Here is a 55793-nt window from a genome sequence, read left to right as displayed (position 1 = left end):
CTGGCGGCCCACGGCCTGGATCCCGAACCCCACGAGGCCGTGCTGCGCGAGTTCTTCCGGACCGGCGCCTGGCCGGCCTAAACCAGCCGGCCAGCCCGCCCGTCAGCACGCCGGCCTAAGCCCGCCAAGGCGCCCGCGGCGGCTAAACCTCCGCTGTATCGCCGCTGGAAAGGTGCCGGTACTCGGTGCCGTACTTGGCGCCGATCCGGGTCACGTGCCCCTCCACCAGGCCGCGGCCCAGCTCGTTCAGGAGCGCGTCGTGGATCGGGAAGGCCTGTGGTGCGCGGACACCGATGACAAAATCCACCACTTCGCCCACCTTGTTCCACGGGGCGTGGATGGGTACAAGCAGCGTCTTGACGTCGACGCCGTCGGGGATCGCGAAGGAGTCCCCCGGGTGGTAGACGTTGCCATCGACGAGGTAGCCGACGTTGGCCACCACGGGGATCTGCGGATGGATGAGGGCGTGCTGGCCGCCAAAGGTCCTGATGGCGAAGCCCGACGTTTCAAATTCCTCGCCCGCACCCGCCGCATGGATGCGGCTTCCGGCGTCGGGCGCCTTGCCGCGGAGCGTCGCGGCCACGGCCTCCGGGGCGAAAAGCTCAAGGGTGGTGTTCGACTGCAACGCCGCGGCGACGGCGTCGACGTCCACATGGTCCCCGTGCTCGTGGGTAATGAGCACGGCATGTGCTCCGGCCAGGGCCTGGTCCGTCTCCGAAAAGGTGCCCGGGTCAAACACCAGCACCCGGCCGTCCTGTTCGAGGCGGACACAGGCGTGAGTAAATTTGGTCAGCTTCATCCGGCCAGCCTAGGCACCAGCCGTCACAGTGTCCACGAAGCGCCGCTGGCAATCTTGGGCGCTGGTAATCTTGGACATTGCCACACTCAGCGAGTCCCACCCGCGAATTCTTTTGACGAAGCGAGTTCCACGATGTCCCAAGGCGCTACCACCGGCAGCAGCCGGACTCCGGCCTCGGCACCCGTGCAGGGCAAGGAACAGCGCGTCACCAAGCAGCGCCTCGCCGTCAGTGCCGCCCTGGACGACCTGGCGGACTTCGTCAGCACCCAGGAACTGCACCGCATCCTCCAGGAGCGCGGCACCGCGGTGTCCCTCGCGACCTCCTACCGGATCCTGCAGTCCCTCGCCGACGACGGGCTGGTGGATGTCCTGCGCAACGCCGACGGCGAAGCGGTGTACCGGCGCTGCGCCGTCACCGGGCACCACCATCACCTGCTGTGCCGGAACTGCGGCAAGGCCGTGGAAGTGGAAGCACCGGCGGTCGAGGCCTGGGCCGCGCGGATCGCGAATGAGCACGGCTTCACCGCGGTGGAGCACACCGTGGAAATCTTCGGCCTGTGCCCCGAATGCACAGCCAGTCAGCCCGGCGAATAGCCGGAGCTGCTGAAATTCCCCACCTTTGACCTCGTGACCTCGGAAATCACCGGCGGGGCGCAGGGACCCGCCGGCGGCCGACGGCAAACCTGGGGAAATTCCGCCACTGTGGCGTGAGAGCGTTAAGCCGACGCAGCGGCGCTCCGCACCACCCGGCCGTTGAGTCCCCGTCTGGCCCGTGCGCCACCGATCATCCGGCAGGCCACGTAGATCAGGAAGGACAACGTGGTCACATAGGGGCTGATCGGCAGCCGGCCGCCGAGGGCCAGCAGGATGCCTCCGACTGTCGCCGTCATCGCAAAGACGATGCTCAGCGTGACAACCAGCCGGGGCGAGGACGTGACGCGCATGGCGGCGGCCGCGGGCGTGATCAGCAGGGCCAGCACCAGCAGCGCGCCCACAATCTGGATGGACAGCGCCACGCTGATCCCCAGCAGCACCATGAAACCAAGGGCGAGGGCCCGCACCGGCACGCCGCGGGCGGTGGCGACGTCGGGGTCGACACTGGCAAAGGTCAACGGCCGCCAGATGGCGGCCAGCGCCAGCATCACCACGACGGCGGCGACCGCCAGGACCTGCAGCTGGACGGTCCCGACCGACACGATCTGCCCGGTGAGCAGGCCGAACTTGTTGGCCGCCCGGCCCTCGTACAGGGACAGGAAGAGGATGCCCAGGCCAAGCCCGAAGGGCATGATGACGCCGATGATCGAGTTCTTGTCCCGTGCGCGGACCCCCATCACGCCCAGCACCAGGGCTGCCAGCACGGATCCTGCCAGCGAGCCGAGGATGATGTCGGCGCCGATCAACAGCGCGAACGCCGCGCCGGCAAAGGAGAGCTCCGAGATCCCGTGGACGGCGAAGGCGAGGTCGCGTTTCATCACGAAGGTGCCCATGATTCCGCCGAGCAGCCCGAGGACGGCGCCGGCCCAGATGGAGTTCTGCACCAGGACCAGCAGCTCGCCGTAGTTTTCGAAGTTGAAGATTGAGTGCAGCAGGTCGCCCAGATCCACTTAGCCCGCCTCGCCCGCGACTGAGTGCGCGTCCAGATGGTGGTGCGTCGCGGCGTCCGGCAGCCCGACGACGATCAGCCGGCCGTTGGCCTGGATGACCTCAACACGGCTGTCATACAAATCGGAGAGCACCTCGGTGGTCATGACCTCCGCGGGTGTGCCCACCCGGAACTTTCCGCCGGCCAGGTACAGGACCCGGTCCACGTAGTCCATGATCGGGTTGATCTCGTGGGTCACGAACACCACGGCACTGTCCGCGTCGCGGCATTGCCTGTTGATCAGCGCGCTGACGCCCTGCTGGTGCTGAAGGTCAAGGGAGAGCAGCGGCTCGTCGCACAGCAGCACCTTGGGATCGGTCGCGAGGGCCTGCGCCACGCGCAGGCGCTGCTGCTCACCGCCGGAAAGCTGCCCCACCGGCACCTTGGCGTAATCGGTGGCGCCCACAAGCTCCAGGAGTTCATCGACTTTACGGTTCACCTTGGCGCCGCCGAGGCGGATGCCCCAGCGGTGGCCGTCGACGCCGAGGGCCACGAGGTCGCGGGCGCGCAGGGGCGTATCGGGGTCAAATGATTTCTGCTGGGGCACGTAGCCGATCCGGCGGCTTCCCCGCTCAACGGGGTGGCCGTCGAGCACGGCCGTTCCCGTGCTCAGTTCCTGCAATCCCAGCAGGACCTTCAGGAAGGTGGTCTTGCCGCTGCCGTTGGGCCCGAGCACGGCAAAGAATTCACCCGGGTTGATGTCCAGGTCCAGGCCCTCCCAGAGAGTCCGTTGGCCGAACGCCAGGGAGGCGCCGCGCAGGCTCACTACCGGTGTCAAAAGGGGTTTCCTCGATTTTCCGCGGAGATGGCTGCTCCCGCTGCTGCGATCATCCTAGGGCCTTGCCGATGCTCTCCACGTTTCCGGTCATCCACTGCAGGTAGGACTGGCCGTCCGGGAGGGTCTCGCTGAAGTTCACGACCGGGACGCCGGCGTTCTCGGCGGCTTTTTTCACCGCCGCCGTCTGCGGTCCCTCGGTCTGGGTATTGTAGGCCAGCAGCCTTACGCCCCGGGATGCCACGAGATCGACGGTGGTCTTGAGCACGGCGGGCGGGACGTCGGCGTCCTCCTCGATCGCCGCCGTGTACTCGGCCGGGGTCTCGTTCTCCAGTCCGGCGTCCTCAAGCAGGTACAGCGGTACGGGCTCGGTGACGGCCACGGGCGCGTGGCCCGCCGAGGACTTGATGGCGGCGAGCTTCGTTTCCAGGCCGCCGAGCGAGTCCTTGAAGGCCGCCGCGTTGCTCCGGAACGTCTGCGCCGAGGCCGGTTCCAGCGAGCCCAGCTTCTCGGCCACGGCGTCCGCGAGGCGGGACATGGCAGGCAGGCTGTACCAGACGTGTTCGTTCAGCCCCGTGGACTCGTGGGTGTGGCCGGCGGAGTCGGGGCTCGCCGCTGGCGGGCTTTCGCTGGCAGCGCTTTCGGAGACAAGCCCTGAAACATCCACGGCGCTGATGACGCTGCCGCGGTCCAGGCCGGTGTCGGTCGCCAGCGTGTCCATGAAGGCGTCGTATCCCCCGCCGTTCTCCACCACCAGCTCGGCCTTGGAGACAGCCAGCTTGTCCTGCGTGGTGGCCTCGTAGGAGTGCGGGTCCTGGCTGGTGCGGTTGATGATCGAGCTGACCCGGACCTTGTCGCCGCCGATGCTGGAGACGATGTCGCCGTACACGCTGGTGGATGCGACGACGTTGACCACGCCGTCCCCCGCGGTCCCCCGGGGGCTGCCGGACGTCGGACTGCACGCGGTGAGCAGGAGGCCCAGGCCGGCAAGACCAGCCAGCAGGACTCGGGCAGCGGGACGACGCACGGAAAACCTCGGATCTGTTATTGAGAATCAGGAGCAATAGCAACAGCCCGAGTGTATCCCTAAATAGGAATCATTCCTATTTAGGGATACACGGCGTGCCCCCGCCGGTGCCCGGCCGTAGCTGGGCTGCCCGTTACTGGACCGGCCGTTACTTGGCTGCCCGATATTGGGCTGCCCCCTACTGGTCCTGGCCCAGCCTGCGGTAGCCGGTGGCCTGCGTCGCGTCCCGGATTTCGCCGACGAGCTGCTCGATCACGTCTTCGAGGAACAGCACTCCCTGAGTCAGCCCATCGGGTCCGATCACGCGCGCCAGGTGCGAGCCCGTGCGCTGCATGACGGACATGGCCTGCTCGATTTCGTCGTCCATGGCGAGGTTCGCCAGCGACCGGATGCGGCTTTCCGCAATCGGCTGGTGGTACCCGGCGTCCGGGATGGACAGCACGTCCTTGATATGGAGGTAGCCGGCCAGCATGCCGTCGTCGTCGAGCATCGGGAAGCGCGAGAACCCGGTCCGGCTCACGGCCTTTTCGAATTCGACCGGCGTGGTGGCCGCCTTGAGCATGACGAGCTTGCCCAGCGGAACCATCACACGGGACGCGGTGTGTTCGGAGAACTCGAGCGCTCCGGTGATGAGTCCGGCGTCGTCGTCCACGAGTCCGTGGCGCGTGGATTCCTGCACGATCGACTGCACTTCTTCAAGGGTGAAGGTTGAGGTCACCTCGTCCTTCGGCTCAATCCGCATCAGCTTCAGGATGTGGTTCGCGGACCAGTTAAGCGCCGCAATGACGGGCTTGACGAGCCGCCCGATGAACATCAGCGGCGGCGCCAGCAGCAGCGCCGCTTTGTCCGCGACGGACACGGAGATGTTCTTGGGCACCATTTCGCCGAACGTGACGTGCAGGAACGTCACCAACAGCAGGGCGACGGCGAAGGCCACAATGTTCGCGACCTCCACGGGGACGCCCACCGCTTCCAGCGGCACGGCCAGGAGGTGGTGGATCGCGGGCTCGGCCACCTGCAGGATCAGCAGCGAGCAGACGGTGATGCCGAGCTGGGCGCAGGCGAGCATGAGGGAAACGTTTTCCATCGCCCGCAGGGTGGTCTGCGCGCGCTTGGAACCTGCCTCGGCCAGCGGCTCGATCTGGCTGCGGCGGGCCGACATGACGGCGAATTCGGCGGCCACGAAGAAGGCGTTGCCCACCAGGAGGAACGCAAGCCAGAGGATTCCGGCCCAGTCGCTCATGCGGCACCTGCCTGGCTGGCGGGCTGGCCCTCGCCGGACACGCGGATGGGCCGGAAACAGATCCGGTCGATCCGGCGGCCGTCCATGCGGGTCACGCTGAGTGTCCCGCCGACGACGTCGACCGTGTCGCCGACTGCCGCGATGCGGCCGAGCTGGCTCATGACGTAGCCTCCCACCGTTTCGTAGGCAGCCTCGTCGGGCACGGTCAGGCCCGGGATCTGTTCGGAGAGTTCATCGGGCCGGAGCAGGCCCGGGAAGTACCAGTCGCCCGAGGCGCTTTGGAGCAGGCCGGGCCGGACCTTGTCATGCTCATCGGCCACTTCCCCGACGATTTCCTCCACGAGGTCCTCCAGCGTGGTGATGCCGGCGGTTCCACCGTATTCATCCAGGACCACGGCCAGTTGCAGGTTGCCCTCGCGCAGTTCGGCGAGGAGGGCGTCCAGGTGGATGGTTTCGGGGACCCGGAGCACGTCGGTCATGATGGCCCCCGCCTGCAGCTTGGCGCGGCGGTCCGCGGGCACGGCAATGGCCTTCTTGATGTGGACCACGCCGCGGATGTCATCGGAGGACTCGCCGATCACGGGGAACCGGGAGTATCCGGTGCGCTTGGCGGCCTCGACGATATCCGAGACCGGCTGGTCGGCGTCGATGGTCTCCACGCGGATGCGGGGGGTCATGACGTCCGCGGCGGTCCGCCCGGAGAACTTCAGGGTTCGGGCGATGAAGTTGGCCGTTCCGGCGTCGAGGGTGCCCATGGCCGCGGAGCGGCGCACAAGGGAGGCCAGCTCGGCCGGGGTGCGGGCGCCGGAGATTTCTTCCTTGGCCTCCAGGCCGAAGACGTTGAGGACCTTGTTGGAGAAGCCGTTGAGCACCACGATGGCGGGCTTGAAGATGGCGGTGAACACCAGCTGGGGCCGGGCCACGGCCTTGCCGATCGGGAAGGACAGCGCGATGGCCATGTTCTTGGGCACCAGTTCGCCAATCACCATGGAGAGCAGGGTGGCCAACGCCATTGCCAGGACCAGGGACAGCGAGGCAGCCGCCGCCGGCGGGACGCCGAGCGCGGTGAGCGGGCCTTCAAGCAGCTTGCCCACGGACGGTTCCATGACATAGCCGGTCAGCAGCGTGGTCATGGTGATGCCCAGCTGGCAGCTGGAAAGCTGGGTGGAAAGTGACTTGAGACATCTGAGCAACGGCTCGGCGGCGGTGTCGCCGGTGTCAACGGCGCGCTGCACGGTGGCCTGGTCCAGGGCGACCAGGGAAAATTCCACGGCGACAAAGAAGCCGGTGCCGAGGATGAGCAGGAGGCCTGCTGCGAGGAGTAGCCATTCCATGTCAGCGGCCTGCTTCCGCAGCAGCGCATGGCACGTGCCGCGTCAGGGGACGCAAATGCGGGAAGGCCCGGCCTGGCGGAGGATGGTCGGCGGCGGCCGACCCTGTTTCCTGGATAGCTCCGGAATGGCGTGCGGCCGGAGAGTGATGGGCGCGTGAACGGGGTTTGCCGGCTCTGCGGGTGGACTGGGCGGGAACGGTTTCCGTACTCCGCTGACAGCCCCCAGGCCGGCACCTAGATTTACTGTCCATAAGAATTTCAGTCTACAGGAGCAACCGCCGCCAGCCCCGGACCGCCCGCGTCACCGGCCGCGCCGGGTTCACCAGCTCTGCGGGACGGGCCGGCCCTCCTCGTACCCGGCCGCGGACTGGATGCCTGCCACGGCGCGTTCCCGGAAAGCGGCGAGATCGGCAGCGCCGGCGTAGCTCATGGAACTGCGCAGGCCCGCGGTGATCATGTCCAGCAGGTCCTCTACGCCGGGCCGGGCCGCGTCGACGTACATGCGGGAGGTGGAGATGCCCTCCTCGAAGAGGGCCTTGCGGTCCTTTTCAAAGGCGCCCTCGCGTTGGTTGCGGTTCTGCACCGCCCGGGCGGACGCCATGCCGAAGCTCTCCTTGTACTGCCGGCCCGAGGCGTCGAGCTGCAGGTCCCCGGGGCTCTCGTGCGTACCGGCAAACCAGGAGCCGATCATGACCTGGCTGGCCCCGGCGGCCAGGGCCAGGGCGACGTCGCGCGGGTAGCGGACCCCGCCGTCGGCCCATACCCGGCCGCCGGCTTCCCGGGCCGCGGCGGAGCATTCCAGAACGGCACTGAACTGGGGGCGGCCCACGGCCGTCATCATGCGCGTGGTGCACATGGCGCCGGGGCCCACCCCGACCTTGACGATGTCCGCCCCGGCCTCGATGAGCTCACGTGTGGCATCGCCGGTGACGACGTTGCCGGCGACCACCGGCACGCCGGGGTTGAGACCCTTCACGGCGGCGAGGGCGTCGAACATTTTCTGCTGGTGCCCGTGCGCGGTGTCGAGGACCAGCACGTTGACGCCGGCCGCCAGCAATTCGGCGGCCCGCCCGGCCACGTCACCGTTGATTCCGACGGCGGCAGCGACCTTCAGCCTGCCGTCGTCGTCCAGGGACGGCCGGTAGAGCGTGGAGCGCAGGGCGCCCTTACGGGTGAGCACGCCGGCCAGGACCCCGTCCTGCTGCACCGGTGCGTAGTCGTTTCCGGCGGCGTCCATCGCTTCAAAGGCGCGGCGGAGGGCCTGCGCAGCATCGGCCGCCGACCCGCCCCCGAACAATCCGCCGGCGAGCGGTCCGGCGTCGAGCACCAGCGGCTGGTGGCGGATGACGGAGGCCAGTGACGCGAAACGGTCCTGGCCCTCGCAGTCGGCGGCCCGGACAACACCGGTGACCGCGCCGGAGTCGTCCACCACCACAACGGCCCCGTGCGGCCGCTTGCCCATCAGGTGGAGGGCATCAATGACGGTGTCCGTGGGCGCGAGCGTGACGGGGGTTTCCAGGACCGGGTGGCGTCCCTTGATCCAGGCCGTGACGTCACGGATGACGTCGAGCGGGACGTCCTGCGGCAGGACTCCAAGGCCGCCGCGGCGGGCCATGGTCTCGGCCATCCGCTTCCCCGTGACCGCCGTCATGTTCGCCGCCACCAGCGGGATCGCGGAGCCGGTCCCGTCGTCGGCCGCGAGGTCGACGTCCAGGCGGGAGGTGACATCGGACCGGGACGGGACCAGGAAGAGGTCCGAGTAGGTCAGATCGGTGGTGGGCTCATTCAGGAAACGCACTGCTGCTCCTTTGCTGGCACCCGCAGCTGGCACCGTCGGCGACAAACGGGTTCTCACTGCATTCTAGGGCGGTTTCCGGCAGGGCCGGCACCGCGTCCGGCACCGCGTCCGGCCTCGCGCAGGGCACCGCATGCGGGCCGCATCCGGGGCCGATTCTGCAACTCTTCTTCACCGCAATTCGGCGGCTGCCGGGGCGGATCATGATTTGGGTCACGCTTATTGGCGGTTTGGCAAGAATCCTCACTAGACTGGCATGGGTCTGGGTTCACTGGACGCAGAGACTGGCTCAATCGTTGTGCCGAGGCACCGTGGAAGCCAGTGGGAATCAAACTCACGGAAGAGGCGTATTTCAAGTGCCAGAGCAGCCTAGCCACCGTCTACCAGAGGAATTTGGCGGAAACGAGTGGCTCGTTGACGAACTGTATGAGCGTTACCAGCAGGACAAGAACACGGTCGACTCCAAGTGGTGGCCCCTGTTCGAATCCTTTGAAGCTAGTGACGCCTCTCCCGCCAACGGAACGTCCGGCACCGCGACAGCTGTGCATCCTGCCACCCGTGAACTTCCCGTTGTAGCGCCCGCCGCCGCTCCGGCAGCACCTGCGCCCGCCGCACCCGCCGCCCCCGCCGCCACGGCTGCGCCCGCACCGGCTGCGCCCGCCGCCAAGAAAGCCCCGGCCACCGTCGCCCGGGACGGCTCCAAGACTTCCGACGCCGGCCCCGGCACCGCGCCGATCCCGGCGCAGCTGCCCAAGAACCTCAAGGCCCCGACGGCTCCCGAAGAAGACGTCGTCTCGGTCCTGCGCGGCCCGGCCAAGGCGATCGCCTCGAACATGGTCACCAGCCTGGAAGTGCCGACAGCCACGAGCGTCCGCGCCATCCCGGCGAAGCTCCTGATCGACAACCGCGTGGTCATCAACTCCAACCTGGCCCGCGCCCGCGGCGGCAAGGTCTCCTTCACGCACCTGATCGGCTACGCCGTCATCCGCGCCCTGTCCCAGTTCCCGTCGATGAACGTCTACTACGACGAGATCGACGGCAAGCCGGTGGCTGTCCAGCCGGCGCACGTGAACTTCGGCATCGCGATCGACATGCCCAAGCCCGACGGCACCCGCCTGCTCATGGTCCCGAACATCAAGAAGGCGGAGACCCTCAACTTCTCCGAGTTCTGGCACACCTACGAGGACCTGATCAAGCGTGCCCGCAACGGCAAGCTGACCGCGGACGACCACTCCGGCACCACCGTGTCCCTGACCAACCCCGGCGGCATCGGCACCGTCCACTCGGTCCCGCGTCTGTCCAAGGGCCAGGCCGCCATCATCGGCGTCGGCGCACTGGACTACCCGGCCGAGTTCCAGGGTGCCAGCGAGAAGATCATCGCGCAGAACGCGATCAGCAAGGTCCTCACGCTGACCTCCACCTATGACCACCGCGTCATCCAGGGTGCCGGCAGCGGCGAGTTCCTCAAGCTTGTGCACCAGCTGCTGCTGGGCGCGCAGAACTTCTACGACGAGATCTTCGAGTCCCTGCGTATCCCCTACGAGCCCGTGCGCTGGAGCCCCGACCTGCAGGTGGACCCGGCCGACGAGATCAACAAGGTCGCCCGGATCCAGCAGCTGATCCACGCCTACCGCGTACGCGGCCACCTCATGGCAGACACCGATCCGCTCGAGTACGTCCAGCGCAAGCACCCGGACCTCGATGTCCTGACCTACGGCCTGACCCTGTGGGACCTGGACCGCGAGTGGCCCACCGGCGGCTTCGGCGGCAGGCCGATGCTCAAGTTCCGCGACATCCTCGGCGTCCTCCGTGATGCCTACTGCCGCACCGCCGGCATCGAATACATGCACATCCAGGACCCGGCCGAGCGCAAGTGGTTCCAGGACCAGCTGGAGCACCCGTACTCGAAGCCGAGCCGCGACGAGCAGCTGCGCATTGTCTCCAAGCTCAACGCCGCCGAGGCCTTCGAGACCTTCCTGCAGACGAAGTTCGTCGGCCAGAAGCGCTTCTCGCTCGAGGGCGGCGAGTCCCTGATCCCGCTGCTGGACGCGATCATCTCCGACGCCGCCGACGACGAACTCGACGAAGTGGCGATCGGCATGGCCCACCGCGGCCGGCTCAACGTGCTGACCAACATCGCGGGCAAGACCTACGCGCAGGTCTTCCGCGAATTCGAAGGCACCCAGGACCCGCGCTCCGTGCAGGGCTCCGGTGACGTCAAGTACCACCTGGGCACCGAGGGCACCTTCACCTCGGACAACGGCAAGGAGACCAAGGTCTACCTCGCCGCGAACCCGTCCCACCTCGAGGCCGTCGATTCCGTCCTCGAAGGGATCGTCCGTGCCAAGCAGGACCGCCTGGACCAGGGCGAGGCGTTCCCCGTGCTGCCGATCATGGTGCACGGCGACGCCGCCTTCGCGGGCCAGGGCGTGGTCGCGGAAACGCTCAACCTCTCCCAGCTGCGCGGGTACCGCACCGGCGGCACCATCCACATCGTGGTCAACAACCAGGTCGGCTTCACCACCGCACCGTCGTCCTCGCGTTCCTCCACGTACTCCACGGACGTCGCCAAGATGATCCAGGCACCGGTGTTCCACGTGAACGGCGACGACCCGGAGGCCGTGGTCCGCATCGGGCAGCTTGCCTACGAGTTCCGTCAGCGTTTCCACAAGGACGTTGTCATCGACATGGTCTGCTACCGCCGTCGCGGCCACAACGAGGGCGATGACCCCTCGATGACCCAGCCGCTGATGTACAACCTGATCGAGGCCAAGCGCTCGGTCCGCAAGCTGTACACCGAATCACTGATCGGCCGCGGTGACATCACCGAGGAAGAAGCCGAGCAGCTGCTGCGGGACTACCAGGAACGCCTGGAACGCGTCTTCGCGGAAACCCACGCGGCCCAGACGTCCCCGATCCCGATCATCACGGCCGATTCGGCCGCGGTGTCGGACCTGGAACGCCCCATGGCCCAGCAGTCCGATTCCGGCGTCAGCGCGCCTGTATCCACCGCGATCTCCGCGGAGACCCTGGCCCGCATCGGCAAGGCCCACACCGATATCCCGGACGGCTTCACCGTCCACGCCAAGCTCAAGCAGCTGCTGGAGAAGCGTGAGGCGATGTCCCGTGAAGGCGGCATCGACTGGGGCTTCGGTGAACTGGCCGCGTTCGGTTCGCTCATCATGGAAGGCGTCCCCGTCCGGCTTGCCGGCCAGGACTCGCGCCGCGGCACCTTCGTGCAGCGCCACGCCGTCTTCCACGACCGCGCCAACGGCGACGAGTGGCTTCCGCTGTCCCACCTCTCGGATGACCAGGCGAAGCTGTGGATCTACGATTCACTGCTCTCCGAATATGCCGCCATGGGCTTCGAATACGGGTACTCGGTGGAACGCCCGGATGCGTTGGTGCTCTGGGAAGCGCAGTTCGGTGACTTCGTCAACGGCGCGCAGACCATCATCGATGAGTTCATCTCCTCGGCCGAGCAGAAATGGGGCCAGCGGTCCTCGCTGGTTCTCATGCTGCCGCACGGCTACGAGGGCCAGGGTCCGGACCACTCCTCCGCCCGCATCGAGCGCTTCCTGCAGATGTGCGCCGAAGAGAACATGATCGTGGCCAACCCCACGACGTCGGCCTCGCACTTCCACCTGCTGCGCCGCCAGGCGTACAGCAGGCCGCGCAAGCCGCTCATCATCTTCACGCCCAAGCAGCTGCTCCGCCTCAAGGCCGCAGCGTCCTCCGTGGAGGACTTCACCACCGGCTCGTTCCGCCCGGTCATTCCGGAACACGCGCAGCTGCAGGCCGACGCCGTCGAACGCGTGCTGCTGGTCTCCGGGCGCCTGTACTACGATCTGCTGTCCACCCGGCAGAAGACCGAGAACAAGACCACGGCGATCGTCCGCGTCGAGCAGCTGTACCCGCTGCCGGCCGACGAGATCGCCGCGGAGCTGGCCAAGTACCCGAACGCCGAAGTGGTCTGGGCGCAGGACGAACCGGCCAACCAGGGTCCGTGGCCGTTCATCGGCCTGAACCTGCCGGACGCCCTGGACCGCCGGGTCCGCCTCATCTCCCGCCCCGCCTCGGCCTCCACCGCGGCAGGGTCGATGAAGCGCCACGCGGCAGAACAGGACGCCCTGCTCAAGCAGGCATTCGCTCGTAAATAGCGGCATTGCTGCCCGGCCGGAGACTGAAACAACAACACTCCGGCCGGGCGGTTCTGTTTAATGGACTATTAGTGGTCAGCTTGATGGACAGCGTTGAAGTGAAGAGGTAGTCGTGGAAGATCGGAAGCTGCGGATCGCAGCCGTTGGGGACGAGCTGTTGGCTGGGCTTGGTGATCCGCGCGCCCTGGGCTGGCTGGGCCGGGTCCTGGCCCGCACGCCGCAGGACAGCGTCGCCCTGGAGTGCTACTCCCTGCCATGCCCCGAAGAGGGCACCGAGGGCATTGCGGCCCGCTGGCTCGAGGAGGCGGGCCGACGATTCGGCAACCACCACGAAAACCGCCTGGTGATCGGCCTGTCAGGACGCGACATTGAGTTCGGCCTGTCCACGGCCCGCAGCCGCCTGAACCTGGCCAACATCCTGGACTCCGCCTCCCAGAACAAGATCGAGGTCTTCGTCGTGGGCCCGCCGCCCACGCTTGACCCCGCGCAGAACCGCAGGCTCGGCGAGCTCAACACCGCCTTCGCCGACGTCACGACGCGCCGGAAGCACCTCTATGTCGACACGTTCTCGCCGCTGCTTAACCACGAGCAGTGGCGCCAGGACCTCGCGGCCAACGGCGGCACGCCCGGCCAGGCCGGCTATGGCCTCATGGCCTGGCTCGTGCTGCACCGCGGCTGGTTCCAGTGGCTGGGCCTGGACACCCCGGAATAGGCGGGCAAGCAGGCAACCGGCCGCGCCGGGACCCCACCCTCCAGGGATTTCGCGATATATCTTGACCTGCCGGCAAGCGCGATATATCGTGACTTCATAGTCGCGATATATCGTTAGTTGCCCCAGCCCTTTCGCCCTTCCGGAGGAACCATGTCAGAGAACACGTGGACCGTGACCGGCCCGCAGACCATCGACGTCGACGGCGTCCACTCCCTCAAACTCGGGATTGTCCGCGGCCGCTTCGACATCGTCACCCATGACGAGGACGTTGCCAGGATCGAGGTCTCGGAAATCGAAGGCGATCCGCTGTCGGTTTCGATCGTCAACGGCCGCTTGGAAGTCCGCCACCAGCTGCACGGCCCGCAGGGCTGGTTCAAGAACCTGATGAGCACCGTCAACAACGGCAGCAGCAACTCGGTGGTCATCAGCATCGCCCTGCCGGCCGGCGTCGAGGTCGAGGCCGGGACGGTGAGCGGCGACGGCATGGTTTCCGGGCTCAGCGGCCACACCCGGCTCAACACCGTCTCGGGATCCGTGCTGGCCGACGGCACCGCCGGGAACCTGTCCGTCAACACGGTCAGCGGCGAGGTGATTGCCCGCAACCACCGGGGCGTCCTGACCGCCAAGAGCGTCTCCGGCGAGGTGACGGCCTCGGGCGAATTCAGCAACATCCGGGCGAACACCGTCAGCGGCGACCTGAACTTCGACCTGCACGGCTTCACCCATGACTTTGGCGCCAATTCGGTCTCCGGCGACGTCACCATCCGGCTGCCGCACGACGTCGGGGTGGACATCGTTGCCAAGTCCGCCAGCGGCGCGGTGGTCATCGATGACACGAGGTACGCCCAGCCCGGCGGCACGGTGCAGACCATCGCGGGACCGGACGCCAAGCTGATGCTGGTCCGGACCAACTCGGTCTCGGGAAAGACGTCGCTCTTCCACGGCCAGCCCAGCCCGGACACCGAAACGGCCCTCTGATGCCTCCCGTCTTCGCCCACGGGGCGCTGCGGCTGTACCTGCTCGCCCTGCTCGAATCGGGCCCCAAGCACGGCTACGAGCTGATCAAGGCGCTCAGCGAGCGTTTCGGCGGAACGTACTCCCCCAGTGCCGGGACCATCTACCCGCGCCTGGGCAAGCTTGAAGAGGAAGGGCTCGTCGCCACCCGGACGGAAGGCCGCCGCACCAACTACAGCATCACTCCGGCCGGCCTCACGGAACTGAACCGCCGGCGGGACGAACTCGCCGGCGTCGAGAACGACATCTCGGCGTCGGTCCGCCGGCTCGCCGACAACCTGCGCCAGGACATCCGCGTCAACATGCGCGGCCTCCGGGCCGACCTTGCGGCCACGGCCGAGGCGGCCCGGACCTCGGCCCGCGCCGCCGGTTCTGCCGGCGGGACGGGCACTGCCGGCGCCGCGGGAAGCCCGTGGTACTCCCCGGAGGGCGAACGGCGGCTGAAGGAGGCGGAAATGCTGGTGCAGGCGTTCCGCGACGACATGCGGGTGGAACTGCGGCGTCATGCCGGGAGCCGTCCGGTCACCGCCGTCACGCTCGAAACGGTCAGGACCGTGCTGGACCAGGCCCGGATCTCGATCCGAAATTCGTTGGAGGGCTGAGGCCGGGACCGACCGGCCGCGGCGCGTAGCACGGGCCTCCGGTTCGCGGCGGGTGCCGCGATGTGGGAGACTTGAGGGCAGCTCTTTTGAGTACCAAGATTAAGGAGGCCAGCTATGAGCAAACGTGCACGTAAACGTCGTGACCGTAAGCGTGGCGGCGCGAACCACGGTAAGCGCCCCAACGCCTAAGCAAAGCTTGGAATGACAGCTTTAGACGAATGACCCCGGAATCCTCACGGATTCCGGGGTCATTCGTTTATGTCGGCTCAGGCTTCCACAGTCCGGATCGAGTGAATCCGGTCCAGGATGGAGTTCTTGAGGTTTTCCGGAGCTGCTTCGGTACACGAACGCTTGACCATCACGCGGATGACACATTCGAGGTCATACTGCTCCAGGCACTCCGGGCAACTCTCCAGGTGGTCCTTGATCTCTGCGATGTCTGCACGCGTGAGCGCACCATCCAGATATTCATAGATACGTTGCATCCGGGCGTCATCGCAATCGCCCAGTCCCTGGCAGTCGCTCATTTCCTGTTCTCCTGTTTGTTGCTGTCGGCCGCGGCGCTTGACTCGGTGGCGGCCCTGAATCCTCGTTCGGCGGCATAGTCCGCCAGCATGTCCCGCAGCATCTTCCGGCCGCGGTGCAGCCGCGACATGACGGTCCCGATGGGGGTGTTCATGATGTCCGAAATTTCCTTGTACGCGAACCCCTCGACGTCGGCGAAGTACACGGCCAGCCGGAATTCCTCCGGAATCGACTGGAGGGCGCGCTTCACATCCGAATCGGGCAGGTGGTCAAGGGCCTCAGCCTCCGCCGAACGCAGTCCCGAGGACGTATGCGACTCGGCGCGGGCCAGCTGCCAGTCCTCAATCGTGTCCGAATTCGACTGCAGCGGCTCGCGCTGACGCTTCCGGTACAGGTTGATGTACGTGTTGGTGAGGATGCGGTACAGCCAGGCCTTCAGATTGGTTCCGGGCTTGTACTGGTGGAACGCGGAAAACGCCTTCGTATACGCCTCCTGGACCAGGTCCTCGGCGTCGGAGGGGTTCCGGGCCATCCTCATGGCCGCCGAATACAGCTGGTCCACGTACTGCATGGCGTCACGCTCAAAGCGCACCCGGCGCTCTTCCGCGGACTCGGTGGAGACATCAAGGGGCTTCCCGTCCACCTCGGTCTCCAAAGCGGCGGGCGTGCCGGCATCAGGTGTCTTGGTGGGCGTGGCGTCGTTTCCGGCAACCTCGTGCATGGCCGCAACGGCCGGGTCCATGGTGCTCATTGCGTTCAAGTCTACTGTCACCTTCCGCCGGGCACCCGGAACCGCCGGAAGCGCGAGGGTCCATGATTGACCGGAACCGGCTTCCGGTTCCGCCCTGTCTTTGACCAGAGTCAAATCTCCGCCTTCGTTAGCCTGCTGGGATCTGCCTTTCACAACCACGTCCTGCGGGCAAATATTCCGCAAAAGTGCAAGACTAGAACCGGTTCTCCCGCAGTGAAGCCGCTGTTCGTCCATCCAGGAGGAAATTCATGTCGTTTGTCCGCTTTCTCGCCCGGCCCATGCTCGCCTCCAGTTTCGTCCTCGCCGGCATGGACAAGCTCAAGAACGCGGATGACACTGCGGCCCAGCTGTCCCCCCTGTTGCGCCGTGCGGCCGACGCCTTGCCGTTCCAGCCAAATGAAAAAGTCGTGGCACGCGTGATCGGCGGCACCCAGATCGGCGCCGGCGTCTGCTTCGCCCTCGGCAAGTCCGCCCGGCTGGCGGCCACCCTGCTCGCCGTCATTTCGCTCCTGAACGGCTACGTCGAATGGCGCAGCGCGGACATCTCCTCGAAGGAAGCCCGCGACGCCCGCCGCAAACAGCTCCTGAAAAACGTCTCCCTCACCGGCGGCGTGCTCCTCGCCGCGGTCGATACCGCCGGCAAGCCCAGCCTGGCCTGGCGCGCCGGGCACCTGGCCGCCGATGCCAAGAAGAGCGCCGGACACCTCGCCGCCGATGCCCGCAAGACCACCAACAAGCAGCTGAAGAAGGCCGACAAAGTCGTCCGCAAGGCCGTAGACCACTCTGCCGGGGCCTAAGACGGTAATGACTGGCACCACCCCCTCTTCTGCCGCTGCCCCGTCCCACCCTGCCGGCGCCCACGCAGCCGACGCCGGCCCGCACTGGCCCGCCCCCTTCGCCGCACGGCCGGTCGATGCCACTGTCACCGTTCCCGGCTCCAAGTCTCTGACCAACCGGTACCTCGTGCTCGCCGCCCTCGCGGACGGACCTTCCCGGCTGCGGGCTCCCCTGCACTCCCGGGATTCCGCACTGATGATTGAGGCCCTGCGGCAGTTGGGGGCCACCGTCACGGAAGTGCCCGGCGACGGCGCCTTCGGCCCCGACCTGGAAATCGTCCCGATCAGCATGGATCCCGCGTCGGCTGACACGGCGATCGACTGCGGCCTGGCCGGCACGGTCATGCGCTTTGTCCCGCCGGTGGCCGCACTGCGCCGCGGTGAGTCCCTTTTCGACGGCGACCCCCACGCCCGCAAACGCCCCATGGGCACCATTATCGAGGCCCTCGCCGGCCTGGGTGTGGCAGTGACCGCACCCGACGGCGGTCCGGCGTCGTCGTTGCCGTTCACGGTGCACGGCTCGGGCGAGGTGCGCGGCGGCCACCTGGTCATCGATGCCAGCGCTTCGTCCCAGTTCGTCTCCGCCCTGCTGCTGGCCGGGGCGCGCTTCACCGAGGGACTCCACCTAGAGCACGTCGGCAAGCCCGTGCCGAGCCTGGACCACATCAACATGACCGTGGCCGTGCTGCGCGGCGTGGGCGTGGCGGTCGACGACTCGGTGCCGAACCACTGGGTTGTCTCCCCTTGCCCGATCCGCGCCTTCGACGTCCGGATCGAGCAGGACCTCTCGAACGCCGGCCCCTTCCTCGCGGCGGCCCTGGCCACCGGCGGCACCGTGCGGATCCCGAACTGGCCCGCGAAAACCACCCAGGTGGGTGATCTCTGGCGCGGAATCCTGACGGCCATGGGCGCCACGGTGACGGTTGACGGCGGCACCCTGACCGTCAGCGGAGGCCCGGAGATCAAGGGCGGCGACTTCGACGAAACCAGCGAACTCGCCCCCACCGTAGCCGCGCTGTGCGCCCTCGCCACCGGCCCCTCACGGCTGGGCGGCATCGCCCACCTCCGCGGCCATGAAACGGACCGGCTCGCCGCCCTCGTCGCCGAAATCAACCGCCTCGGCGGGGACGCCGAAGAAACCCCCGACGGCCTCATCATCCGCCCGGCCGCGCTGCACGGCGGTGTGGTGCACAGCTACGCGGACCACCGCATGGCAACCGCCGGCGCCATCCTCGGCCTTGCCGTAGCCGGCGTGGAAGTCGAGGACATTGCAACCACGGCCAAGACCATGCCCGATTTCCCGCAACTCTGGGAAGCGATGCTGGCCCAGGGACCCGCCGCAGATGAGGACACCGCCGGTGGCACGCAGCACTGATTCCTGGGACGAGTCCGACGTCCGGATCCGGCCGAACAAGAAGGGCACACGGCCCCGCACCAAGGACCGGCCCAGCTACGATGACGCCGTCACCGGACGCATCATCACCGTTGACCGCGGCCGCTACACCGCCGTCGTCGGCGAGGGGACCGCGGACGAACGCAAGATCATCGCGGCCCGGGCCCGGGAACTGCGCCGCAACCCGGTGGTTGCCGGCGACTTCGTCTCCCTGGTCGGGGATGTCACCGGCGAGCCCGACACCCTGGCGCGGCTGGTCAAGATCCAGGACCGCAAGACGCTGCTGCGCCGCAGCGCCGACGACACGGACCCGATCGAACGTGCCGTCGTGGCCAACGCCGACCAGCTGGTGGTGGTGGTCGCCGCCGCCAACCCCGAGCCGCGGACCGGTTTCATCGACCGCGCGCTGGTGGCCGCGTACGATGCCGGCATTGAGCCGCTGCTGCTCGTCACCAAGGCCGATGTCAAGGATCCCGCCGAGCTGCTGTCCAACTACCAGCACCTCGACTTCCCCGTCATCATCTCCAAGACCGCCGACTCCGCCGCTTCCGGCATCGACGCCCGCTCCGACGACGGGCTCTCCGCCCGGCTCGACAAGGACGCGGTATCCCAGCTGCGCGACTACCTCGACGGCAAGGTCACCGTGATGCTGGGCCATTCCGGCGTCGGCAAGTCCACCATGGTCAACGCCCTGACCGGGGCCGAGCGGGCCACGGGAGGCGTGAACGCGGTAACCGGCCGCGGCCGCCACACGTCCTCCTCGGCACTGGCGCTCAAAGTCAACGATGCCCCGGCCGGCAGCTGGATCATCGACACCCCCGGCATCCGGTCCTTCGGCCTGGCCCACGTGGACCCGGACCGGATCCTGCGTTCCTTCCCGGACCTGGAACCGGGCACCGATGATTGCGAACGCGGCTGCAAGCATGACTCCACCGCCGTCAACTGCGGCGTCGACAAGTGGGTTGCGGCCGGGCATGCGGGGCCCTCGGGACCGGCCAGGCTCGCGTCCCTGCGACGGCTGCTGGGCACTGACCCGCGGATGGAAGCGCAGGAAACCAAGGAACTGGGCACCGTCTCCTAGCCGGACCGGCAACGGGGCGGCGGCGCCGTGCCGCGGCCTCCCGCCCGGCAGCCCGGTTTGACGGTAGTTTGGAACCATGAGCCAACCCGCTTCGAGCTACAACGATGACCTGCGCCTTGCCCATGTACTGGCAGATTCGGTCGATTCCCAGACCATGAGCCGCTTCAAGGCGCTCGACCTTCGGATCGAGACGAAGCCCGACCTCACACCCGTCACCGATGCCGACAAGTCCGCGGAAGAGGCCATCCGCGGCCAGCTCTCCCGGTCACGTCCGCGTGACGCGGTCCTGGGCGAAGAGTTCGGCAGCTCGGGCCACGGTTCCCGCCGGTGGATCATCGACCCGATCGACGGCACGAAGAACTTTGTCCGCGGCGTCCCGGTCTGGGCCACCCTGATCGCCCTCGTCGATGAGGGCGAGCCGGTGGTCGGCGTCGTCAGCGCGCCGGCACTGGGCAAGCGCTGGTGGGCCGCCAAGGGTGCGGGCGCCTACACGGGCCGCTCGCTCGCCGCCGCCACACGGTTGAAGGTATCCAACGTCTCCAATCTCGAGGACGCCTCGCTGTCCTACTCCAGCCTTGGCGGCTGGAAGGAACGCGGGAACCTGGATGAGTTCCTGGGCCTGACCGAGGAAGTGTGGCGGACCCGCGCCTACGGTGACTTCTGGTCGTACTGCCTCGTGGCCGAGGGCGCCGTGGACATCGCCTGCGAACCCGAGCTGAACCTCTATGACATGGCCGCCCTGGTGCCCATCGTGACCGAGGCCGGCGGCCGCTTCACCTCGCTCGAAGGCGAGGACGGCCCCTTCGGCGGCAACGCCCTGGCCACCAATTCGATCCTGCACTCGGAAGTGCTCAAGCGGCTCAACCCCGGACTCGACGACCTCTTTCAGGCCCACCCGAACAACTGATCCGCGCCCGTAATAATCCGCTTCACAATCGGCGGCCGCCTTTTCCCCGGCTGCGCCGATGTCCTACGCTCGATGCAGGTCACGAGTGCCAGCGCTAAACCCCGGTTTGCTGGCCGGCAACCCTCCAGTCGCGGTGGGGTGCCCCGGGTGACGACCTGGCCGGTCCGGAACGGACCCGGCAAGCGCGGATTCCCACGGTGTGGGGTCCTGTTCGAGTGAGGTCCCATGACAACTGCCATTTTCCCCGTTGCCCCTGAATTCCATGCACGGCTTGCCCTCGCGGCCCGCCCGCTGGCAGCCGTCACCGGGGCCGAAATCCAGGCCCCGCTGATCACCGGCGGCCACGCGCGCTACGCCAACCTCGACTACGGCGCCTCCGCCCCGGCCCTGTCCGTGGTCTCGGCCTACCTGAACGAAATCCTGCCGTACTACGCGAGCGTGCACCGCGGCGCCGGCTACGCATCACAGATCAGCACCTCCGTCTACGAGAACGCCCGGGACATCGTGCGGGACTTCGTGGGCGGCCGGCCCGGCGATTCCGTGATCTTCACGCGCAACACCACCGATTCCCTGAACCTGCTGGCCGGCTGCCTGCCGCTGCGCGACGGGCGGCCCGCGGGCGAGGTCCTCTACCTCGACATCGAACACCACGCCAACCTCCTGCCCTGGCAGAATGTCCCGCACCGCAGCGTCGTGGCCGCCGCCACCCTCGCGGCCACCGTGGACCGCCTGCGCGACGAACTCGCCCGCGGCGGCGTCAGCCTGTTGGCCGTCACCGGCGCCTCCAACGTCACCGGCGAGATCCTCCCGATCCGGACCCTGGCCGCACTGGCGCACGAATACGGCGCCAGGATCGTTGTCGACGCCGCGCAGCTCGCCCCGCACCGGCGGATCAATATCGCCGCGGACGACGTCGATTACCTCGCCTTCTCGGGGCACAAGCTGTACGCCCCGTTCGGCGCCGGCGTGCTGGTGGGGCGGACGGACTGGCTCGACGCCGGCACCCCGCACCTGGCCGGCGGCGGCGCGGTCCGCGATGCCCGGCTCGACTCCGTCAGCTGGACCACGGGACCTGCCCGGCACGAGGGCGGCTCGCCGAACGTCCTCGGTGCGGCGGCCCTCGCCCGCGCCACCCAGGTCATTGCAGCCCTGGACCCGGAGCAGTGGCAGGCCCACGAGGACGCCATCCGGTCCTTCCTCGTCGAGGGCCTCCAGGGCATCGAAGGGGTAACCGTGCACCGGATCTTTGCCGATTCGGCTTCCGATTCTTCCTCCGCTTCTTCCACTGGAGGCGATCAGCCGGACACCGGCACGATCGGCGTCGTGAACTTTTCCGTGGAAGGCTACGACGCCGGACTGGTGGCCGCCTACCTGTCGGCCGAACACGGCATTGGCCTGCGCGACGGCCGCTTCTGTGCCCACCCGCTGCTCAAGCGGCTCGGCCTGCCCGCCGGCTCCCTGCGGGCCAGCTTCGGCCTCGGCTCACGGCTGGAGGACGCCGAACGCCTGCTGGCCGGCCTGCAGCAGCTGCGGCAGAACGGACTCGGCTGGGATTACGTGGTGGATGCCGGCCGCTGGGTGCCGGCCAACGATACCCGCAGCTATCCCCACTGGGCGCCGAACACCCCGGGCACCGCCGGCGCTGCGCCCTGCACCCTCGACTAGGCAGGATCGGGGCCCGGCGCGGGTGCGGTAAATTCGAAAGGTACCTGAAACCAGCAGGACCTTCCCGAAGGAGATCGCACGTGGCAAGCGCCGGCCCCAGGCTCCACAGCGGAGTCAAGCCGCACAGCGGACCGAAACTGCACAGCGAGCGGCGCCAGGAACTCGGACAAAGCTTCCAGGACGGCGGGGAGCACTACGAGCGCGTCCGCCCCGGCTATCCGCAGGAGTCAGCCGACTGGCTGGTCCCGGCGGGGGCCAGGGACGCCGCGGACATTGGCGCGGGCACCGGGAAGTTCACCTCCCTTTTGGCGGAACGCGGACTGGGCACGGTGGCCGTGGACCCCTCTCCCGACATGCTCGGGCAGTTGCGCCGGACCCTGCCAGACGTCACCGCCATCGAGGGCAGCGCCGAGGACACCGGTCTCGAGCCGGAGTCCTTTGACCTGGTCACGGTCGCCCAGGCGTGGCACTGGTGCGACCCCGGCCTGGCAAGCGCCGAGATTGCCCGGATCCTGCGGCCGCACGGCGTGCTGGGTCTGATCTGGAACCAGCTGGACACCAGCGTGCCCTGGGTGCACCGGCTCTCCCGGATCATGCATGCAGGGGACGTCCACAAGCCAAACTTCCGTCCGGCCGTGGGCCCCGAGTTCACCGGACTGGAGAGCCACCTGACGCGCTGGGAGGATTCCGTCACGGCGGAGGACATCCAGGAGTTGGCCAAGTCCCGCAGCTACTATCTCGCGGCATCGGACTCCACCCGGGCCAAGGTCACAGCCAACCTCGCCTGGTACCTGCACGAGCATCTGGGGCACACCCCAGGCGAGGTGCTCCGGCTGCCATACGTGACCCAGACGTGGCGGGCCTTCCGGGCCTGATGCACGCTCACCCCGGATTCCCCCGGATTGCACGCAGCGCCCGCCGGGCTTATTGTTTCGGTATGCCTAATAATTTCTTATAGGCACACGAAACTTTGACACCGGCTGTTTTCCGGCCGGCGCCGATCATCGCGTCAACGCCGACGCGCCAATCACAGGAGCTGGCAGTGCTGGAGCTAACGGGACACGGGCAACCGGCGCAGGACGCCCCCACTTACAAACACCCGGGTGCCCGGAGGGCGCTGATCGGCCTGTTGGGACCGGCCTTCGTGGCGTCGATCGCCTACGTGGACCCCGGAAACGTGGCCGCCAACCTGACCGCCGGAGCGCAGTACGGCTACCTGCTGGTGTGGGTCCTCGTGGCCGCCAACGTCATGGCCGTGCTCGTCCAGTACCAGTCCGCCAAGCTCGGGATCGTCACGGGCAAGAGCCTTCCGGAGATCCTTGGTGAACGGCTCAAGCCGTTCTGGCGCCGCGCCTTCTGGGTGCAGGCCGAAGTTGTCGCCGCCGCCACCGATCTCGCGGAGGTGGTGGGCGGCGCAATTGCCCTGTACCTGCTTTTCGGCCTGCCCCTCCCCCTTGGCGCCCTGATTGTCGGCGCCGTGTCAATGCTCCTGCTCGCGGTCCAGGCCCGGCAGAAACAGCGGCCGTTCGAATTCATCATCATGTTCCTGCTCGGCATCATCACAGTCGGCTTCCTGGCCGGGCTGTTCATCAGCCCGCCCGATCCGGGAGCCGCCCTGGCCGGGCTCATGCCCGGCTTCCAGGGACCGGACACCGTACTGTTGGCCGCCAGCATGCTCGGGGCCACCGTCATGCCGCACGCCATCTACGTCCACTCGGCCCTGTCCCGGGACCGGCACCGGCCGGACGAACACCTGCATGTTCCCCCGGCGGCCATCGCGCGCCTGGTCCGGGCCACCCGGTTCGACGTCGTGGCCGCCCTCGCGATCGCCGGACTGGTCAACATCGGCATGCTGCTCCTGGCCGCCTCCACCCTCGGCGGCGAAGAAGGCACGGACACGATCGAGGGCGCGCACGCCGCCATCACCGCCAACCTCGGCCCGATCGTCGGCGTGATCTTCGCGGTCGGGCTGCTCGCCTCAGGCCTGGCATCGACCTCGGTGGGCTGCTATGCCGGCGGCACCATCATGCAGGGCCTGCTCAAGATCCGGATCCCCGTCATGGCCCGGCGCGTCGTGACCCTCATCCCCGCCGTCGTGCTGCTGGCGGTGGGCTTCGACCCCACCTGGGCGCTCGTCCTGAGCCAGGTGGTCCTCAGCTTCGGGATTCCCTTTGTCCTGGTCCCGCTGGTGGTGCTGACCAGCAACAAAGCCCTGATGGGCCGGTTCGCCGACGGCCCGGCCCTCCGAGTCGCCGCCATCATCAGCGTGGTGCTCGTAGTGGCTCTCAACCTGGTGCTGCTGTGGCTCACTTTCTCCGGAAGCAGCTGACGGTAGGCTTAGGTCTGTGAAGACCAGTACGCCCTCCTCCTCGATCGAGGACTACGTCAAGGTCATCTATTCGTTCACCGAGTGGCAGCGCAAGCCCATCACCTCCACGCAGCTGGCGCAGCGCCTGGGCGTCGCCAACTCCTCGGTTTCGGAAATGGTCCGCAAGCTCAAGGACCAGGGCCTCGTGGACCACAAGCCCTACAGCGCCGTCACGCTCACCAGCGATGGAGTCCGGCTCGCCCTGTCCATGGTCCGGCGGCACCGGCTGATCGAGACTTTCCTCGTCCGCGAGCTGGGGTACCGCTGGGACGAGGTCCATGACGAAGCCGAACTCCTGGAACACGCCGTCTCGGACACCTTTATTGAACGCATGGCGGCCAAGCTGGGGAACCCCACCCGGGACCCGCACGGCGATCCCATTCCGGCAGCCGACGGCTCGGTGCTGATGCCCGCCGCCCACCGCCTGAGCGAACTCGACGACGGCCACACCGGCCGGATCACCCGGATCAGCGACGAGAACCCGGAGCTCCTGCGCTATCTCGCCGCAGAGGACATCGACCTCGACGCCGAAGTGGAGGTGGTGGGCCGGCGTCCCTTCGGTGGCCCCATGGTAGTGCGGATCGGTTCCGCCGCGGCACCGCGCGAATTCGATTTCGCCGACGAGGTCGCCTCGGCCCTCTGGGTCCACAGCGATGCTGGGCACGCCGGCTGCAGCGTCACGGAGAGCTGAGTGAAGGGTGCGCTGGACGAGCGCCGGGCCGTGCCGCGCCCCGGCGTGCCGGGGTGGAAGGCCTGGTCCGCCGTCGCCGTCGGCGGGCTGATCGGAACCGAGCTGCGTTTCGGCGCCGGCCTGATTTTTCCCGAAAGCGCCGGCGGGGTGCCGTGGACCACGTTGGCGATCAATGTCTCCGGGAGTTTCGTTCTGGCCACCCTGACCACCCTCTGGATCGCGCGGCCGCAGACGGCTTTCTGGCTGCGGGCCGGCATCGGCCCCGGCCTCCTGGGTTCCTTCACCACCTTTTCGGCGCTGGTGATTGCCATTGACCAGCAGATCCGCGGCGGCTTCCATGCCACGTGGCTGGCCTACCTCGGGCTCTCGCTGGTCCTGGGCCTCGGGGCGGCGGCGGCCGGCTGGAAAACCGGCAAGGCGATTGCAGACCTCCGCGGCGGTGCCCAATGATGACCGCGCTCCTGGTCGGGGCGTGCGGGGTGGCGGGAGCACTCCTGCGGTTCGCCGTCGACTCCTGGTTTGCGCACCATCAGGGCTCCCGACCGCACTGGCCCTGGGCGACGTTCACGGTCAACGTCGCCGGATCCTTCATCATCGGTTGGTCCGTCGGCCTGACCGGCCACCTGGAGCTGGGCACCGACTGGCACGCCGCGATCGCAACCGGTCTCGCCGGCGGCCTGACCACCTTCAGCTCATGGACCACCGCGACGGTCCGCCTGGTCAGCGAAGAGCGGTACCGGGCGGCGGCGCTCAACATCGGCGCGAACCTTCTCGTGGGGCTCGCGGCCGCCGCGCTTGGGCTTGCCCTCGCGGGCTGAAAACCTTAGCCCGCCGCCGGTGTGTCGAGGGTAACACCGGGGCGCCCTGGTGGCTTCGGGCCGCCGTCGTTCCCGTATCGTTGAAGGATGGTTACCCGACGTGAAGCAGCCCAGACCCTCGACATTCCCCTGGAAATGGCGCACCGTCACGGCATCCCGCCCCGGCTGTCCGAGGCCGAGCTGGGCGAGCTGCTGGACAACCCGCCGGCGTGGCTGGTCCAGTCCAAGGCAAACCGCACCGGCAAGCGGCCCGTCTGGGTCCAGCTCACCTGTGCCGTCTGCGGATTCTCCGAAGCGGCCCGGCCCAAAAAATGGTGGCCGGAGTTCACTTACGTCTGCTGCGCGCACCACGAGGCACGCGAGATCCCGGTGCTCGGGCCCGGGCTCGTGCGCAGTGTGTACGACGGCGTCGGCAGCCGTTTCGCAGGGATCGTGGACGCCGCCGTTCCCGAGGCGTAGCTTAAAAGACGGGGCTACCCCTGGCCCCTGCCGTGAGGGAGAGCACCATGCCTGACAAGACGCCGCACCAGAGCGTGTCGAAGAAGTCGGTTAAAACCATCAAGGAAAAACGGGCAGAGAAAAAGGCGAAACACATCGTTGATGCCCACACCGACCCAGTGGCACACATCAAGAAGCGCTGAATAATCGAGAGGCCGGAAGCCGTTGCTTCCGGCCTCTTGTCGTGGTGCCCTGACACGTCCCGTCGGGCTGGTGGCTCACCCGAAATGGATGATGTGACAATCTCACGTTGGCGGTTGAGTGGTCTTGGGATCCGACCGAGAGGTCCTATTCCGGGGCATATCCGCGACGCAGTTCCAACCGTTGAGCGGCGCGGGGCCCATCGGAATCATTCGACGCGGGTGGTGACGGCCCGGCGGGGACCGCCCACACTAAGACCAGTGCGCCAGACAGCGTGCTCGACACAGACCGGAGGAATACCAGTGACAACCACACCGGAGACTGAGGCCCACGGGCCGGTCGACTTCGTACTCCTGGAGTTCCCCGTATCGGGACTGACGGGACGGGCGAGTGAGGAACTCGTTAAGCTCGTCGAGCAGGGCGTGATCCGCCTCTTCGATCTCCTCGTCGTCATGAAGAATGACGACGGATCTGTCGAGGTGCTCGAACTCACCGACCCAGGCGGTCCCGCGGCGGGGTTCTCCTACTTCGAGGGGGCCCGGACCGGGCTTTTGGGCGACGATGACATCGCCGAAGCCTCGGCCGCGCTGCTCCCCGGGACGGTGGCCGCGCTGATCGTCTACGAAAACACCTGGGCGGCACCGTTCGTGGCGGCCGTTCGGGACAGCGGGGGCGAACTCATCGCGAGCACGCGGATCCCTGCTCCGGACGTGATGGAAGCACTTGATGCACTTGACGCCGCCGCACCTCCGGTTGCCGACGCCTGAGACCTGACGCAGAACAAGAGATGTGAGAGGAAAAGAATTATGGGACTTCTTAGGGGTGTGGCACGGACGGCAGTCGTTGCCGGAACGGCTAGTGCAGTCAGCGGCCGGGTCCAGCGCCGCCAGGCCAATAAGTTTGCCGAGAAGGACGCCGCGACCGCGGCCAAGCAGCAGGAGGCCTACGATTCGCAGATGGCCCAGCAGGAACCACCGCCGCAGGCCTACCAGCAGCCGGTCTACCAGCAGCCACCACCCCCTCCCCCGGCTGCCGGCGGCATCTCAAACGAAGCCCTCGAGCAGCTCAAGCAACTCGGGGCGCTGAAGGAGCAAGGAATCCTCACCGAAGAGGAGTTTGCGGCCCAGAAGGCGAAGGTCCTCGGCACCTGACGTTGGGGTGTCGCGTACGGGAAGGGAAGTGCCTGACGGCGCTTCCCTTCCCCCTTAACGCACAAAACTCCCCGCCGACAGAAGCCGGCGGGGAGTTTCGTGAACCCAATACGGGGTGGAACGCCGTTGCCGGGCCCCTATGTGGAGATGGGGGAATTGAAAACCCGTCTAGACACTTTTCCTATCATCAGTTCGATCTCTAATCCGTGGAATCTAGCGGTTCTTTCCGGTCCTGCATCCCACCCTTCCGACCTGTGTTGGCGAGACCAACAGGTTATGAGCCCAAAAGAGCCCCATCCTCGCCTCAGGGGATGGGGCCCTATTGCTATGCCGCCCGGCGGAGTACAGCGAACCTCAGAGCGTCTAATTCAGCCCGCGTGAGCATCTTGAGGTAGGTGTCCAGGACGCTCGGCAGGACGCCCATGCTAGTGGCCACTGAGGCGCTTGACGGCTCTGAGCTAGCCACGTCCAGAAGGTCATCGAAGGCGATCATCCGGTGGCCGGCCCACCTGTTTGCCAGAACTTCCTGCTTGCCAGCTACGCCAACATGTCCGTAGTGCGCATGCCCAAGCTCATGCATGAGTGTGCACTCGACCTGTATGGGACCGAGGCCCGGCCTGCCGGGGTTCGGGCGAACACGCCCAACTCGCTGGCAAACGGCACCTTCCGCGGGCACATCATCACCGAAGCGCGTGCGGGGAAAATCACCGACTGCGCAGCGAACATCGTCACCGCTGGCGCGGCCGGCTCACTGGGCCGATTCGTCATCTACCGGATGGACGGGAAAGTCCTGGCACAGTCTGCCGACTTCGACGCGACCACAACCGGGCTAAATCACTGACGCTGCCGACCCCGGCGAGGTAGGCAAGAACGAGCAGGTCATTGTTGGCGTCCTACACACCGGCACTACAGGTGTCAGCGCCACTTACAACGGCGCCGGCCCCGTGCATGACTCCCGCATCGCGGTCAATACGGCGGCAAGCTACTTTTCCTCAGCGAGGTCAAGCTACGCCCTCTCAGGCTTGCCCGTGCCCGCAGTGGATCAGACGGTCGGCTTCGTTTCGGCTCCGGCTGGCAGCACCGTCGGTTCATCCGATTACGCAACTCTAGTCGCCGTGAAGATTGGCGACCCGATGGACTGGGACATTCCTCCCACAACCCCCGGATAGGAAGTAGGGGTGAGGGCAACGTAGGAGGGCCCGGCCAGGTGACGGGGCCTTCCAAGAATCCGGCTCTCAGGGGAGCATTATGCCGAGCACCTTTTCGGGCAGCGCCCGCTCAGCATCGTCCATCTCGGCGATCAGTTCCAACTCGGCCAAGGTCCACTCCGGCGTTCCGTCGCTCATAGTTTCCATGTGCCAACCATAACAACCGGGTGCCCCCGGCTATGCCAGGGGCACCCGTGCGCTGCGCTCCGGTGCAGCTCCGCCTACGTTTGACTGGAGAAAGCATCTACGATTCTTTGAAGCTCACCACTGTCGCGAAGGTGCCGGCCGGTAAGGTGACCGCAATCGAGGGGAATGGTGTTTGAATGCGGCGTGCGCTCGATATTAGAAGCGTGATGCTTGTCAACGGGATGCTGCGTCCCGAAGTACGTCATAAAGCGGGCGTCTGGAAAGTCATCCGCGAAGGAGTCACGCAGGTCTAGGTATTGCGGAGTCGTGGTTGTCTTCCAAATCCTCTCAACAGCCCACCCCCACCGGGGGTCTCGAAACCTCTTCCGCTTCTCATCATCAATGAAGGTCTGCGGCGACATCGCAACGACGTCCGTGGCGGCTCCAAGAATGCCAAGCATCAAGGCTCCGTATCCGCCCATTGACTGACCCATTGCAAGTACGGGCCGGTTGCCGGCGATCTGCCTAACCCTGGCGGCGGTCGTTGGTAGGTCCGTGGAGAAGCCGGCTACGCCAGCGTGATACCAAAGCCTCGACCGGTCGCTCAGGAACAGAACCGAAGCGGAAGTGTCCGCCAAGGTTCCGCGGAAAGTGAACGTCGGAGGACCGGCCTTCGCAAGCTTTTGCTCGTCAGTTTCAGGCCCAAAGTCGGCCATCGAAACGATCAGAACCTTGCCCTCGCGGTGTTCATAAATCCAGTCTTCGTTCGATTCCATGATTTGCATCCTCCCCCGCAGAGGCCAGATCGCCAAATATCCGGTGGGGCCCCGGACTTCCGCTCCGGGGCCACACCTATGCCGCCAAGGAGGCGCGCATGTTGTAGCTCTACGCCTCAACCAGCGTCTGATCTTCAATGAAAGGGACCGGCGCGGCACCCAGCGGTGTGCCCTTGATGATGTTGGCGACGTTCCCGCCGTGGACCCGAATACACCACATCGGATCCGTGGTTTCAACGTTCGCTGTCAGGTAGGTATTAGGCATCTCGTAGTGAGCCTTGTGGAAGATCATTTTAGCGTCCTTGGAGGCGGGCTCCAGGAAACCAACAAACGGGTTGCCCGGGTACTCGCGACCGAACCATTCTTCGGACGGCGTGTCATGCTCAACGCCATTGGGGAAGCACACCACGAAACCGTCCCCACGCTCCAGGGTTTCATCGGCATTTTCCTCCGCAACCCTGCGCATCTCCTCAACGAACGTAGGCGCGAGCGAATCGTCAGAGTCAAGGCGAGTCGTCAGCGCCAAATCGAAACCTGACGTGATCTCCTCGCGGATCTTGTTGATGCCGTCAGTCTGCGACCCGCAGCGGACAATCTGGCACCTGCCCATCTTGGTCAGCCAGTCAGCCTCATCCTGCGGCATGTCGTTATCCACGAACACGAACCAGTTGAAGTCCTGGTCCGACTGGGCCAGCACAAACGGGGCGCAGTACCGCTCGAACAAATCGCGGCGGACAGCAAGCCACCCCGGGTCATTGACGTCCTCGCGGGCGAATGAGGAGCGGACGTTGTAACGGGTCACGATGGAAAACGACATTTGATTCACCGCCAAAGCATAACAAACGCGTGGCCCCGGAGCGCGAGTCCGGGGCCATACCCATGCCGCCAAGGAGGCGCACATGAAAGACCCCATGATTGACGGCATCCCGGTTTACCTGGGCGTGTCGTCACCGATAGCGACGGCGCTCGCAATGCTGTATCTGATCTTCACCGGCCGACTCTACGTCCGGTCCGCCCACGAGGCCGTCGTCAGGGTCCTGGAGAACCAGATCGCGGCCCTCACCGTAGAGATGACCACCTGGCGGGACTCATCCCTCAGCAAGGACGAAACTATCCGGCTGCTGACCACCACGAACGCCGAGTTCGTGGAGTCCGCGAAGTTCCAGGACCACGTCATGTCGGCCCTGCAGTCCACCGCCGGGAGGGCCCCGTGAAGCTCTTCCGCCGAAAAATCGCTCTACCCGCCCCGTCAAGACCGACACGCTCGAATCCACCATGGACCTCGCGCAGGCCATAGACGCCCACAAACAGGCCCAACTGCAGGCGGCGCAGGCCGCCGAGGCCGTCGCCCGGCTACGGGCGAGCCGCATCCGCAACGGGTTCGCCCCCGTCATCGAAGAATCCATCATCCGGCGATACCTGGGGAGTCCATCACATGAAAGCTAACTACATCGGCTGCCTCGCGGGAGTCATCTGGTTCCTGATCCCGTTCGTCTACCTGGGCACCGCCCCCGACTGGCGGAAGACCCGGGTCGGCCGGGCCTTTATGTGGCTCGCCGGATCCACCGCGGCCCTCTTCGGCCTGCTGATAACCGCCGGGATCTTCGGAGACTACCCATTCAAGGAATGGGTTCGCGGCGGCGTCTTCCTCACCGTGCTCTACGCCGGAGTCCAACTAATCGTGCTATTCCTCCGGCTCCGCGTCGAAGGCGACCGCCTGCTCCGAGCCGACCTCGCCGCCGCCCTCGCCGAAGTCCAGGCCAACCAAGACGAAAAGGAACAGGAACCCCCGACGTGAAACTTTCAAACCTGGCCCGCGTGCTACGCGCCGCCGGCCTCACCGTAGTAGAAACCTCCGGATGGGCCAGCCGCGGCTACGCCGGGCAGGACCTGAAGGCAGTCCGCGGCGTGCTCTGGCACCACACCGCCACGAACCGGACCCGCTACGCGCTCGCCGACGCACCCACCCTGGCGATGTGCGTCGGCGGCCGGCCCGACCTGCCCGGCCCGCTCTGCAATATCGTGCTAGGCCGCAGCGGCACGGTGTACCTAGTCGCCGCCGGCGTCGCGAACCACGCAGGCGCAGGCAGCGCCGCCGGGATCCCGAAGGACATGGGCAACCACTACCTGATCGGGATCGAAATGGAGTCCTCAGGGATCGCCCCCTGGGACTGGACGGACGACCAGCTTCGTGTCGCGGCGCACCTGGGCGCGGCGCTCGAACGCGGCTACCTGCTCGGCCTCCCGGCCGACCAGCGACTGCAGCTCGGCCACATGGAGTATTCCAGCCAGGGCAAGATCGACCCCGCCGGCTGGCCCGGCGGAATGGCTGGCCTCCGGGCCTCCATCAATACCGCGCTGTCCGGATCGGCAGCACTCGCCCCGCAGGGCACCACCATCTCCGCCACCATCCCCGCACTCCAGGAAGAAGGCAACGATATGCCCCTCGTCATCACCCAGCCCAAAGGCGACCCCGGAATCTACATCGGGAACGGCCTCACGTACCGCCGCATCCCGGACGTCAAGACCCTGACGGACATCCAGAGCCTCGCCAAGTGGGGCGTTTACAACATCTTCAAGGATGGGCAGGTAATGGACTACCCGCTCGCCGCGCTAGGCAAGGATCTGGACAAGCAGGAAATCAGCGCAGTCCAGGCCGAGTCCATCTGCAAGCGCACCGCAGCACTCCTCGGCGGTGCCAAGTAATGGCCGACCACGCCGCCCCCATGGCGACGCAGGAGAAGAATCCGCGCTCCGCCGTCCTCCGGACCGTCCTCGCCGTCGCCCTCGCGGCGTTCCCGCTCCTGAACGGCGTCCTGGTCGCCATCCTCGAAGCGCTGAAACCCTTCGAGGCCTACGTCCCCGGCTGGGTCTACCTCGGCCTCAACGGGATCCCGCTGGCCGTGACCGTACTCGCGGCAGTCGTGACCAGAGTTCTCGCCGTCCCCGGCGTGAACGAGTGGCTGCGCAAGTACCGCGTGCTTCGCTGGTTCACCCCGCAGGACGGCGACTAGCACCCGCGTGGAGCGCCCCACCCTTAGAAGGGTGGGGCGCTTCCCTGCGTTAGTTCAGTACAGCAATCGCACGGCTGACGCAGACGTCGGCTCAGGTAGCGATCTTCTCCGGCACATCCGACTGTACGTACAAGAGCTCTCCAATATTGCAGTAGCCGGAGGTCAGTCTGATGTTGTGCCCGTAGAAGCCGCCGCCATTCTTCTTGTGGTCCTCCACAACATTCCGGTAGAAGGCAGGGAACTCGTCCTGGTACGCCGGAATGCTCTGCGTCGAGTCCAGCCTCGCGAAGAAGTCAGCCCTCTGCCCTGCTGTCCGGCCCCAATGCCTGCCCCTCCCGGAGTCGACCTGCCCTGCGGAGAGCGTGTAACCTCGACGGTCCTCCGCCCGCTGATCTGAGACAGCAGCATCCACGCTCCTGAGATGGAGCAGTCCAAGCGTCGGCTCATAGGAAAAGTCGTCGCGGACAGAGTGCAGGCCTGGGCCAAACTCTGAACGCTTCTTCCAGATGACGGGCTTCGTGTATGCGGACGTCAAGAAACCGTAAGCCCGCTGCAACTCGATGGGCTTGAGAGAGTTAAAGGGCTGCTCACGTGCGATGTGGTGCACTATCTCAAAGCCGATAGGTGCGGCAATTCCTTCAATCGCCCGAAGCTTTTCGAGCACTTCACTATCGCGTAGACCGAGTCCAACCAGCAGTTCATCACAATCAGTCGTCACCACGATCTCAAAGCACTGCAGCAGGATCTTGGCGAAACTCGTCAGTGCCATTGCCTTGAATTCATCATCGAACGGCACCGGTGGGATCTTTGTGAAGTTGACCTTCACCCCCCGGTCCACGATGAACTCGGAGAGCATGTCGCTGAGATCTGGCGTAGAGCCGTGGTCAAGGACAAAGAACTCGGCTTCTGGGCAGACACGGAGCCCGTTCTCAATCCAGGCTTTCATCATGAAGCTTTCGTCCCTAGCCATCGTGAGGAAGGCGATTGAAGCTTGGGGCGTGCGCTCGGGCCAAAACTCAATACGAGATTCTCGCAATCAAATACTCCCGCTCTTGTTGCGTCTGATCATAGACATGGGCTCGGACAAGCATAATTGGTTTGCCGAGCGCCTCGGCATCCGCCCAGACGGCCTACCCGTGGCGGGCGACCATCCGTACCGCCTTCGCGTTCCTGATCGGCCTCGCCGCGGCGTGGGCCCTGATCATCCAGACTCTCGGGCTGGGCCCCGACATCCCGTGGTTTGCGACGTCGATGGTCGCGGCCGCTGGCATCAACCGCGTCATGGCGCTGCCCGCCGTGGATGACCTGATCCGTCGCTTCACCCCACGACTGGCACCTCACAAGGCATGAGCCAATGGCCCCCATTCTCTTCGGAGGGTGGGGGCCTCTTTTACATGCCGGCCTATCGTGCCCAGGGCCCCGCCCCGCGGCTACTGCCGCTACGCTGGACTTCCAGATCCCGGCGAGTGACGGCGGGCACGGTAGAAAGTGAAGTTTCATATGGTTCTAGGCGGCCGGCACTGGTCACCCCCCTCTATGGATGCGGCCAACGAATACGACAGCTTCACGGCAGCCCATACGGTAGAGAAGCTTCGACGCCTGTACGCATGCGGGCCAGGTGAAGGTTCGCTGGCTTTCACCGAGGACGCGGCATCTGCTGCCCGTCGGATCACGGAAGCGATAAACAGCGGGACCCCTTTCAGCATGGTCCGCATGAGTGACGGCGAGGGCAACTGCCTCTTTGATTTCGACGGCTACCCGGCACTCAAGCACTACATTCTCGATCGCATCTCCTACATGCATTTCGGCGACGGCTCGGTCGTCCCGCAGAACGACGGAGAGTTTCTCCGCATGATGCTCGAGGCGATCGGCTCCTCCGATGTTCTCGGAGTTCCCGAACCAGGGGCCATAGCGCGAGGATACGCAACCCCGCCGGAGGAACTGGACGTTCGTGCAGTGGTAGGCAACCGAACGGCCGCCCTCAAGGTCGCTGCCAATGGGTGCCCCTACGACATCGCTTCGTGCTGGGTGAACCGCGAGCTCCTAGAGCATTACGAGGAGATCTTCGCGGGTCGAGAGTCTGTTGGCGTGATCAGCAGTCACCCGGAGCTCGGCACGCTAATGAAGCAGCGGTTCCGCATCGGCAATGTGGTCGAGCACGTGCTGCCCAAGCAGGCCGTTTTCCTGAAGGCCGCGGAGCGTAAGAATTCTCACCACTACCCGCACGTGTTCCAAAAGGTCGTTGACACTATCGAGCCGATCAAGCCGGGTATGCCCTACCTGGTGTCCGGCGGCCTCTTGGCAAAGTACTACTGCCACGTCATCAAGTCACGCGGAGGCGTCGCCATCGACACTGGGTCCGTCCCGGAAATCTGGCTGAACATCCCGAACCGCGGGCTGTCGCAGGACTACCTCGACCAGTGGAAATGGGTATAGGCCTCACTCTCACCTGAACAAAACGAAGCCCCCACCCTTCACCGGGTGGGGGCCATTCGTGCGTTGCTGCCGTGGCCCGCCCCCGACAAATGGTTGCCCCCGGGCCGCAGCATCCCTCCAACTTAGCAAGCAAACTTTGGGTTTTTCTGGGATCTTTTGACTTGAAAAGCAGGGCCACCCATGGTTAAACGGTTCCGGCGCGTCCCCCAATAGTGCCGGAACCAACGAACGCCCCCGCGTCCCTAACCTCCCCAGGTCTGGTGCGGGGGTGTTCTGCGTTCCAGCTACGATGGCCGCATGGCATCGTTCACTCTCGATGGGGAAACCCATGAGTACCTCCGGCGGGACCCTGGGCACCCTCCGGACGAGACGCGGTCGTAGGAGTACGGGCACTATCCAAAGGTCATGGCCAACGTGCCTTTGACTGGCGGCGGGACGGTGGACGTCTACGCCGAAGCCGAACGCTGGAATCCGTCCTATGTCCTCGTCGCTTGGACCGACGCCGGGGACCATAAGCACTGGGCGTGGATCCCCGCCGGGAACGTCCGCCGTGTCACTGACTCCGAATGGGACATCGATGAGTACCGCCACTGCCCTGAGAAGCTGCGCGCAATCAGGTGGGGCGACCGGCTCCCGGGATTTCTCCCAGCCTGATTTTTATTAGAAAGCGACGGGCGTCGGATTGGGTAGCACGATCTTTCCTGATGCGATCGCCGCCAGCGTGCTTGGATTGACGGTCATCGTGAGGACTCCGCCGTAGTTGCCGCCCGGCTGTTGGCGGCATGGCGCAATAAGAAGCCGCATCGTGTAGGAGCCGTTGACCATTGTCGCCGTGCTGGGTTGGCAGTTCGGTAGAGCCGACGGAAACACCTTCACCGGGGTCCCCATAGTTGGCGCTACCTGCCGGACAAAGGCGAAATCGGCGTCGTTGTTGACCGCGTAGACGTGCCCGTCGGGCGTCTCAACTAGCGCCGCGTGCCCGAACTTGTCGCTGCCGAGCACGGTGTAATCGAAAGTCGATCCGGTCTTTTTGTAGAGCCGCACCTCGCTGTCTGGCGCTGGGAAGCGGACAGCGGCATAAACGTTCCCGGCCGTGTCCACGCAAGAACCGGTGACAACCTGCCCCGCGCCACCCTTCAGCACTTTCACCGCGGAATTAGCGGGCGTCAGGGGTAATGTGACGGCCGTCCCTGTGCCATCACGCCAGGTTGCTCCGTTGTCGTCGCTATAGACGTAGCAGAGGTCGTGGTTGGACTCGAGGTCGGTGGTGTCCCGCCACGTCCACCACAAATGGAGGCGCCCGGTGCGTTCGTCGCGGGCAATCCGGGACGGGTAGGCCGACATGTCCTCGGGCCCGGACCAGTCGTGGCCCTTCAGTACCATGCCTACACGCGTCCATCTTTTTGTGGTCGTGGAGTAGGCGTTCAGCATAAGGTTGCCGTCAGACGACGTCCCGGACCTGTAGAAGAACAACAGATCCCCATTGCCGAGCTTCACGAACACCGGATACGTCACTTCGGTTTCGTCTGTCCCGACCATGCCGGGGGTTTCCCAGCCGGTGATTTCGTTGGCGACCGTGGAGCGCACATAGTTCAGCGGCACGCGATGGTGGTTACCCGAGATATGGATGTAGCCGGCCCCGTCAACCATGACCGCCAGGTAGTTGTGCCCATCCGCGGGGGCCGGGGCGTTGAGCGGGTTGCCGGGCAAAGTCCCGAGGTTGAAGGTCTCCCAGGTGGATTCCTCGTCCTTCATCCTGGCGACGTAGGGGTTCATGTCCGCGCCCCAGAACACGGCATAGGTCCAGTCGCCGGGGGCTCGGACAATGGAGCACTGGTTCGTTGCGGACGAATTTATGGGGACCAGGTCGGTCAGCCCGATGGGGAACTGGTCGAAGCGCATGATCGGCGAGTTTACCTTAGCCGACGGAGCGTAAGCTGTTTCCGCGGTTTTGGATGTGTGCGCGGCGCCGAGCGCGATAATGCCGGCGGCCGGCATTAGCAGTACGGAGCGGCGGGTGACTGGCCCGCCCCGCTGAGAGGGTGTAGTAGGCCGCATCATGACGAAACGCTAGTCGCCCAACCTTGGGTTTTTCTTGGGGGCCAAGCCAGAACTCCTATTGGCGCCATTCCGGCTGATAGTCGGGGTGGTCCATGTAGGGCTCGGCGATGATGAACAGGAACTTCTCCATGTAATCCTGGTCCCCCGCTGGTTCGTAGTCCCAGTCGATGCGGTTGAAGTGAGCGATGATCTTGCGCTTCACGGCGCACTCGAGGAGGACCCGTGTGGCGATGATGTTGGCCCAGCTCTCGGGATACGGTTCGTGCTCCAAGGAATCGAGCGACTCCGCTTCCTCCTCGGACAGCCGTGCTTCCAGAAACGGGATGATGGCCGTCATGCGCTCATACTGCCACTAGCCGAGCGCATCTGCAGCAGCGGCGTCGGACGCCTTAGCCAAGCGTGCGTACACGCGCAGCGTGGTCTGCGGATCCTCATGCCCCAGCCGCGCCTGCACCACATGGACCGGAACGCCGGCGTCCAGCAGGTGGGTTGTGTGTGCGTGCCGGATCTCGTGGATCCATGGCTTGCGGTCAAGCTCTTTGCCGACCAGCTCCCCCATGAGTGGCTGCCAGACTTCTTTGTGGAAGCGCGAGTTCTTGATGTAGTCGCCATCCGGGCGCTGGAACACGAAGTCGTCCAACTCGATCTCCTGCAGTCGATCGGCCAGGGCGGCGGAGAGACTCGCGTTGCAGGTGACGGTACGGTTGGCCTTCTTCGTCTTCGGAGGACCGATCTCTTCGCCCTTTCCATTCGACTTCCATGCCCGGCTGACGCGCACCGCGGCGCGCCCGTCCCTGATGGTGATGTCTCGCCGGCGAAGCGCTGTGGCCTCGGAGTAGCGGAGTCCGGTGCCGCCCAGGAACTTGATGAACAGCGAGTAGTGCGGGTCGATGCGCTCGGCGAGCATGACGAGATCTTCGGGCGACAGGTAGACGGGCTCGCGCGCCTCGTTGAGGTCAGCCTCGGCGACACTCTTGGCTGGGTTGCGGGTCATTGTCTCGGCGTCCATGGCTGTGACGAACGCGGCGGAGAGCAGCGCGTGGACGTTCTGCTTGGACTTGCGGGAGAGCGGGGCTCCTTTGGTCTGGTTGGCGCCCTGCAGCACCTTGAGCTGGTCAAGCCAGTCAATGACGGCGGCCTTGTTGACCTTGTCCACCGGCGTCCGCCCGAGCTCACTCGGAGCGATGTGGCCGGCCGCCATGTTCCGGTACTTCGCGATCGTCCCGGGCTGTGGCTTGCGCAGGAGGTCGATATGGCGCACGACGACTTCGTAGACGGTGGGCGCGGTGGAGTCCTTGCGGACTTTCGCTGTCGCTGCCAGTTTGTAGCTGTTCCCGTTTGCATCGAGGAACGCCTTGAGCTCGAGCGCTTTGTCGCGTGCTTCGCCGGGCCCGTAGTCCTTGTCAGAGAATGTGCGCGTCTTGAGGCCCGTCTCTGGATCCCGCCACGTGACTGTGTGAGACGCGCCGCCCTTTGTGAGCTCGCGCGTACGGATGCTAGCCACGAGCGGCCGCCATCCACGCTTTGTGCGCGGCATTGCTGGCCTTCTGCGCAGCCTTTATCTGTGTACGGTATCCGGCGACACTGACGGTCTTGTCTGGGTGGTCGATGAGGAATGCCAGCCAGTCGCGGGCGGCCCCGTAGCGCTCCCCCGCTAGTTCGATCTGTACCGTTTCTGTTCTCGTTCTCTTCCATGCCTGTCCCCTATCGGTGTCGTTTCTCGCCAACAAAAATCAGGCTTCTCGCCAACAGGTAAAAAGAAAGCCCCTAGATCACAAGGATCTAGGGGCTATCTTGGGTGGAGATGGGGGGAATTGAACCCCCGTCCGATGTCGTGTTGTCAGGGCTTCTCCGGGCGCAGTTTGCGTCGGAATTTCTCGGCCCCAGCCATGCTGCAAACAGCTGGCTGATCCGGGCCCAGTCATCTAAGAGTCCCGTTTACCCCGATGACGGAGGTAAACAGCAGTGGCTATCTAAATGACGCCAGGATCCGGGGCAATAGCAACCTCGGGCTGACGGACTGTCTTACTGCTTAGGCAGCGAGAGCGAAGTCAGTGCGTTTTGATTCGGCACTTATTGGTTTGCAGACAGCGTTTACGAGATAATTCTGCATCCTCGGCCCGCTTCACCTGTCGCGACTAACATCGTCGAAACCGATCATCCCCGTATTTTTTTATCAAACCCGGACCGGATACTTTCGGATCCTTCCCGGACTACCAATCATAACGCACCGCCTCCGGGAAACATTCCCGGGGACCGTGACAGCCTGCGGCGCGCTAGCGGCGGTTGCGTTCGCGCATGACGCGCTGGGCCTCGCGCTTGTCCTGCTGCTCGCGAAGCGTCTGGCGCTTGTCGTATTCCTTCTTGCCGCGGGCGACGCCGATTTCGACCTTCGCGCGGCCGTCCACGAAGTACAGCTGCAGCGGCACGATCGTGAAGCCCGACTCGCGGATTTTGTGCGAGATCTTCGTGAGCTCTTCGCGGTGCAGCAGCAGCTTGCGGCGGCGGCGTGCGGCGTGGTTCGTCCAGCTCCCCTGGTGATACTCGGGGATGTGGATGCCCTCCATCCACAGCTCGTCGTTGTAGAACGTGCAGAAGCCGTCCACCATCGAGGCATGGCCCTCGCGCAGGGACTTTACTTCCGTGCCCATCAGCGCGATGCCGGCCTCATAGGTGTCAAGGACGTGATAGTCGTGCCGGGCCTTGCGGTTGGTGGCCACTACCTTACGGCCACTTTCTTTGGGCACGGTAGGACTCCTCGGTTTGTTGGTGGTTCACTCCGGCCAGGTGGTGCGGAGTCTTTCCAGTTTACGGCAGTGCGCCCGCCTCAGCGGATGGCCCGGGCCGGACCGCCCGGGCCGGACTACAGCAGGTTCATCGGGTCCACGGCCCGGCCGTTGAGCCAGGTCTCGAAGTGCGAGTGGCAGCCGGTGGAGTTGCCGGTGGTGCCTGAATAGGCGATCAGCTGTCCCTGGTTGACGTGCTGGCCGACCGAGACCGCCACGGAAGTGTTGTGGTAGTAAATCGTGGTCAGCGAGTTGCCCTGGACCACCCCGTGGGAGATCTTCACGTTGTTGCCGCCGCCGTCGTTGGCCCAGCCGGCCGAGAAGACGGTGCCGGCAGCCGCGGCGTAGACGGGCGTGCCGCAGGCGGCACCGAAATCGATGCCGGTGTGCATGTAGCCGCCCTGGCCGTAGAAGTCGATGGTGCCCGGCGGCGTCGCCCGCCAGCCGAACCCGGAGGTGATCGGAATATTGCCGGGGAACGGGTGCTGCAGCCCGAAGGCCGACGGCGAGCCCTGGGCCGGCGGGACATACGGCTGGACCGCCTGTCCCTGCGCCCGGGCGGCGGCCGCCGCGGCCTCGGCAATGCGCCGCTGCTCGGCCAGCCAGGCCTCACGCAGCTTCCGGTCGCGTTCGGCGATCTCGGCGGCGACGGCGTCCTGCTGGGCCTTGACCTGGGCGAGCTGGTTCTGGATGCCGGGCTTGGCGGCCTGGAGTTGGGCGTCGAGCCGGGTGGTGTCGGCGATCAGCTTGTCCACGGCGGCCTTCTTGGCTGCGGCCTCGTCCCGGGCGGCCTTTTCCCGGGCCAGTGCGGCGTCGGCTTTGGCCTTGAGGTCGGTGATTTCAGCCTCGACGGCGGCCAGCCGGGCCTGCGCGTTGACGTTGGTGGCGCTCTGTTGGGTGAGTTTGTCCATCGCGGAGTTCTGGCTGCGCAGGGCCTGGTCCGCGAGGTCGATGGTGTCCGTCAGGCTGCTGCCCTGGTTCGAGCCGAAGAACAGGGACAGGTTGGACGGGACGCCGCCGGACTTGTAGGCCTGCGTGGCGATCTGCCCGATCAGTTTCCGGGTGTCCGCGATCTTCTGTTTGTCGGCTTCCAGCTGCTGCGTGATTTTTGCCTTGTTCTGCTGCGCCAGGTCTACACGCGCCGCGAGGGCCTGCACTTCCTGGACCGCTCCGGCCACCCGGCCCTGGGCGTCCGTGAGCGCCTGCTGGGCGCCGGGGAGCTGGCCCTGGTACAGGACCAGGTCTGCCGCGGCCTGGGCGATCTTGCCGTCCACGAATTCGAGGGAGTGCTGGACCCGGGCCGCCTCCTCGCGCAGCGCGGCCTGCTGGTCCTCAAGGTCGTCGGCGAATGCCGCCGGACTCGAGGCCCCCATGGTCCCGGCCAGGACCAGCGCCAGGGTGGCGCTGATCATCCGGCTGCGGCGCCCCACCAGGCGGAGCCGGAGGGATTGCCGGAGGGGGCGGCGGGCCATCGGTGTCATAAGCATTCCCTTTTCGTTGCGCAAAGCTAGACCCGCAAGTACCGGCGGAGGGTCAGCAGGGAGGAAATTCCGGCCAGGACAACGCCCAGGCCAATCAGGGCAGGTACCAGGATCAGGGTCTGCCCGGGCGAGATAAACGCGGTGTCCGGATACTGCTTGGACAGGACGCCTTCGAGGAAGAAGCGGGCCACGGCCCACAGGGTGCCGGAGGCCAGGGCGGCACCGATCACCGCGGCGATCACGCCTTCGAGGATGAACGGGAGCTGGATGACCATCTTGGACGCGCCCACCAGGCGCATGATGCCTGTTTCCCGGCGGCGGCTGAACGCGGAGAGCCGGATGGTGGTTGCGATCAGGAGGATGGCGCAGATGATCATGACGCCGGCAATGCTCACGGCCACCAGGGACGCGGCGTTCATGGCCGAGAACAGCCGCTCCAGCAGCTGCCGCTGGTCGATCACGGTCTCCACCCCGGCCTGGGATGAAAAGGTCTCGCTGATGATCTCGTATTTCTCCGGGTCCTTCATGTTGATCCGGAAGGACGCCGGCAGCTGGTCCGGGGTCACGGAGTCAACGATCGGGGAATTGGAGAACTGTTCCTTGAAGTGCTTGTAGGCGTCGTCCTTGGACTCGTACTGGAAGTCGTTGACGTACTGCGCCACCGCGGGCGATTTCAGCAGCGTGCGCAGGTTGTCCTCCTGCTCCGGCGTCGCCGGACCGGTGGCGCAGCCGGGCGCCGTCGAACCGTCACTGCAGAGGAAGATGGCCACTTGGACTTTGTCGTACCAGTAGCCCTTCATCTGGTTGATCTGCAGCTGCAGCATGCCGGCGGCGCCGACGAAGGTCAGCGACACGAAGGTCACCAGGATCACGGAGATCACCATGGACAGGTTGCGGCGCAGGCCGCTGCCGATCTCGCCCAGGACGAATGCAAGCCTCACGCCTGGCCCTCCCCTGCGGTGCGGAACTCGGCGCGGGCTTCGGCGCGCGAGCCGGCCCGGGGCGGGATAACTTGCGGCTGTTCGTCCCGTCCGCTGGCGTCGCGCAGGCGGCGCGACTGGCCCACGACGGGAATCATGGAGGTGTAGAGGGCCTTGGCCTCGTCGCGGATCACAACCCCGTTCTTCAGTTCCACCACCCGTTTGCGCATTTCGTTGACGATGTCGTCATCGTGCGTGGCCATCACCACGGTGGTGCCGTTCTGGTTGATCTTGTCCAGCACGCCCATGATGCCCATCGAGGTGGTGGGGTCCAGGTTTCCGGTCGGCTCGTCGGCCAGCAGGATGCCGGGGCGGTTCACGACGGCGCGGGCGATCGCCACGCGCTGCTGCTCGCCGCCGGAGAGTTCGTGCGGGAGACGGTTTTCTTTGCCTTCCAGCCCGACGGTCTTCAGGACCTCGGGGACGGTGTCGCGGATGACGCTGCGGCTCTTGCCGATGACCTGCATGGCGAAGGCGACGTTGGCGAAGACGGTCTTCTGCGGCAGCAGGCGGAAGTCCTGGAAGACGACGCCGATTCCGCGGCGCAGGCGCGGCACGCGCCAGCTGGAGATGTTTGCGACGTTCTGGCCGGCCACGTAGACGGCGCCGGAGGAGGCGCGGTCCTCTTTGAGGACCAGGCGCAGGAAGGTCGATTTGCCGGAGCCGGAGGCGCCGACGAGGAAGGCGAATTCGCCACGGTCGATCTCAAGGTTGATCGAATCCAGCGCCGGCCGCGCCTTCTGGTCATAGACCTTGGTGACATTTTCGAAACGGATCATGGCCCTTAGTACCCTGCAGGACATGGCCGCGAGGGCCCGGTTCTGCTGCCGGCGCAAGGGCTTTCGTTTGGGGGAAGTAGAGCTCCGGCCCCTCGACTATACGCACGGGTAACGGCGGAACCGCCGGAACGGCGGGGCGTGTCGCGCGATTGTCAGGGACCTCCCAGTGGAGGTGCCCGGCCGGGCGCCGGGCCTACTTCTCGGCGTTGCGGTTGTCCGTCCGCCAGCGGATGCCGGCGTCGATGAAGTCGTCGATTTCGCCGTCGAACACGGCCGAGGTGTTGCCGACCTCGTGCTCGGTGCGGAGGTCCTTGACCATCTGGTACGGGTTCAGGACGTAGGAGCGCATCTGGTCGCCCCATGAGGCTTTGACGTCGCCGGCGAACGCCTTCTTCTCGGCGTCCTCCTGTTCCTTCTTCAGCAGCAGGAGCCGGGACTGCAGCACCCGGAGGGCGGCGGCGCGGTTCTGCAGCTGCGATTTTTCGTTCTGCATCGACACCACGGTGCCGGTGGGGATGTGGGTCAGGCGCACCGCGGAGTCGGTGGTGTTGACCGACTGGCCGCCGGGGCCGGAGGAGCGGAAGACGTCCACGCGGATCTCGTTGTCCGGGATGTCGATGGAGTCCGTCTGCTCGATCAGCGGGATCACTTCCACGGCCGCGAACGAGGTCTGGCGGCGGCCCTGGTTGTCGAACGGGCTGATCCGGACCAAGCGGTGGGTGCCGGCCTCGACGCTGAGCGTGCCGAAGGCGTACGGCGCCTTGACCTCGAAGGTGGCGGACTTCAGCCCGGCTTCTTCGGCATAGGAGGTATCCATGATGGTGGTCGGGTAACCGTGGCGTTCGGCCCAGCGCAGGTACATGCGCAGCAGCATTTCTGCAAAGTCCGCCGCGTCCACGCCACCGGCGCCAGCGCGGATGGTCACCACGGCTTCGCGCTCGTCGAACTCGCCGGAGAGCAGGGTGACGACTTCAAGGTCGGCCAGCGCCTTGCGGACCGATTCGAGTTCCGCGGCGGCCTCGCCCATGGAGTCGGCGTCGTCCTCGTCCTGGCCGAGTTCCACGAGTACCTCGAGGTCGTCGATCCTGGCCACGAGCTTGTTGAGCCGCTCAAGCTCGGTCTGCTTGTGCGAGAGCTTCGAGGTGATGACCTGCGCCGCGGCGGGGTCGTCCCACAGATTGGGTTCACCGGCCCGCTCGCTGAGCTCGGCGATGTCTTCCTTGAGCGCCTCGACGTTCGAGACGTTCTCGATGGACGTGTAGGTGGCCCGCAGCGCGCGGATTTCAGCGGGAAAATCAATGTTTGCCATGGTTTTTTAAGCCTACGCTATGTGTCCTAGCCCCCCTGACCCTGCCGGATGCCCTATCACTTTGGGTTGCCTGACGGCCTGGTTGGCAGCATCTACTGACAGGGCAACCGGAGTGGCGGGCCAGCAGCTCACCGGCTGAGGCGGGAGCGGGCCGTGGACGTCGCCTCGATCCGGATGCCGTCCGGCACCAGGAAGTTCACCACCGGCGGGTGGACGGCTGCACTCAGGACGACGACGGCGGTGGCGCCGTCCGGGCTGCCCGTCGCCGGCGCCACGCTTAGGGCGCTGAAGCGGTCGAACGCGCCGTTGCGGCCCAGATAGTCGACGGCGGCGCTGCGAACCCTCGCCCCGCTGAGGACGGCGGACGGTGTGCCGCCGGAGTTGCCCAGCTGGCCGAGGGTGAAACTGTCCGCGGCGGCCACCGAGGCACCGTCCGCGGCGGAGAGCAGCTTCTTGTGTTCCAGGTAAACGCTGGAGGCCGCCATCACGACGGTGGCGACCAGCAGGGCAATCAGCACGAAGCCGATGCTCAGCACCAGCACCTGCCCCTCCTGCGGGCGGGGTCCGGGCCGGCCCCTCACCGGAACCTGCCTACCAGCTGGGTTGCCGACGCGCTGAGCTGGCTCGCATTCAGATGCAGTGCGTCGCTGAACGGCACAAACGGCAGGGGCACGGTGAGGCGGACGGTGACTGTCACCGCCGAGCCGGGAGCCAGACAATCGGCAGGTTCGCAACGGGTGTCGACGGTGGCGTTTCCCGCCGGCTGGCCGTAATCGGCGAGCGCCAGTAGCACGGCTTGCTCTGCCGCTGCCCGGCCGCTTGCTGCGTCCGGCTGGGCAACGTAGACCTTGGCGGCCTGGTCGGCGGCGCCAACGACTGCGAACGAGCCGCCCTGGATCTGGCCCACGGTGATGATGAAGTACACCAGCGGCACCATCAGCAGCGCGGACAGGAAGACGAACTCGACCACGGCACTCCCCTGTTCCGGTGAGGCGCCGTGCTCCGGCCATTCAACGCTGGATGGCCGCATGGCCCTTCACCTCCAAGAACGCCCGGGGACCGATGAAGCCGATGACCGGCAGGGGTGCCCGGACGGTCACCTCGAGTGTGCGGATGCCCTGGAACGTCGATTCGCTTGTCCCCACGTCCCGCGCGAAATCCGCGTTGAGCGCCGCCGTGATCAGCTGGACAGTCCGTTCCTTGGCGTCCCCGTCGTTGCGGTCGCCCAACGTGCCGTATCTGGCGCCCGAGGCGGCGGCGTCGATCAGCGTATTCCGGACGTGAAGTAGCAGGGTGAGCTGGACGATCTCGAGGAAGAGCAAGGTGAGCAACGCACCGATCAGCACGAAGTCCACCACTGCAGCGCCCCGCTCTACGCCTTTGCGGTTTTCCCCGCTTTCGATCTGGCGCCCGGTCCCCCCGCCCTGGGCTGCCATTGCCTACTGTCCGACCTTGTCCATGGCCTGGTTGAAGAGTCCCTCAAGCGCGGGACCGGCGAGCGCGAGCAGGGCGGCCACGAGGACTGCCGACATGAGGGTGATCATGACCCAGCCGGGGACGTCCCCGCGTTGGGGATGGGCGGTTCCCACCCCAGAGTGGTCCCCCGCCCGCGCTTGCGAGGGAGCAGACCACCAGGTCAACATGCTGAGCGCGCAGGCCGCCAATGCCGCCCGGGTTCCGAAGTTCTTCACCGTGTCCTCTTTCCTGGTTCTCTGGTTTTCTGTTTTCTGGTTTTCTGTTTTCCGGAGTCCTGTTTTTGGATCTGATGGTTCGTGACGTATCGCCGGCAGATCGTGCACCGTGTGCCCCAGGCCGGCCGGCCAGCTGCAGGGCGTCCTTCGTATCCTGTTCCCTCCTCGTATGACTTTTCTTGAGTCCTGCCCGGGCCGGCCGGTGGGCAGCCGCCGGCTGTCCGTCGTCGTCGTTCGTCGTCGTCGTTCGCCAGGTTCCTATAGTCCGAGACTGATGGCGGCCAGACCGGGGAACACGGCGAAGATGACCGTGAGCGGAAGGACACCAAAGACAAGCGGCACCATCATGCCGATTTCCTTCTTGCCGGCGGACTCCATGAGCTCCCTCTTGGCTGTGTCCCGGACATCCTGTGCCTGCGCCCGGAGGACGTCGGCGAGGGGTGTTCCACGTTCGACGGCCACGATCATCCCGTCCACGAAACGGAGCAACGGCCCTTGATCCGTCCTGGAAGAGAACTCGTGGAGGGCTTCCACGAGGGGCTTGCCGGACCGGGTCTCGGCGAGGACACGGCCGAATTCCTGCGAGAGCTCACCCCGCGCGCTGCGGCAGACCCTGTCCAGGGCACCGGTGGCACTTTCGCCGGCGCTGACGGCCAGGGCCATGAGTTCGGCGATGCTCGGAAACTCCGCCATCATCCGAGCCTCCCGTTTCTTGATGTGCGCGCCCAACAGATAGTCCCGGAGCAGGAACCCGCCGACGGCGCTGCCCACGACGGCCACGACGGCGACGAACGGGCTGAAGCGGCCGATCGAGCCGGCGAGCGCCACAACGCCGACGGCGAGGACGAAGCCGCCGGCCGCCCAGAGGAGTTGCTCAGCCCGGAAGTCCACGGCTGTTTTGGCGCTGCCGGCGCGGGCGAGCCTGCGGTTTAACGCCGTCGCGCCAAGGTTGATCCGGCCCAGGGACCTGGCACCGTCCCGGAACGCCGGGCGGAGGATCCGTTCGAGCGGCCCAAACGGTGTGACATTCCGCGGGGCGGTGCGCAAAAGCCGGGATTCGAGGCTGTGGGTTCTCAGCTGCGGTTCGATACGTTCGACGAACGTCGTTGGGCGCATGAAGGGGAGCCGGACGAGGAACAGCCACAGGCCCGCCCCGAGCACGGCCCCGCACACCGTGGCGCCGGCCATCAGGCCGGTCACCGGAGGACCCGCTGCTCTTCCGGCAGCGCCCCGATACGCAGCATGATGGCATAGGACAGCAGGGAGACGGCAAGGCCGCCCAAAAGGACGGCAGCGCCGAGCGGGGTGTTGTACGCCATCACAGCCTCAGGACGGCTGGCCAGCAACACCAGGACAATCCAGGGCGCAGCGACGGCCAGGCGTGCGGCGTTGACGGTCCAGGATTGCCTTGCCTCCAGCTCACTCCGGGTCCTGGCACTTTCCCGCAGGAACTCCGCGAGGGTGCCCAGCAGCCTCCCGAGGTCCGAACCGCCCACCTCCCGAGTGAGCCGGAGGGCCTCGACGATCCGGTCCGCCACGGGATCGGCCAGACGGTCCTTGAGCCGGGTGAGTGAGGGATCGAATTGGCCTCCCGACCGGTAGTCGGAGCCAAAGTCCACAAACACGTGGCGAAGCTCCACGGGGCCCTTGTCGCCCAGCTGGATAAGGGCCTCCGGCAGCGACAGGCCGGCCCTGATGGCTGAGCGCAAATGGTCAACGACGTCGGGCCAGAGCTGGCGGAGGACAGCCGTGCGCTTTCTGGCACGCCACCGGACCATCGCCATCGGCAGCCAGCCGCCGAACAGGCCAAAACATGCCGAGATCGGCCAAGACCCGGTAACTGCGAAGAACGCGAGCGTTGCGAAGGCCCCGAGTCCAAGGCACGAGGCGAGCAGCCCTGCCGCGCTGACCTTTTCGATGCCCGCCGACCGCAGGAGGTCCTCAAGCCGGCTGGTCCGGGGCCTGCGCCGCACGCTCTCAGGCGTCTCCCATGCGGACCACCAGATCAGCAGGAGGCCGGCGCCGCCCACCATCCCGACCAGCGGCGCCATCACCGCTGCTCCAGCAGCGCCGCGACGTCGTACCCGGAGCGGGCAAACTTTTCCGCGGCGGGCATGGAGTTGGCCTTGGGCAGAAGCTGCCCGTCCGACATCGTGAACACCATGGATGACTCGATGATCCCGTTTTCCACCCGGCGGCCCAGGGACAGGATCTCGGTGACCTGTCGGCGCCCGCTGGCGTGCCTGCTGCAATGGACCACCAGATCGATGCAGGACGCGACGGTGGGCACTACGAACGCGCTGGAGATGTTGTCGCCGGCGAGCAGCGGCAGCGTGCAGATTTTTGTCACGGCATCATGGGCGGAGTTCGCATGCACGGTGCACATCCCGGGAAGCCCGGAATTCAAAGCGATGAGCATGTCCAGGCTTTCGGCCTCCCGGACTTCCCCGACCACCAGCCGGTCCGGCCGCATGCGCAGGGCCTCCTTGACCAGGCGGCGCAGCGGAATCTCCCCCTGCCCCTCCAGGTTCGGCTGACGGCACTGAAGGCCGACGACGTCGCGGAGCGGCAGCTGCAGTTCAAAGATTTCCTCCACAGTGATGACCCGTTCGCGGGTGCCGATGCTGGCGGCGAGGCAGTTGAGCATGGTGGTTTTGCCCGCCTGCGTGGCCCCCGAGACCAGGATGTTGAGGCCGCTGGCGACGGCCGCGCCGAGGAACCTGGCCGCCTGCGGGGTGAGCGTTCCCAGCTCCACCAGGTGCTCGAGCCGGCTGGCTTTGACGACGAACTTGCGGATGTTGATGGCCCAGTGACGCCGGGTGACGTCCGGGATCACGACGTGCAGCCTGGAGCCGTCCGGGAGCGCCGCATCCACGAACGGCGAGGACATGTCCAGGCGCCGGCCCGAGCTCTTCAGCATCCGTTCCACAAGGTCCCGGACCTGCTGGTCCGTCAGCGAAACGGAGGTCAGTTCCGATTCGCCGTTGCGCGCCACATAGATTTCATTCGGCGCGTTGAGCCAGATTTCCTCGATGCCCGGATCGTCCAGGAGCGGCTGGAGCGCACCAAAGCCCGCCACAGCGTCGAAGACGAATCTCCGGGCCGACTCCAACGGGCCCAGCGGGGGCAGCGGCGCCAGGAGGGCCCGTTCGTCGTAGTCGCTGACAGCCGCCTCGACCAGGCGCCGGACTTCGCCGGACTCCCGCAGGGGGTCAAGGCCCCGCCGGCGGATCAGCTCACGGACCTCATCCTCAACGATGCGTACAGCCTCCACCTGGACCCCCATATGACTGCCGCCCCTGTGCCGGCGCGATGGGGTTAAAACTAAGGGCGGGCAACCGGCCCGGCAAGGGGTGCCGTGGGTGCATGTGGATAACCGCCTGGTTTCAACATGACAACTTTCACTTTCGTAACACTTGAATCACTGGTCTCAGATGTCGGCCGATGTTAGGGTGAGCGCGTTAAGTCAGACATTCTCTCAGCCCGGCCAGCTCTCTTCGTAGCCCCTCGGGCGCGAGACCGTGTGGCGCGGCTCCCACAGCGTGCCATTGCCCCGGAGCGGAACATGAAGCGCACCCTATATCCCCCCACCAGCCACCGATGCCGCCGGGCAGGGGCCATTCTCCTCGCCGCCACCCTGCTGGCCATCACCGGCGTTCCGTCGCCGGCAACCGCCGTCGAGCAGCCGGCCACGCCCCCGGCGTCTGCCACGCCGCCTGCCAGTCCGTCGCCGACGGTCACGAGCACCGTGCCGGCGCCATCCGCAACGGCCCGCCCGGCCGCCACGGCCGCCCCGGCACCGACCCCAACACAGGCAGCGGCACCGTCACCGGCACCGACCCCAACGCAGGCAGCGGCACAGTCCGCGGCGGCGCCGGGCGGCGTCAAGGACCGGGCGGCCATGGCCGCGGCGGTCGGCCCCGGTGGCGCCGAGATGGGCCAGCGCTCCGCCCGGGTCAGCGCTCCGTCGCCACTTCTGAAGGCGACCACCGAGTCCGCCGCCATTGAATCGCTTACCACGCAGGGCACGTGGTCGCCGTCGTACGGGGTCAAAGGCCTGGACGTCAGCGGCCACCAGACCAGCGTGAACTGGCAGAGCCAGTGGAACATGGGGGCCCGCTTCGCCTACGTCAAGGCCAGCGAAGGCAACTACTTCACCAATGATTCCTTCGGCGCCCAGTACGACGGCGCCCGCAGCGTCGGGATGATCCGGGGCGCCTACCACTTCGCGATCCCGAACTGGTCCTCGGGAGCTGACCAGGCACGCTTCTTCGTCCAGAACGGCGGCGGCTGGAGTGCCGACGGCCGGACCATGCCCCCGGTCCTCGACTTCGAATTCAACCCCTACGCCGGCCGCACCATCAACGGCTTCTACTTCGGCAACACCTGCTACGGCATGTCCCCCTCGCAGCTGACGTCCTGGGTGCGCGACTTCGGGAACACCATGCGGGCCCTCACGGGCCGCCTTCCCGTCATCTACACCAACACGTCGTGGTGGAACCAGTGCACGGCCAACGCGGCGGGTTTCGGCGACTACCCGCTGTGGGTCGCGTCCTACCCGCTCTCCGCCACGGACAACGCCGGGCCCGTCCCCTCCAGCTGGAGCGTTTTCAGCATGTGGCAATACAGCAGCACCGGGCCGTTCGTGGGTGACTCCAATATCTGGAACGGCGACTATGCCTCACTCCAGCGCTTCGCCGGGACGCCGCTGCCCACCGGGTCCTTCGACGACCTCTCCGTAACCCGCGACGGCGCCGCGGTCTCCCTGCGCGCCCGGGGCTGGTCGGCAGACCTGGCCAGGACATCGTCCTCGATCCAGACCCACATTTACGTGACTGATCCGTCCGGGACCACCAAGGGCTACGCCTGGCAGACCAACCAGCCCCGGCCCGATGTTGACCAGGCCCTCGGCTACGGTCCGTTGCACGGCTTCGACGGCACGGTCCGGATCACAGCGTCGGGCATGTACAAGGTCTGTGCCTACGCCATCGGGTCCTTCGGCAACACACTCCTGGACTGCAAGTCGCTCCGGGCCACCGGGGTGGAGGCACCGACGGGGTCCTTCGACAGCTTCGGCCAGGTCCGCACGGCCGACAAGGTCACGCTGCAGCTCAAGGGCTGGGCAGCCGACCTCGCCAACCCCTCGGCTTCCAGCTATGCCGACGCCTACGTCACCGACCCGGCCGGGAAAACCACCGGATACCGGATGAGCGCCAACGTCGCCCGGAAGGATGTCGCGGACGCGACCGGCCTGGGGCTGGCCCATGGCTTCGACTACCAGGTCAAAGCCACCGTTCCGGGATCGTACCGTGCGTGCGTCTACGGAATCGGGCGAAACGCCAACGTGCTGCTGTCCTGCAAGACCACAAACGTCGAGGCCAACCCCGCACCCTTCGGCTCCTACGATTCGGTGTCCCTCACCCAGGCGCCCAACGCCGCGAACTTCCAGGTGAGCGGATGGGCACTGGATCCGGTGCAGCCAGGCAAGAGCGTGCCCGTGCACGTTTACGTCCAGTCGCCCAACGGAACCAATCCCGGCTACGCCTTCACCGCGAACCGCCCGCGTCCGGACGTCAACGCCGCGCTGCAGACGGTCGGTGACCACGGTTTCCAGGTCTCGGTCCCGCTGACTGGTGCCGGGAAATACACCGTGTGCGCCTATGCCATCGGCATCGCCCCGGTCACGGCCGGCAACACCCTGCTGGCCTGCAAGTCCATCAGCGCGGCCCCGACCCCCGCCACCATGGGTTACCTGGATGCGGCCTCGATCCAGGTCACCAGCGGCAAAGCCTCCATCAAGGCATCCGGCTGGACCCTGGATCCGTCCTTCCCCGCCTCATCGATCCCGGACCACGTCTACGTGACCTCGCCTGACGGGATCCGGAAGGGGTACGCCTTCATGGCCGACCAGAAGCGCCCGGACGTCAACCGGGCCCTCGACACGGTCGGAAACCACGGCTTCACGTCATCGGTCCCCATCACCCAGCGCGGCCAGTACCGGGTGTGCGCCTACGGCGTCGCGGTCTCGATGCTGAGCCTGAACAACTCCCTGCTGGGGTGCCAAACGCTCACCTATTAGCGGTCCTGGCTGACGCCGCACCATGCACAACGCAGACCGGCCCCCGCATATGCGGGGCCGGTCTGCGTTGTGGTGCCTGGGGCTGACCGTTGAAGACCGTTAAATCAGGACCCGAGGTAGTCGCTCAGCCGTTCCGCCGCGGAAGGAACGGTGAACCCGGTCGCTTTGATCTTGTCCAGGTTGAGGGCGCTGTTCAGCGGCCGCGGCGAGACGGCCTTGCCCTTGAAGTACTCCTCGGTGCTCACACCGGTCACGGCCTCCCGCGGCTTGCCGGAGAGTTCGTAGACGTCCGCGGCGATATCCGCCCAGGACTGCTGCTCGCCGTCGTTGCTGAGGTTGTAGACACCGTACTCGGCGCCCGATTCCAGCAAGTGCCGGATGCCGGCGGCGATGTCTTCGGTGAAGCTCAGCCGCCCGATCTGGTCATCAACCACCGACGGTTCGATGCCGCGCTCGGCCAGCGAGGCCATGGTGCGGACAAAGTTGTTGCCCTCACCGATCACCCAGCTGGTGCGCACAATGTAGTGCCGGGGCACCACACTGACGACGGCGTCGCCCGCGGCTTTGGTCTGGCCGTAGACGCCCAGCGGCGCCACCGGCTCCGATTCGTCGTGCGTGGCGCGCGTGCCGTCGAAGACATAGTCCGAGGACACGTGCACCAGGGTGAGGTCGTGTTCGACGGCGGTGCGGGCCAGCCGCGCCACTGCCGTGACGTTGACTGCCCAGGCGGCCGCGCGGCCCTCGGCCGACTCGGCGGCATCCACGGCGGTGTAGGCCGCGGCGTTGATGATCGTGGAGTAGTTCTTCCAGTTCCGTCCGGCGAAGGCGTCCTCGCTGTCGAGGTCAAAATCGTCCCGGCCGGCAAACTCAACGGACGGGTCGCCGTCGTACTGCCGGCGCAGCGCCTTGCCGAGCTGGCCGTTGGCGCCGACCACGAGGACCTTCTTCGGCGGCATCGGCGTGACGTCCGCCAGGCGCGGGTGCGCCTTGTCCTTGTCCGAGAGCTCGGCCCGGCCCAGCGGCACTGGCCAGCTGATGGCCGCGGTCTCGTCGGCGAGGTTCAGGAAGGTGTACTGGCCCTGGGCGTCGGCGGACCAGTGGTCGTTGACGAGGTAGGTGTAGGCGGTGTTGTCCTCCAGCGTCTGGAAGGCGTTCCCGACCCCGCGGGGAATGAAGATGGCCTGGCTGGGGTCCATCTCGGCGGTGAACACGGCGCCGAAGGTCGGGCCTTCGCGCAGGTCCACCCAGGCGCCGAAAATCCTGCCGGTGGCCACGGAGATGAACTTGTCCCACGGCTCGGCATGGATGCCGCGGGTGGTGCCGGCGGATTCGTTGAACGAGATGTTGTTCTGCACCGGACGGAAGTCGGGCAGGCCAAGCGCCACCATCTTTTCCCGCTGCCAGTTCTCCTTGAACCAGCCCCGGTTGTCACCGTGGACCGGAAGGTCGTAGAGGACGACGCCGGGGATCGGGGTTTCGTGCGCTGTGAGCTTTTTCGAGAACTCGATCGACATAATCTACTGGCCTTGTTCCTTGTACTTGGCTTCCGTGGCGGCCTTCTGGGGCCGCCACCAGTCCTCGTTGTTCCGGTACCAGGCGATGGTGTCTTCGATGCCGGCCTCGAAGTTGGAGAACTGCGGCTTCCAGCCGAGTTCCTCGCGCAGCTTGGAGGAGTCGATGGCGTACCGCATGTCGTGGCCGGGCCGGTCCACCACGTGCTCGTACGCGTCCGGCGCCTGGCCCATGTGCTTGAGGATCAGCTCGACGACGTCCTTGTTGTTCTTCTCGCCGTCGGCGCCGATCAGGTAGGTCTCCCCGATCCGGCCCCCGGCGATGATCGCCAGGACGGCGGACGAGTGGTCGTTGGCGTGGATCCAGTCACGGACGTTCTCGCCCTTGCCGTACAGCTTGGGACGGATGCCGTCGATCACGTTGGTGATCTGGCGCGGGATGAACTTCTCCACATGCTGGTACGGACCGTAGTTGTTGGAGCAGTTGCTGATGGTTGCCTGCAGGCCGAAGGACCGCACCCAGGCGCGGACCAGCAGATCCGAGCCCGCTTTGGTGGAGGAATACGGGCTGGAGGGGTTGTAGGGCGTGCTCTCGGTGAACCGCTCCGGGTCATCGAGCTCGAGATCGCCGTAGACCTCGTCGGTGGAGATGTGGTGGAAGCGCTTGTTGTGCTTCCGCGCGGCCTCGATCAGGGTGTAGGTCCCGATGATGTTGGTGTCCAGGAACGGGCGCGGATCGTGCAGCGAGTTGTCGTTATGGGATTCCGCGGCGTAGTGCACCACGACGTCGGACCCGGCAACCAGGCGCTCCACCACGGCGGCGTCGCAGATGTCGCCCTGCACCAGCGTGAACCGGTCTGCAGGCAGGCCCGCCAGAGACTCCACATTGCCCGCGTAGGTGAGCTTGTCGAGGACCGTGACGTGGTGGTCGGTGTTCTCCAGTACGTAGTGGACGAAATTGGAGCCGATGAAGCCGGCGCCGCCGGTGACGAGAAGTTTCTGCATGAGGCCAGCTTACCGAAAGGCCGTCGCCGGCTCAGACCCGCCGGCGGATCCTCCGAAGGGCTTCGACCATAAGCCGGACCAGCATCACGCGGGCCGCGACGATCTTGGGCAGTGACCGCAGGCCGGCAGGCGTCTGGTTCGATTCGTGGATCCGGCGGTAAATGGTCGACTCGTCAAGGTGGGTTATCGATCCGGCGACATTGCCGCAGATGGCCAGCCAGAGATCGTGTGATTCCCGAACGTAAGCGGGAATCGGGGTGAAGTAGCGGTCAGCCTCCCGGCGGAAGGCCATGCCGCAGCCGTAGTACGCCCGGTACCCGATCAGGATGGCGAACAAGTTTGCCACGTGCCGCCGCGAGTCCGCGGACTTCAGCCGCGGAATCCAGGGCCGGTTTCCGCCGCCCAGCATGTCGAAATTGCTGGCGACCACCATAGAACTGGACAAGGCAGCGAGCATCAGCTCCAGCCGGCCCGGAATCCAGACATCGTCCTGGTCTGACAGGAAAACGTACTCGCCCCGGCTCAGCCGGATCGCTTCCTCGAAGCTGCGCACGTACCCCCGGTTGACAGGCGAGCGGACGAGCCTGATCCGCGGATCAACGATCCCCTCCACGATTGCGGCAG

Annotated in this window: 60 protein-coding genes, 1 other RNA gene, 1 pseudogene and 1 riboswitch (2 of these 63 running past the window's edge); of the genes and pseudogenes, 31 read left to right on the top strand and 31 right to left on the bottom strand. The window is 66.2% G+C overall.

Annotation, left to right across the window (positions count from 1 at the left end; all coding sequences use genetic code 11):
- Positions 1-81: the 3' end of a PLP-dependent cysteine synthase family protein gene (locus AC1DNG_RS12065; RefSeq protein ID WP_476887425.1), read on the top strand. Its footprint begins 1038 nt before the window's first position; the window shows 81 of its 1119 coding nt (coding positions 1039-1119); the start codon falls outside the window, past its left edge; the stop codon is at positions 79-81.
- A 61-nt stretch (positions 82-142) separates the two neighbouring features.
- On the opposite strand, the gene AC1DNG_RS12060 is transcribed toward AC1DNG_RS12065, so the two are convergent.
- Complete coding sequence (locus AC1DNG_RS12060) at positions 143-799, bottom strand: MBL fold metallo-hydrolase (RefSeq protein WP_476887424.1); 657 nt, start codon at positions 797-799, stop codon at positions 143-145.
- Positions 800-931: 132 nt separating this feature from the next.
- On the opposite strand from AC1DNG_RS12060, the gene AC1DNG_RS12055 reads away from it, so the two are divergent.
- The gene (locus tag AC1DNG_RS12055; protein ID WP_028277503.1) at positions 932-1393 is read left to right on the top strand and encodes a Fur family transcriptional regulator; all 462 of its coding nucleotides are present in this window, start codon (positions 932-934) and stop codon (positions 1391-1393) included.
- Between the two features lie 122 nt (positions 1394-1515).
- On the opposite strand, the gene AC1DNG_RS12050 is transcribed toward AC1DNG_RS12055, so the two are convergent.
- From AC1DNG_RS12050 to AC1DNG_RS12025, 6 genes are all read right to left on the bottom strand, one after another.
- A complete protein-coding gene (locus AC1DNG_RS12050) occupies positions 1516-2403 on the bottom strand; it encodes a metal ABC transporter permease (protein WP_476848826.1) in 888 nt (295 codons plus the stop codon).
- On the bottom strand, positions 2404-3219 hold the full coding sequence (locus AC1DNG_RS12045) for a metal ABC transporter ATP-binding protein (RefSeq protein WP_476858851.1): 816 nt from the start codon (positions 3217-3219) through the stop codon (positions 2404-2406). It abuts the gene before it with no gap.
- A gap of 49 nt (positions 3220-3268) precedes the next feature.
- Complete coding sequence (locus AC1DNG_RS12040) at positions 3269-4243, bottom strand: metal ABC transporter solute-binding protein, Zn/Mn family (RefSeq protein ID WP_476887423.1); 975 nt, start codon at positions 4241-4243, stop codon at positions 3269-3271.
- Positions 4244-4421: 178 nt separating this feature from the next.
- Positions 4422-5486, bottom strand: a complete 1065-nt coding sequence (locus AC1DNG_RS12035) for a hemolysin family protein (RefSeq protein WP_223916079.1) — start codon at positions 5484-5486, stop codon at positions 4422-4424.
- Positions 5483-6820, bottom strand: a complete 1338-nt coding sequence (locus AC1DNG_RS12030; protein ID WP_476887422.1) for a hemolysin family protein — start codon at positions 6818-6820, stop codon at positions 5483-5485. Before AC1DNG_RS12030 ends, AC1DNG_RS12035 begins: the two co-directional genes overlap by 4 nt.
- Before the next feature lie 318 nt (positions 6821-7138).
- Positions 7139-8617: a GuaB1 family IMP dehydrogenase-related protein gene (locus tag AC1DNG_RS12025; protein ID WP_476887421.1), complete on the bottom strand. Its 1479-nt coding sequence runs from the start codon at positions 8615-8617 to the stop codon at positions 7139-7141.
- Positions 8618-8970: 353 nt separating this feature from the next.
- On the opposite strand from AC1DNG_RS12025, the gene AC1DNG_RS12020 reads away from it, so the two are divergent.
- The 5 genes from AC1DNG_RS12020 to AC1DNG_RS12000 all read left to right on the top strand — a co-directional run bounded on the left by AC1DNG_RS12020 (position 8971) and on the right by AC1DNG_RS12000 (position 15291).
- Positions 8971-12774 carry a multifunctional oxoglutarate decarboxylase/oxoglutarate dehydrogenase thiamine pyrophosphate-binding subunit/dihydrolipoyllysine-residue succinyltransferase subunit gene (locus AC1DNG_RS12020; RefSeq protein WP_476848822.1) on the top strand — a complete coding sequence of 1268 codons (3804 nt, stop codon included), beginning with the start codon at positions 8971-8973 and terminating at the stop codon, positions 12772-12774.
- 112 nt (positions 12775-12886) lie between these two features.
- Complete coding sequence (locus AC1DNG_RS12015) at positions 12887-13486, top strand: GDSL-type esterase/lipase family protein (RefSeq protein WP_079553040.1); 600 nt, start codon at positions 12887-12889, stop codon at positions 13484-13486.
- Positions 13487-13636: 150 nt separating this feature from the next.
- The gene (locus tag AC1DNG_RS12010; RefSeq protein WP_476848821.1) at positions 13637-14464 is read left to right on the top strand and encodes a DUF4097 family beta strand repeat-containing protein; all 828 of its coding nucleotides are present in this window, start codon (positions 13637-13639) and stop codon (positions 14462-14464) included.
- On the top strand, positions 14464-15102 hold the full coding sequence (locus AC1DNG_RS12005; protein ID WP_476848820.1) for a PadR family transcriptional regulator: 639 nt from the start codon (positions 14464-14466) through the stop codon (positions 15100-15102). The genes AC1DNG_RS12010 and AC1DNG_RS12005 overlap by 1 nt, the downstream gene beginning before the upstream one ends.
- 114 nt (positions 15103-15216) lie before the next feature.
- Positions 15217-15291: a 50S ribosomal protein bL37 gene (locus AC1DNG_RS12000; RefSeq protein ID WP_104061284.1), complete on the top strand. Its 75-nt coding sequence runs from the start codon at positions 15217-15219 to the stop codon at positions 15289-15291.
- A gap of 77 nt (positions 15292-15368) precedes the next feature.
- On the opposite strand, the gene rsrA is transcribed toward AC1DNG_RS12000, so the two are convergent.
- Both rsrA and AC1DNG_RS11990 read right to left on the bottom strand, forming a co-directional pair.
- Positions 15369-15629 carry a mycothiol system anti-sigma-R factor gene (gene rsrA, locus AC1DNG_RS11995; RefSeq protein WP_476887420.1) on the bottom strand — a complete coding sequence of 87 codons (261 nt, stop codon included), beginning with the start codon at positions 15627-15629 and terminating at the stop codon, positions 15369-15371.
- Entirely contained in the window at positions 15626-16378 is a 753-nt protein-coding gene (locus AC1DNG_RS11990; RefSeq protein WP_156945176.1) for a sigma-70 family RNA polymerase sigma factor, read from the bottom strand. Before AC1DNG_RS11990 ends, rsrA begins: the two co-directional genes overlap by 4 nt.
- Positions 16379-16626: 248 nt before the next feature.
- On the opposite strand from AC1DNG_RS11990, the gene AC1DNG_RS11985 reads away from it, so the two are divergent.
- From AC1DNG_RS11985 to AC1DNG_RS11915, 15 genes are all read left to right on the top strand, one after another.
- Positions 16627-17175, top strand: a complete 549-nt coding sequence (locus AC1DNG_RS11985) for a DoxX family protein (RefSeq protein WP_028277492.1) — start codon at positions 16627-16629, stop codon at positions 17173-17175.
- Between the two features lie 7 nt (positions 17176-17182).
- A complete protein-coding gene (gene aroA / locus AC1DNG_RS11980) occupies positions 17183-18589 on the top strand; it encodes a 3-phosphoshikimate 1-carboxyvinyltransferase (protein ID WP_476887419.1) in 1407 nt (468 codons plus the stop codon).
- Positions 18573-19688 (top strand): ribosome small subunit-dependent GTPase A, encoded by a 1116-nt coding sequence (rsgA, locus tag AC1DNG_RS11975; protein ID WP_079553032.1) that lies wholly within the window; start codon positions 18573-18575, stop codon positions 19686-19688. The genes aroA and rsgA overlap by 17 nt, the downstream gene beginning before the upstream one ends.
- 76 nt (positions 19689-19764) lie before the next feature.
- Positions 19765-20595 carry a histidinol-phosphatase gene (gene hisN / locus AC1DNG_RS11970; protein WP_028277489.1) on the top strand — a complete coding sequence of 277 codons (831 nt, stop codon included), beginning with the start codon at positions 19765-19767 and terminating at the stop codon, positions 20593-20595.
- A gap of 77 nt (positions 20596-20672) precedes the next feature.
- Positions 20673-20786: riboswitch (SAM riboswitch) on the top strand.
- Positions 20787-20820: 34 nt separating this feature from the next.
- Positions 20821-22260, top strand: coding sequence for an aminotransferase class V-fold PLP-dependent enzyme (locus tag AC1DNG_RS11965; RefSeq protein ID WP_476858858.1), 1440 nt, complete (start codon positions 20821-20823; stop codon positions 22258-22260).
- A gap of 80 nt (positions 22261-22340) precedes the next feature.
- Positions 22341-23135, top strand: a complete 795-nt coding sequence (locus AC1DNG_RS11960; RefSeq protein ID WP_476887418.1) for a class I SAM-dependent methyltransferase — start codon at positions 22341-22343, stop codon at positions 23133-23135.
- 167 nt (positions 23136-23302) lie between these two features.
- Positions 23303-24589 (top strand): Nramp family divalent metal transporter, encoded by a 1287-nt coding sequence (locus AC1DNG_RS11955; RefSeq protein WP_476856711.1) that lies wholly within the window; start codon positions 23303-23305, stop codon positions 24587-24589.
- Between the two features lie 16 nt (positions 24590-24605).
- A complete protein-coding gene (locus AC1DNG_RS11950; protein ID WP_079553023.1) occupies positions 24606-25319 on the top strand; it encodes a metal-dependent transcriptional regulator in 714 nt (237 codons plus the stop codon).
- The gene (locus tag AC1DNG_RS11945) at positions 25320-25769 is read left to right on the top strand and encodes a fluoride efflux transporter FluC (RefSeq protein ID WP_476856710.1); all 450 of its coding nucleotides are present in this window, start codon (positions 25320-25322) and stop codon (positions 25767-25769) included.
- A complete protein-coding gene (locus tag AC1DNG_RS11940; RefSeq protein ID WP_476856730.1) occupies positions 25769-26137 on the top strand; it encodes a fluoride efflux transporter FluC in 369 nt (122 codons plus the stop codon). The genes AC1DNG_RS11945 and AC1DNG_RS11940 overlap by 1 nt, the downstream gene beginning before the upstream one ends.
- An 87-nt stretch (positions 26138-26224) precedes the next feature.
- The gene (locus AC1DNG_RS11935; protein WP_223916096.1) at positions 26225-26596 is read left to right on the top strand and encodes a hypothetical protein; all 372 of its coding nucleotides are present in this window, start codon (positions 26225-26227) and stop codon (positions 26594-26596) included.
- A gap of 47 nt (positions 26597-26643) precedes the next feature.
- Positions 26644-26778 (top strand): hypothetical protein, encoded by a 135-nt coding sequence (locus tag AC1DNG_RS11930; RefSeq protein ID WP_018775274.1) that lies wholly within the window; start codon positions 26644-26646, stop codon positions 26776-26778.
- 300 nt (positions 26779-27078) lie between these two features.
- Complete coding sequence (locus AC1DNG_RS11925) at positions 27079-27543, top strand: DUF6325 family protein (protein WP_223916098.1); 465 nt, start codon at positions 27079-27081, stop codon at positions 27541-27543.
- Between the two features lie 39 nt (positions 27544-27582).
- The gene (locus AC1DNG_RS11920) at positions 27583-27927 is read left to right on the top strand and encodes an SHOCT domain-containing protein (protein ID WP_476887417.1); all 345 of its coding nucleotides are present in this window, start codon (positions 27583-27585) and stop codon (positions 27925-27927) included.
- A 562-nt stretch (positions 27928-28489) separates the two neighbouring features.
- Positions 28490-28768 carry a hypothetical protein gene (locus tag AC1DNG_RS11915; RefSeq protein WP_476887416.1) on the top strand — a complete coding sequence of 93 codons (279 nt, stop codon included), beginning with the start codon at positions 28490-28492 and terminating at the stop codon, positions 28766-28768.
- Positions 28769-29356: 588 nt separating this feature from the next.
- Here the strand turns inward: AC1DNG_RS11915 and AC1DNG_RS11910 are convergent.
- The gene (locus AC1DNG_RS11910) at positions 29357-30037 is read right to left on the bottom strand and encodes a hypothetical protein (RefSeq protein WP_476887415.1); all 681 of its coding nucleotides are present in this window, start codon (positions 30035-30037) and stop codon (positions 29357-29359) included.
- A 109-nt stretch (positions 30038-30146) separates the two neighbouring features.
- Positions 30147-30854 (bottom strand): glycosyltransferase, encoded by a 708-nt coding sequence (locus tag AC1DNG_RS11905; RefSeq protein ID WP_476887430.1) that lies wholly within the window; start codon positions 30852-30854, stop codon positions 30147-30149.
- A gap of 82 nt (positions 30855-30936) precedes the next feature.
- Here AC1DNG_RS11905 and AC1DNG_RS11900 point away from each other — a divergent pair, with 82 nt between their 5' ends.
- From AC1DNG_RS11900 to AC1DNG_RS11880, 5 genes and pseudogenes are all read left to right on the top strand, one after another.
- On the top strand, positions 30937-31251 hold the full coding sequence (locus AC1DNG_RS11900) for a hypothetical protein (RefSeq protein WP_476887414.1): 315 nt from the start codon (positions 30937-30939) through the stop codon (positions 31249-31251).
- A 40-nt stretch (positions 31252-31291) separates the two neighbouring features.
- A pseudogene (locus AC1DNG_RS11895) lies at positions 31292-31483 on the top strand (DUF7620 family protein); the annotation flags it as partial.
- Entirely contained in the window at positions 31473-31835 is a 363-nt protein-coding gene (locus tag AC1DNG_RS11890; RefSeq protein WP_476887413.1) for a putative phage holin, read from the top strand. The pseudogene AC1DNG_RS11895 and the gene AC1DNG_RS11890, both read left to right, overlap by 11 nt.
- Positions 31832-32743: a peptidoglycan recognition protein family protein gene (locus tag AC1DNG_RS11885; protein WP_476887412.1), complete on the top strand. Its 912-nt coding sequence runs from the start codon at positions 31832-31834 to the stop codon at positions 32741-32743. Before AC1DNG_RS11890 ends, AC1DNG_RS11885 begins: the two co-directional genes overlap by 4 nt.
- Positions 32743-33051, top strand: a complete 309-nt coding sequence (locus AC1DNG_RS11880; RefSeq protein ID WP_476887411.1) for a hypothetical protein — start codon at positions 32743-32745, stop codon at positions 33049-33051. Before AC1DNG_RS11885 ends, AC1DNG_RS11880 begins: the two co-directional genes overlap by 1 nt.
- A 91-nt stretch (positions 33052-33142) precedes the next feature.
- On the opposite strand, the gene AC1DNG_RS11875 is transcribed toward AC1DNG_RS11880, so the two are convergent.
- Positions 33143-34021 carry a hypothetical protein gene (locus AC1DNG_RS11875; protein ID WP_476887410.1) on the bottom strand — a complete coding sequence of 293 codons (879 nt, stop codon included), beginning with the start codon at positions 34019-34021 and terminating at the stop codon, positions 33143-33145.
- A gap of 128 nt (positions 34022-34149) precedes the next feature.
- Here AC1DNG_RS11875 and AC1DNG_RS11870 point away from each other — a divergent pair, with 128 nt between their 5' ends.
- The 3 genes from AC1DNG_RS11870 to AC1DNG_RS11860 all read left to right on the top strand — a co-directional run bounded on the left by AC1DNG_RS11870 (position 34150) and on the right by AC1DNG_RS11860 (position 36141).
- Positions 34150-34401, top strand: coding sequence for a hypothetical protein (locus tag AC1DNG_RS11870; protein WP_476887409.1), 252 nt, complete (start codon positions 34150-34152; stop codon positions 34399-34401).
- Between the two features lie 186 nt (positions 34402-34587).
- Positions 34588-35487, top strand: a complete 900-nt coding sequence (locus AC1DNG_RS11865) for a hypothetical protein (RefSeq protein ID WP_476887408.1) — start codon at positions 34588-34590, stop codon at positions 35485-35487.
- A 405-nt stretch (positions 35488-35892) separates the two neighbouring features.
- Positions 35893-36141 carry a hypothetical protein gene (locus tag AC1DNG_RS11860; RefSeq protein ID WP_476887407.1) on the top strand — a complete coding sequence of 83 codons (249 nt, stop codon included), beginning with the start codon at positions 35893-35895 and terminating at the stop codon, positions 36139-36141.
- Positions 36142-36147: 6 nt separating this feature from the next.
- Here AC1DNG_RS11860 and AC1DNG_RS11855 read toward each other — a convergent pair whose 3' ends face one another.
- The 16 genes from AC1DNG_RS11855 to AC1DNG_RS11780 form a co-directional block, all read right to left on the bottom strand.
- The gene (locus AC1DNG_RS11855) at positions 36148-37389 is read right to left on the bottom strand and encodes a BNR repeat-containing protein (protein WP_476887406.1); all 1242 of its coding nucleotides are present in this window, start codon (positions 37387-37389) and stop codon (positions 36148-36150) included.
- A gap of 214 nt (positions 37390-37603) precedes the next feature.
- Positions 37604-37885 (bottom strand): DUF6221 family protein, encoded by a 282-nt coding sequence (locus AC1DNG_RS11850; protein ID WP_476887405.1) that lies wholly within the window; start codon positions 37883-37885, stop codon positions 37604-37606.
- Positions 37886-37900: 15 nt separating this feature from the next.
- Positions 37901-39052, bottom strand: coding sequence for a tyrosine-type recombinase/integrase (locus AC1DNG_RS11845; RefSeq protein WP_476887404.1), 1152 nt, complete (start codon positions 39050-39052; stop codon positions 37901-37903).
- A 292-nt stretch (positions 39053-39344) separates the two neighbouring features.
- Positions 39345-39713, bottom strand: a transfer-messenger RNA (tmRNA) gene (ssrA, locus tag AC1DNG_RS11840).
- Positions 39714-39824: 111 nt separating this feature from the next.
- Positions 39825-40295: an SsrA-binding protein SmpB gene (gene smpB, locus AC1DNG_RS11835; RefSeq protein WP_026266743.1), complete on the bottom strand. Its 471-nt coding sequence runs from the start codon at positions 40293-40295 to the stop codon at positions 39825-39827.
- A 116-nt stretch (positions 40296-40411) separates the two neighbouring features.
- The gene (locus tag AC1DNG_RS11830) at positions 40412-41815 is read right to left on the bottom strand and encodes a M23 family metallopeptidase (protein WP_243181320.1); all 1404 of its coding nucleotides are present in this window, start codon (positions 41813-41815) and stop codon (positions 40412-40414) included.
- 26 nt (positions 41816-41841) lie between these two features.
- Positions 41842-42756, bottom strand: coding sequence for a permease-like cell division protein FtsX (gene ftsX, locus AC1DNG_RS11825; RefSeq protein ID WP_028276034.1), 915 nt, complete (start codon positions 42754-42756; stop codon positions 41842-41844).
- Positions 42753-43574, bottom strand: coding sequence for a cell division ATP-binding protein FtsE (ftsE, locus tag AC1DNG_RS11820; protein WP_043435207.1), 822 nt, complete (start codon positions 43572-43574; stop codon positions 42753-42755). Before ftsE ends, ftsX begins: the two co-directional genes overlap by 4 nt.
- A 193-nt stretch (positions 43575-43767) precedes the next feature.
- A complete protein-coding gene (gene prfB / locus AC1DNG_RS11815; protein ID WP_028276033.1) occupies positions 43768-44883 on the bottom strand; it encodes a peptide chain release factor 2 in 1116 nt (371 codons plus the stop codon).
- 128 nt (positions 44884-45011) lie between these two features.
- Positions 45012-45425, bottom strand: coding sequence for a pilus assembly protein TadG-related protein (locus tag AC1DNG_RS11810; RefSeq protein ID WP_476887403.1), 414 nt, complete (start codon positions 45423-45425; stop codon positions 45012-45014).
- Between the two features lie 35 nt (positions 45426-45460).
- Positions 45461-45913 carry a hypothetical protein gene (locus tag AC1DNG_RS11805; protein ID WP_476887402.1) on the bottom strand — a complete coding sequence of 151 codons (453 nt, stop codon included), beginning with the start codon at positions 45911-45913 and terminating at the stop codon, positions 45461-45463.
- Positions 45894-46319: a TadE family protein gene (locus AC1DNG_RS11800; protein WP_476887401.1), complete on the bottom strand. Its 426-nt coding sequence runs from the start codon at positions 46317-46319 to the stop codon at positions 45894-45896. Before AC1DNG_RS11800 ends, AC1DNG_RS11805 begins: the two co-directional genes overlap by 20 nt.
- 3 nt (positions 46320-46322) lie before the next feature.
- Entirely contained in the window at positions 46323-46574 is a 252-nt protein-coding gene (locus AC1DNG_RS11795; protein WP_223916112.1) for a hypothetical protein, read from the bottom strand.
- A 258-nt stretch (positions 46575-46832) separates the two neighbouring features.
- Positions 46833-47774, bottom strand: a complete 942-nt coding sequence (locus tag AC1DNG_RS11790; protein ID WP_476887400.1) for a type II secretion system F family protein — start codon at positions 47772-47774, stop codon at positions 46833-46835.
- Positions 47771-48625 carry a type II secretion system F family protein gene (locus AC1DNG_RS11785; RefSeq protein WP_476887429.1) on the bottom strand — a complete coding sequence of 285 codons (855 nt, stop codon included), beginning with the start codon at positions 48623-48625 and terminating at the stop codon, positions 47771-47773. The genes AC1DNG_RS11790 and AC1DNG_RS11785 overlap by 4 nt, the downstream gene beginning before the upstream one ends.
- Entirely contained in the window at positions 48625-49848 is a 1224-nt protein-coding gene (locus AC1DNG_RS11780) for a TadA family conjugal transfer-associated ATPase (protein WP_026266742.1), read from the bottom strand. Before AC1DNG_RS11780 ends, AC1DNG_RS11785 begins: the two co-directional genes overlap by 1 nt.
- 291 nt (positions 49849-50139) lie before the next feature.
- Here AC1DNG_RS11780 and AC1DNG_RS11775 point away from each other — a divergent pair, with 291 nt between their 5' ends.
- Positions 50140-52653, top strand: coding sequence for a lysozyme (locus AC1DNG_RS11775; RefSeq protein WP_476887399.1), 2514 nt, complete (start codon positions 50140-50142; stop codon positions 52651-52653).
- A 104-nt stretch (positions 52654-52757) separates the two neighbouring features.
- Here AC1DNG_RS11775 and AC1DNG_RS11770 read toward each other — a convergent pair whose 3' ends face one another.
- The 3 genes in view from AC1DNG_RS11770 to AC1DNG_RS11760 are tightly spaced (at most 31 nt apart) and all read right to left on the bottom strand, a layout consistent with a single transcriptional unit that may run on beyond the window.
- Positions 52758-54167 (bottom strand): sugar nucleotide-binding protein, encoded by a 1410-nt coding sequence (locus tag AC1DNG_RS11770; protein WP_476887398.1) that lies wholly within the window; start codon positions 54165-54167, stop codon positions 52758-52760.
- Between the two features lie 3 nt (positions 54168-54170).
- Positions 54171-55169, bottom strand: coding sequence for a dTDP-glucose 4,6-dehydratase (gene rfbB / locus AC1DNG_RS11765; RefSeq protein ID WP_243181211.1), 999 nt, complete (start codon positions 55167-55169; stop codon positions 54171-54173).
- 31 nt (positions 55170-55200) lie between these two features.
- A protein-coding gene (locus AC1DNG_RS11760) for a glycosyltransferase family 2 protein (RefSeq protein ID WP_476887397.1) crosses the window boundary here: on the bottom strand, positions 55201-55793 show its 3' portion. It continues 163 nt past the right edge of the window; the window shows 593 of its 756 coding nt (coding positions 164-756); the start codon falls outside the window, past its right edge; the stop codon is at positions 55201-55203.

This window comes from Arthrobacter sp. 01T425, assembly GCF_056398725.1.
The sequence above is the reverse complement of the archived record's forward strand: the minus strand, read 5'-3'. Positions and strand labels throughout refer to the sequence as shown.

What these genes read in the sequence shown, in the direction of transcription:
- AC1DNG_RS12060 (WP_476887424.1), bottom strand. Translation starts at nt 799, where the DNA reads ATGAAGCTGACCAAATTTACTCACGCCTGTGTCCGCCTCGAACAGGAC.
- AC1DNG_RS11890 (WP_476887413.1), top strand. Translation starts at nt 31,473, where the DNA reads ATGAAAGCTAACTACATCGGCTGCCTCGCGGGAGTCATCTGGTTCCTG.
- AC1DNG_RS11785 (WP_476887429.1), bottom strand. Translation starts at nt 48,625, where the DNA reads ATGGCGCCGCTGGTCGGGATGGTGGGCGGCGCCGGCCTCCTGCTGATC.
- AC1DNG_RS12035 (WP_223916079.1), bottom strand. Translation starts at nt 5,486, where the DNA reads ATGAGCGACTGGGCCGGAATCCTCTGGCTTGCGTTCCTCCTGGTGGGC.
- AC1DNG_RS11775 (WP_476887399.1), top strand. Translation starts at nt 50,140, where the DNA reads ATGAAGCGCACCCTATATCCCCCCACCAGCCACCGATGCCGCCGGGCA.
- AC1DNG_RS11990 (WP_156945176.1), bottom strand. Translation starts at nt 16,378, where the DNA reads ATGAGCACCATGGACCCGGCCGTTGCGGCCATGCACGAGGTTGCCGGA.
- rsrA (WP_476887420.1), bottom strand. Translation starts at nt 15,629, where the DNA reads ATGAGCGACTGCCAGGGACTGGGCGATTGCGATGACGCCCGGATGCAA.
- AC1DNG_RS11875 (WP_476887410.1), bottom strand. Translation starts at nt 34,021, where the DNA reads ATGGCTAGGGACGAAAGCTTCATGATGAAAGCCTGGATTGAGAACGGG.
- AC1DNG_RS11865 (WP_476887408.1), top strand. Translation starts at nt 34,588, where the DNA reads ATGGATGCGGCCAACGAATACGACAGCTTCACGGCAGCCCATACGGTA.
- AC1DNG_RS11930 (WP_018775274.1), top strand. Translation starts at nt 26,644, where the DNA reads ATGCCTGACAAGACGCCGCACCAGAGCGTGTCGAAGAAGTCGGTTAAA.
- AC1DNG_RS11860 (WP_476887407.1), top strand. Translation starts at nt 35,893, where the DNA reads ATGGCCAACGTGCCTTTGACTGGCGGCGGGACGGTGGACGTCTACGCC.
- AC1DNG_RS11800 (WP_476887401.1), bottom strand. Translation starts at nt 46,319, where the DNA reads ATGGCAGCCCAGGGCGGGGGGACCGGGCGCCAGATCGAAAGCGGGGAA.
- AC1DNG_RS11855 (WP_476887406.1), bottom strand. Translation starts at nt 37,389, where the DNA reads ATGCGCTTCGACCAGTTCCCCATCGGGCTGACCGACCTGGTCCCCATA.
- AC1DNG_RS11850 (WP_476887405.1), bottom strand. Translation starts at nt 37,885, where the DNA reads ATGACGGCCATCATCCCGTTTCTGGAAGCACGGCTGTCCGAGGAGGAA.
- AC1DNG_RS12005 (WP_476848820.1), top strand. Translation starts at nt 14,464, where the DNA reads ATGCCTCCCGTCTTCGCCCACGGGGCGCTGCGGCTGTACCTGCTCGCC.
- AC1DNG_RS11880 (WP_476887411.1), top strand. Translation starts at nt 32,743, where the DNA reads ATGGCCGACCACGCCGCCCCCATGGCGACGCAGGAGAAGAATCCGCGC.
- AC1DNG_RS12010 (WP_476848821.1), top strand. Translation starts at nt 13,637, where the DNA reads ATGTCAGAGAACACGTGGACCGTGACCGGCCCGCAGACCATCGACGTC.
- AC1DNG_RS11965 (WP_476858858.1), top strand. Translation starts at nt 20,821, where the DNA reads ATGACAACTGCCATTTTCCCCGTTGCCCCTGAATTCCATGCACGGCTT.
- AC1DNG_RS11805 (WP_476887402.1), bottom strand. Translation starts at nt 45,913, where the DNA reads ATGCGGCCATCCAGCGTTGAATGGCCGGAGCACGGCGCCTCACCGGAA.
- AC1DNG_RS12030 (WP_476887422.1), bottom strand. Translation starts at nt 6,820, where the DNA reads ATGGAATGGCTACTCCTCGCAGCAGGCCTCCTGCTCATCCTCGGCACC.
- AC1DNG_RS11935 (WP_223916096.1), top strand. Translation starts at nt 26,225, where the DNA reads ATGGTTACCCGACGTGAAGCAGCCCAGACCCTCGACATTCCCCTGGAA.
- AC1DNG_RS12055 (WP_028277503.1), top strand. Translation starts at nt 932, where the DNA reads ATGTCCCAAGGCGCTACCACCGGCAGCAGCCGGACTCCGGCCTCGGCA.
- ftsE (WP_043435207.1), bottom strand. Translation starts at nt 43,574, where the DNA reads ATGATCCGTTTCGAAAATGTCACCAAGGTCTATGACCAGAAGGCGCGG.
- AC1DNG_RS11830 (WP_243181320.1), bottom strand. Translation starts at nt 41,815, where the DNA reads ATGACACCGATGGCCCGCCGCCCCCTCCGGCAATCCCTCCGGCTCCGC.
- hisN (WP_028277489.1), top strand. Translation starts at nt 19,765, where the DNA reads ATGAGCCAACCCGCTTCGAGCTACAACGATGACCTGCGCCTTGCCCAT.
- AC1DNG_RS11905 (WP_476887430.1), bottom strand. Translation starts at nt 30,854, where the DNA reads ATGTCGTTTTCCATCGTGACCCGTTACAACGTCCGCTCCTCATTCGCC.
- AC1DNG_RS11940 (WP_476856730.1), top strand. Translation starts at nt 25,769, where the DNA reads ATGACCGCGCTCCTGGTCGGGGCGTGCGGGGTGGCGGGAGCACTCCTG.
- AC1DNG_RS11985 (WP_028277492.1), top strand. Translation starts at nt 16,627, where the DNA reads ATGTCGTTTGTCCGCTTTCTCGCCCGGCCCATGCTCGCCTCCAGTTTC.
- AC1DNG_RS11920 (WP_476887417.1), top strand. Translation starts at nt 27,583, where the DNA reads ATGGGACTTCTTAGGGGTGTGGCACGGACGGCAGTCGTTGCCGGAACG.
- prfB (WP_028276033.1), bottom strand. Translation starts at nt 44,883, where the DNA reads ATGGCAAACATTGATTTTCCCGCTGAAATCCGCGCGCTGCGGGCCACC.
- AC1DNG_RS11770 (WP_476887398.1), bottom strand. Translation starts at nt 54,167, where the DNA reads ATGTCGATCGAGTTCTCGAAAAAGCTCACAGCGCACGAAACCCCGATC.
- AC1DNG_RS11900 (WP_476887414.1), top strand. Translation starts at nt 30,937, where the DNA reads ATGAAAGACCCCATGATTGACGGCATCCCGGTTTACCTGGGCGTGTCG.
- AC1DNG_RS11915 (WP_476887416.1), top strand. Translation starts at nt 28,490, where the DNA reads ATGCCCAAGCTCATGCATGAGTGTGCACTCGACCTGTATGGGACCGAG.
- aroA (WP_476887419.1), top strand. Translation starts at nt 17,183, where the DNA reads ATGACTGGCACCACCCCCTCTTCTGCCGCTGCCCCGTCCCACCCTGCC.
- AC1DNG_RS11910 (WP_476887415.1), bottom strand. Translation starts at nt 30,037, where the DNA reads ATGGAATCGAACGAAGACTGGATTTATGAACACCGCGAGGGCAAGGTT.
- rfbB (WP_243181211.1), bottom strand. Translation starts at nt 55,169, where the DNA reads ATGCAGAAACTTCTCGTCACCGGCGGCGCCGGCTTCATCGGCTCCAAT.